This is a genomic window from Curtobacterium sp. Csp2 (assembly GCF_013347165.1).
The window spans coordinates 3,414,423-3,472,093 of the sequence record NZ_CP054593.1; the positions used below are offsets into that span (position 1 = coordinate 3,414,423).

General features: G+C 71.3%; 49 protein-coding genes and 1 pseudogene (1 of these 50 only partly in view). 17 read left to right on the forward strand and 33 right to left on the reverse strand.

Going from position 1 to position 57,671, the window contains the following annotated elements:
• Together HUN59_RS19520 and HUN59_RS16540 are read left to right on the forward strand one after the other, a co-directional pair.
• Positions 1–414, forward strand: a 414-nt coding sequence (locus tag HUN59_RS19520) for a hypothetical protein (protein WP_217483574.1), incomplete at its 5' end; no start/stop codon positions are given.
• Between the two features lie 122 nt (positions 415–536).
• Positions 537–2,786 carry a hypothetical protein gene (locus HUN59_RS16540; protein ID WP_174778987.1) on the forward strand — a complete coding sequence of 750 codons (2,250 nt, stop codon included), beginning with the start codon at positions 537–539 and terminating at the stop codon, positions 2,784–2,786.
• 71 nt (positions 2,787–2,857) lie between these two features.
• Here the strand turns inward: HUN59_RS16540 and HUN59_RS16545 are convergent, their stop codons facing one another.
• The 12 genes from HUN59_RS16545 to HUN59_RS16600 all read right to left on the reverse strand — a co-directional run bounded on the left by HUN59_RS16545 (position 2,858) and on the right by HUN59_RS16600 (position 15,695).
• Positions 2,858–4,303, reverse strand: a complete 1,446-nt coding sequence (locus HUN59_RS16545) for a hypothetical protein (protein ID WP_174778989.1) — start codon at positions 4,301–4,303, stop codon at positions 2,858–2,860.
• Positions 4,300–5,412, reverse strand: a complete 1,113-nt coding sequence (locus tag HUN59_RS16550; RefSeq protein ID WP_174778990.1) for a glycosyltransferase family 4 protein — start codon at positions 5,410–5,412, stop codon at positions 4,300–4,302. The genes HUN59_RS16545 and HUN59_RS16550 overlap by 4 nt, the downstream gene beginning before the upstream one ends.
• On the reverse strand, positions 5,409–6,479 hold the full coding sequence (gene wecB / locus HUN59_RS16555; RefSeq protein ID WP_174778991.1) for a non-hydrolyzing UDP-N-acetylglucosamine 2-epimerase: 1,071 nt from the start codon (positions 6,477–6,479) through the stop codon (positions 5,409–5,411). Before wecB ends, HUN59_RS16550 begins: the two co-directional genes overlap by 4 nt.
• On the reverse strand, positions 6,476–7,744 hold the full coding sequence (locus HUN59_RS16560; RefSeq protein ID WP_058740793.1) for a glycosyltransferase family 4 protein: 1,269 nt from the start codon (positions 7,742–7,744) through the stop codon (positions 6,476–6,478). The genes wecB and HUN59_RS16560 overlap by 4 nt, the downstream gene beginning before the upstream one ends.
• Positions 7,741–8,379: a sugar transferase gene (locus HUN59_RS16565; RefSeq protein WP_174778992.1), complete on the reverse strand. Its 639-nt coding sequence runs from the start codon at positions 8,377–8,379 to the stop codon at positions 7,741–7,743. The genes HUN59_RS16560 and HUN59_RS16565 overlap by 4 nt, the downstream gene beginning before the upstream one ends.
• Positions 8,376–9,800 carry a polysaccharide biosynthesis tyrosine autokinase gene (locus HUN59_RS16570; RefSeq protein ID WP_174778993.1) on the reverse strand — a complete coding sequence of 475 codons (1,425 nt, stop codon included), beginning with the start codon at positions 9,798–9,800 and terminating at the stop codon, positions 8,376–8,378. The genes HUN59_RS16565 and HUN59_RS16570 overlap by 4 nt, the downstream gene beginning before the upstream one ends.
• A gap of 81 nt (positions 9,801–9,881) precedes the next feature.
• The gene (locus HUN59_RS16575; RefSeq protein ID WP_058740796.1) at positions 9,882–10,325 is read right to left on the reverse strand and encodes a DUF3060 domain-containing protein; all 444 of its coding nucleotides are present in this window, start codon (positions 10,323–10,325) and stop codon (positions 9,882–9,884) included.
• Positions 10,326–10,360: 35 nt separating this feature from the next.
• Entirely contained in the window at positions 10,361–11,548 is a 1,188-nt protein-coding gene (locus tag HUN59_RS16580; protein ID WP_174778994.1) for a lipopolysaccharide biosynthesis protein, read from the reverse strand.
• 85 nt (positions 11,549–11,633) lie between these two features.
• Positions 11,634–12,932, reverse strand: a complete 1,299-nt coding sequence (locus tag HUN59_RS16585) for a nucleotide sugar dehydrogenase (protein WP_174778995.1) — start codon at positions 12,930–12,932, stop codon at positions 11,634–11,636.
• On the reverse strand, positions 12,929–13,951 hold the full coding sequence (locus HUN59_RS16590) for a Gfo/Idh/MocA family protein (RefSeq protein ID WP_174778996.1): 1,023 nt from the start codon (positions 13,949–13,951) through the stop codon (positions 12,929–12,931). Before HUN59_RS16590 ends, HUN59_RS16585 begins: the two co-directional genes overlap by 4 nt.
• The gene (locus HUN59_RS16595) at positions 13,951–15,069 is read right to left on the reverse strand and encodes a DegT/DnrJ/EryC1/StrS family aminotransferase (RefSeq protein ID WP_231050001.1); all 1,119 of its coding nucleotides are present in this window, start codon (positions 15,067–15,069) and stop codon (positions 13,951–13,953) included. Before HUN59_RS16595 ends, HUN59_RS16590 begins: the two co-directional genes overlap by 1 nt.
• Complete coding sequence (locus HUN59_RS16600) at positions 15,066–15,695, reverse strand: acyltransferase (protein ID WP_058740801.1); 630 nt, start codon at positions 15,693–15,695, stop codon at positions 15,066–15,068. The genes HUN59_RS16595 and HUN59_RS16600 overlap by 4 nt, the downstream gene beginning before the upstream one ends.
• Positions 15,696–15,801: 106 nt before the next feature.
• On the opposite strand from HUN59_RS16600, the gene HUN59_RS16605 reads away from it, so the two are divergent.
• From HUN59_RS16605 to HUN59_RS16615, 3 genes are read left to right on the forward strand one after another with little or no spacing between them, the layout of a single operon-like run.
• Positions 15,802–16,932 (forward strand): DegT/DnrJ/EryC1/StrS family aminotransferase, encoded by a 1,131-nt coding sequence (locus tag HUN59_RS16605; protein ID WP_174778997.1) that lies wholly within the window; start codon positions 15,802–15,804, stop codon positions 16,930–16,932.
• Complete coding sequence (locus tag HUN59_RS16610) at positions 16,929–17,564, forward strand: NeuD/PglB/VioB family sugar acetyltransferase (protein WP_174778998.1); 636 nt, start codon at positions 16,929–16,931, stop codon at positions 17,562–17,564. Before HUN59_RS16605 ends, HUN59_RS16610 begins: the two co-directional genes overlap by 4 nt.
• Positions 17,565–17,604: 40 nt before the next feature.
• Positions 17,605–18,666, forward strand: coding sequence for a UDP-N-acetylglucosamine 4,6-dehydratase family protein (locus HUN59_RS16615; RefSeq protein ID WP_441307019.1), 1,062 nt, complete (start codon positions 17,605–17,607; stop codon positions 18,664–18,666).
• Between the two features lie 62 nt (positions 18,667–18,728).
• On the opposite strand, the gene HUN59_RS16620 is transcribed toward HUN59_RS16615, so the two are convergent.
• Positions 18,729–20,297, reverse strand: coding sequence for a right-handed parallel beta-helix repeat-containing protein (locus HUN59_RS16620; RefSeq protein WP_174779000.1), 1,569 nt, complete (start codon positions 20,295–20,297; stop codon positions 18,729–18,731).
• On the opposite strand from HUN59_RS16620, the gene HUN59_RS16625 reads away from it, so the two are divergent.
• Complete coding sequence (locus HUN59_RS16625) at positions 20,262–21,113, forward strand: ankyrin repeat domain-containing protein (protein WP_174779001.1); 852 nt, start codon at positions 20,262–20,264, stop codon at positions 21,111–21,113. The genes HUN59_RS16620 and HUN59_RS16625 overlap by 36 nt on opposite strands.
• 116 nt (positions 21,114–21,229) lie before the next feature.
• On the opposite strand, the gene HUN59_RS16630 is transcribed toward HUN59_RS16625, so the two are convergent.
• From HUN59_RS16630 to HUN59_RS16660, 7 genes are all read right to left on the reverse strand, one after another.
• Positions 21,230–22,423, reverse strand: coding sequence for a glycoside hydrolase family 1 protein (locus HUN59_RS16630; protein WP_411914187.1), 1,194 nt, complete (start codon positions 22,421–22,423; stop codon positions 21,230–21,232).
• A gap of 22 nt (positions 22,424–22,445) precedes the next feature.
• Positions 22,446–23,318 carry an alpha/beta fold hydrolase gene (locus tag HUN59_RS16635; protein WP_174779002.1) on the reverse strand — a complete coding sequence of 291 codons (873 nt, stop codon included), beginning with the start codon at positions 23,316–23,318 and terminating at the stop codon, positions 22,446–22,448.
• Positions 23,315–25,105, reverse strand: coding sequence for an ABC transporter ATP-binding protein (locus tag HUN59_RS16640; protein ID WP_254629919.1), 1,791 nt, complete (start codon positions 25,103–25,105; stop codon positions 23,315–23,317). Before HUN59_RS16640 ends, HUN59_RS16635 begins: the two co-directional genes overlap by 4 nt.
• The gene (locus HUN59_RS16645; RefSeq protein WP_174779003.1) at positions 25,102–26,070 is read right to left on the reverse strand and encodes an ABC transporter permease; all 969 of its coding nucleotides are present in this window, start codon (positions 26,068–26,070) and stop codon (positions 25,102–25,104) included. The genes HUN59_RS16640 and HUN59_RS16645 overlap by 4 nt, the downstream gene beginning before the upstream one ends.
• 58 nt (positions 26,071–26,128) lie before the next feature.
• Positions 26,129–27,109, reverse strand: a complete 981-nt coding sequence (locus HUN59_RS16650; RefSeq protein WP_058740808.1) for an ABC transporter permease — start codon at positions 27,107–27,109, stop codon at positions 26,129–26,131.
• Positions 27,106–28,848, reverse strand: coding sequence for an ABC transporter substrate-binding protein (locus HUN59_RS16655; protein WP_254629920.1), 1,743 nt, complete (start codon positions 28,846–28,848; stop codon positions 27,106–27,108). The genes HUN59_RS16650 and HUN59_RS16655 overlap by 4 nt, the downstream gene beginning before the upstream one ends.
• A 609-nt stretch (positions 28,849–29,457) precedes the next feature.
• Positions 29,458–30,561, reverse strand: coding sequence for a LacI family DNA-binding transcriptional regulator (locus tag HUN59_RS16660; RefSeq protein ID WP_058740809.1), 1,104 nt, complete (start codon positions 30,559–30,561; stop codon positions 29,458–29,460).
• 237 nt (positions 30,562–30,798) lie between these two features.
• On the opposite strand from HUN59_RS16660, the gene HUN59_RS16665 reads away from it, so the two are divergent.
• Positions 30,799–30,951, forward strand: a complete 153-nt coding sequence (locus HUN59_RS16665) for a hypothetical protein (RefSeq protein ID WP_174779004.1) — start codon at positions 30,799–30,801, stop codon at positions 30,949–30,951.
• 107 nt (positions 30,952–31,058) lie between these two features.
• Here HUN59_RS16665 and HUN59_RS16670 read toward each other — a convergent pair whose 3' ends face one another.
• Positions 31,059–31,829 (reverse strand): GntR family transcriptional regulator, encoded by a 771-nt coding sequence (locus tag HUN59_RS16670; protein ID WP_254629921.1) that lies wholly within the window; start codon positions 31,827–31,829, stop codon positions 31,059–31,061.
• Between the two features lie 88 nt (positions 31,830–31,917).
• Between HUN59_RS16670 and HUN59_RS16675 the strand changes: the two genes are divergently transcribed.
• Positions 31,918–33,120, forward strand: coding sequence for an MFS transporter (locus HUN59_RS16675; RefSeq protein WP_217483575.1), 1,203 nt, complete (start codon positions 31,918–31,920; stop codon positions 33,118–33,120).
• A gap of 151 nt (positions 33,121–33,271) precedes the next feature.
• Here the strand turns inward: HUN59_RS16675 and HUN59_RS16680 are convergent, their stop codons facing one another.
• Positions 33,272–34,429: a baeRF2 domain-containing protein gene (locus HUN59_RS16680; RefSeq protein ID WP_144803157.1), complete on the reverse strand. Its 1,158-nt coding sequence runs from the start codon at positions 34,427–34,429 to the stop codon at positions 33,272–33,274.
• 246 nt (positions 34,430–34,675) lie between these two features.
• On the opposite strand from HUN59_RS16680, the gene HUN59_RS16685 reads away from it, so the two are divergent.
• The 4 genes and pseudogenes from HUN59_RS16685 (at position 34,676) to HUN59_RS16700 (ending at position 41,128) form a co-directional block, all read left to right on the forward strand.
• Positions 34,676–36,037 carry an extracellular solute-binding protein gene (locus tag HUN59_RS16685; RefSeq protein ID WP_174779005.1) on the forward strand — a complete coding sequence of 454 codons (1,362 nt, stop codon included), beginning with the start codon at positions 34,676–34,678 and terminating at the stop codon, positions 36,035–36,037.
• Positions 36,034–36,951, forward strand: a pseudogene (locus tag HUN59_RS16690) (carbohydrate ABC transporter permease); the annotation flags it as partial. The gene HUN59_RS16685 and the pseudogene HUN59_RS16690, both read left to right, overlap by 4 nt.
• Positions 36,952–37,133: 182 nt before the next feature.
• On the forward strand, positions 37,134–38,069 hold the full coding sequence (locus HUN59_RS16695) for a carbohydrate ABC transporter permease (RefSeq protein ID WP_217483576.1): 936 nt from the start codon (positions 37,134–37,136) through the stop codon (positions 38,067–38,069).
• Positions 38,066–41,128, forward strand: a complete 3,063-nt coding sequence (locus tag HUN59_RS16700) for a glycoside hydrolase family 2 TIM barrel-domain containing protein (protein WP_441307020.1) — start codon at positions 38,066–38,068, stop codon at positions 41,126–41,128. The genes HUN59_RS16695 and HUN59_RS16700 overlap by 4 nt, the downstream gene beginning before the upstream one ends.
• A 184-nt stretch (positions 41,129–41,312) precedes the next feature.
• On the opposite strand, the gene HUN59_RS16705 is transcribed toward HUN59_RS16700, so the two are convergent.
• The gene (locus HUN59_RS16705) at positions 41,313–41,738 is read right to left on the reverse strand and encodes a DUF3151 domain-containing protein (protein WP_058741912.1); all 426 of its coding nucleotides are present in this window, start codon (positions 41,736–41,738) and stop codon (positions 41,313–41,315) included.
• A gap of 299 nt (positions 41,739–42,037) precedes the next feature.
• Between HUN59_RS16705 and HUN59_RS16710 the strand changes: the two genes are divergently transcribed.
• Positions 42,038–43,639 (forward strand): ABC-F family ATP-binding cassette domain-containing protein, encoded by a 1,602-nt coding sequence (locus HUN59_RS16710; protein ID WP_174779006.1) that lies wholly within the window; start codon positions 42,038–42,040, stop codon positions 43,637–43,639.
• A 58-nt stretch (positions 43,640–43,697) separates the two neighbouring features.
• Here the strand turns inward: HUN59_RS16710 and HUN59_RS16715 are convergent, their stop codons facing one another.
• The 10 genes from HUN59_RS16715 to HUN59_RS16760 all read right to left on the reverse strand — a co-directional run bounded on the left by HUN59_RS16715 (position 43,698) and on the right by HUN59_RS16760 (position 52,752).
• Entirely contained in the window at positions 43,698–44,396 is a 699-nt protein-coding gene (locus HUN59_RS16715) for an SDR family oxidoreductase (RefSeq protein ID WP_174779007.1), read from the reverse strand.
• A 67-nt stretch (positions 44,397–44,463) separates the two neighbouring features.
• Positions 44,464–45,537, reverse strand: a complete 1,074-nt coding sequence (locus tag HUN59_RS16720) for a YihY/virulence factor BrkB family protein (protein ID WP_174779008.1) — start codon at positions 45,535–45,537, stop codon at positions 44,464–44,466.
• A gap of 4 nt (positions 45,538–45,541) precedes the next feature.
• Entirely contained in the window at positions 45,542–46,063 is a 522-nt protein-coding gene (locus HUN59_RS16725) for a hypothetical protein (RefSeq protein ID WP_174779009.1), read from the reverse strand.
• A gap of 142 nt (positions 46,064–46,205) precedes the next feature.
• The gene (locus HUN59_RS16730) at positions 46,206–47,249 is read right to left on the reverse strand and encodes a Gfo/Idh/MocA family protein (RefSeq protein ID WP_174779010.1); all 1,044 of its coding nucleotides are present in this window, start codon (positions 47,247–47,249) and stop codon (positions 46,206–46,208) included.
• A 186-nt stretch (positions 47,250–47,435) separates the two neighbouring features.
• Positions 47,436–48,362: a prenyltransferase gene (locus HUN59_RS16735; RefSeq protein ID WP_174779011.1), complete on the reverse strand. Its 927-nt coding sequence runs from the start codon at positions 48,360–48,362 to the stop codon at positions 47,436–47,438.
• A complete protein-coding gene (locus HUN59_RS16740) occupies positions 48,359–48,802 on the reverse strand; it encodes a lycopene cyclase domain-containing protein (protein ID WP_174779012.1) in 444 nt (147 codons plus the stop codon). Before HUN59_RS16740 ends, HUN59_RS16735 begins: the two co-directional genes overlap by 4 nt.
• Positions 48,799–49,140 carry a lycopene cyclase domain-containing protein gene (locus HUN59_RS16745; RefSeq protein WP_174779013.1) on the reverse strand — a complete coding sequence of 114 codons (342 nt, stop codon included), beginning with the start codon at positions 49,138–49,140 and terminating at the stop codon, positions 48,799–48,801. The genes HUN59_RS16740 and HUN59_RS16745 overlap by 4 nt, the downstream gene beginning before the upstream one ends.
• The gene (gene crtI / locus HUN59_RS16750) at positions 49,140–50,783 is read right to left on the reverse strand and encodes a phytoene desaturase family protein (protein ID WP_441307021.1); all 1,644 of its coding nucleotides are present in this window, start codon (positions 50,781–50,783) and stop codon (positions 49,140–49,142) included. The genes HUN59_RS16745 and crtI overlap by 1 nt, the downstream gene beginning before the upstream one ends.
• Positions 50,780–51,697, reverse strand: a complete 918-nt coding sequence (locus HUN59_RS16755) for a phytoene/squalene synthase family protein (protein WP_174779014.1) — start codon at positions 51,695–51,697, stop codon at positions 50,780–50,782. Before HUN59_RS16755 ends, crtI begins: the two co-directional genes overlap by 4 nt.
• A complete protein-coding gene (locus tag HUN59_RS16760; RefSeq protein WP_174779015.1) occupies positions 51,694–52,752 on the reverse strand; it encodes a polyprenyl synthetase family protein in 1,059 nt (352 codons plus the stop codon). Before HUN59_RS16760 ends, HUN59_RS16755 begins: the two co-directional genes overlap by 4 nt.
• A 21-nt stretch (positions 52,753–52,773) precedes the next feature.
• Between HUN59_RS16760 and idi the strand changes: the two genes are divergently transcribed.
• The 4 genes from idi to mmsA form a co-directional block, all read left to right on the forward strand.
• On the forward strand, positions 52,774–53,316 hold the full coding sequence (gene idi / locus HUN59_RS16765; protein WP_141860118.1) for an isopentenyl-diphosphate Delta-isomerase: 543 nt from the start codon (positions 52,774–52,776) through the stop codon (positions 53,314–53,316).
• 281 nt (positions 53,317–53,597) lie between these two features.
• Positions 53,598–54,647 carry a magnesium and cobalt transport protein CorA gene (locus HUN59_RS16770; protein WP_058741901.1) on the forward strand — a complete coding sequence of 350 codons (1,050 nt, stop codon included), beginning with the start codon at positions 53,598–53,600 and terminating at the stop codon, positions 54,645–54,647.
• 127 nt (positions 54,648–54,774) lie between these two features.
• Complete coding sequence (locus tag HUN59_RS16775) at positions 54,775–55,794, forward strand: LacI family DNA-binding transcriptional regulator (protein WP_058743016.1); 1,020 nt, start codon at positions 54,775–54,777, stop codon at positions 55,792–55,794.
• A 420-nt stretch (positions 55,795–56,214) separates the two neighbouring features.
• Positions 56,215–57,671, forward strand: partial view of a multiple monosaccharide ABC transporter ATP-binding protein gene (gene mmsA / locus HUN59_RS16780; protein WP_144803497.1) — the 5' portion only. The gene runs 67 nt beyond the window's last position; the window shows 1,457 of its 1,524 coding nt (coding positions 1–1,457); it begins with the start codon at positions 56,215–56,217; the stop codon falls past the right edge of the window.

The following is a 57,671-nucleotide window of genomic DNA, read 5'->3' on the forward strand; positions in this document are numbered from 1 at the left end:
GGCTCCGGCGACTGGACCTTCGACCGCGTCGTGTCGTGGAACGCGAAGAACTTCACGTTCTACATCGAGCAGACCAAGAACGGCACCACCAAGAAGACCGGCCCCTACGTCATCAACCCCGCCGATCCGGCAGCCAGCCTGGTCGACCCGACGGTGACCGCACCCACCGCCGTCGCTCTCGGCGTGAACAACACCTTCACCGGCACCGCCACGGCGGACGCGAGCCTGAAGATCGTCAACGCCTCCGGCACCGACCTGCTCGGCCACCCCGTCACCGTCACCGGCTCCGGCGACTGGACCTTCGACCGCGTCGTGTCGTGGAACGCAAAGAACTTCACGTTCTACATCGAGCAGACCAAGAACGGCACCACCAAGAAGACCGGCCCCTACGTCATCAACCCCGTGACCAACTGACACCCGGATCGCACACGAGAGTGCCCCTTCCATTCGGAAGGGGCACTCTCGTTGTATATCACCGTTGGAACACCACATGTCGGTCATTAGCGTAGGTGGCACCTATCAGAACGGAGTCCCCCATGCGATCCGCCCTCTCGGTCGTTGCGATCATCGCAGCGGCCACCCTGAGCGTGGGCACGGTGCCCGCGCACGCCGATCCCGCACCACACGCCGTCGATCTCGACCTCGGCCCCGCTGTGCTCCAACGAGGGGAGACCGGCGCGGTCGACATCGGGTTCACCGAACTCGGCGGGCGACCCGGCAGCGTCGAAGGTGAGGTCACGGTCACCGTTCCCACCGGGACGACGATCCCTGCGACGGGCAACGACGCCGTCGGGCAGTACCGCAACAACGGATGGCCCACATGGCTCACGACGAACTCGGTGCGTCTGACCGACGCGCGCCTCGATGCTTCCCGGACGCACGCGACGTACCGCTTGCAGGCACCGGCCGCCTTCGACACGAACGTCCAGCTGCGGTTCGCGATCCCGGTCGAGGTCGCGCGGACTGCGCCACCCAGCGGACGTCTCTCGTACACGGCGGTCGGGACACGTGCAGGGGGCCCCACCGGCTCGTGGAGCGTGGACGGATCGACCTCGACCACCATTGCCGCAGGGCTGACGGGAGCGGACGGTCCGGCGACGGCCCTCACGCGCGGCTCGTCCACTCCCGTCCCGGTCACGGCGACCACCACGACGCCGTTCGGTGCCGTGGACGGGACCGTCGAGGTCGCCGCGCCCGCCGGCACCGTCTTCGCCCCGGGCCAGTCCACCGTCTCCGGGTGGTACGAAGAAGCAGGGAGACTCCGTCACGAGGACGGCGTGCAGCTGACCGGGGGCGTGATGCTCGAGGGTGGCAAGCGGTACCGCTGGACGTGGCACAGCGGAAGTGCCTGGTCGGTCGGCCGCGACACCCGGCTCGGGTGGGACATCGCCGTGCAGACTCCTCCCGACGCTCCGGCCGGAGCGGGACGGCTCACGGCGACGATCAGCGGCTCCGCGGCGCAAGGCCCCTTCTCGACCGAAGCGCGCACTCCGACGACCATCCCCGTCAACGATCAGGTCCTGGTCGGAGCCGACGCTCCCCCGGTCACCCTCGAAGTCGGCGCATCGACACCGGTCGAGAGCCGCCTGAGGACCACCGTCGCCACCTCGAGCCCGCTGGCCGGATCGATCGTCCGGTTCGCCGCTCCGGCCGGCACCACCCTCGCGGACGACACCGCGATCCGCGGCGGGTACCGGCTGCCGGGCGCCGGAGCGTGGACCGCGTTCGACCGCGATCAATTCGTCGACGGGGAACTGACCGACGACCGGAAGACCCTCACCTACCGGTGGGCCAGCACGGGATGGACCCTCCCGGCAGGGACACTCCTGCGGTTCACTGTCCCCGTCCGGACGCCTGAGGGCGCTGCGCCCGGTGACGGTGCACTCACGATGTCGGCCGTCGGCAGCACACCGGCCGGCTCCTTCGCAGCGTCAGCGACCACGTCGGTGACGTTCCCGGCGGCACCCGTGCTCGCTCCGGTCCACGTGCAGAACGAGCGCGTCGTCACCGGTTGGGACAACGTGCTGCGTGGTGATGCCGAGCCGGAAGCGACCCTGCGCATCACCGACCGGTTCGGTGCGGAGCTCGCCTCGGCCAGAGTCGATCCGAACGGCTCCTGGTCCGCGGTGGTTCCGGTCGCCGTGAACGCTTCCGAACTCCGCCTCGGGTTCGAGCAGACCCTCGGGAGCACCACCGAGCCTGGCGGAGCGGTCACACTGCCGGTGGTTGCTCCGCCGAGCGTGTCCTCGACGACCACGAGAATGGTGCCCGGCCTGCTCAATCACTTCGAAGGGACGGGTCCGGCACGCGCTCGGTACCGCGTGGTGAATCGATGGGGTACCGACCTCGTGCCGGGCGAATCGGACATCGCGGCGACCGGGTCGTGGCAGTTCGACCGGACGGTCTCGAACGGGGCGACCTCGTTCGCCTTCCGCCTCCAGGTGGCGATCGACGGCTGGGAGGCTCGCACGCCGGAGTTCACGGCTGCCGCCGCCGCTCTGGTACCCGCGACCGTCAGCACGACGACGGTCGTCCCGGGCACGGAGAACCGCTTCGAGGGGACCGGCACCGCGGGTGCCACGTACCGGGTGGTGAACGACTGGGGGACGGAACTCGTGCCGGGCGAGCGGGAGATCGGCACTGACCGCCGGTGGGAGTTCCGCCGCGTGGTCGACCACCGGGCACGCGATTTTCGGTTCCGCATCGAGCAACGGCGCGGTGGCCAGGTCCTGCTCTCCGACCGCTTCGTGATCCCCGCGGCGGATCGGCAGCGCACGGACGGGTGAACGTGCGACGACGGGTGCGGCCCCGACTTCGAGGCCGCACCCGTCGACGCATCGATGCACGAACGTCGTGGCTACGCCGGTGGCCCGCCGCCGGCACCGCGGTCGAACCAGCGCCAGCCGTGCCGGGGCATCACTGCGATCAGGAGGGTCGCCACGAGGAGCCCGTGCGACAGCATGGAGGTCAGGATCGACGTGTTCGACAAGGTGACGGCGCTCATCACGACGAGCACGCCGACGACCGGCACCGGGATCCCCACGCTCCATCGGTCGAGACACCGGAGCCACACGGCCAGCACTGCCGCGATGACGAAGAGCCCGACGGCGCCGAGGTTCGCGTAGCCGTCAGCGAACAGGTTCGCGTTGGCGTTCACCTGCGACCCGGGGAGCATGTACTGCCCGATCGTCTTCGTCGGTGTGGTGTCGTACGGCGACGTCCCCCACAGGCGGGTGAAGGACGTCGCCCAGAGCGCCACCGGGTGGTCCGAGAAGTAGTCCGCGTAGACCGAGGTCAGCAGCCCGGGGGTCACGATGAACCGCCTCGAGAACAAGGACGTCCACGTGATGCCGCCGTGCAGCAGGTCGGCGCCGGCGCTGAGGAGCATGAGGAGCACCGGGCCCAGCAGGAGCGGTGTCCCGGACCGTGGTCGCCGACGACGGAGCACCAGTGCGATCGCGACCATCGCGGGGATCGAGAAGAGCACGGTCTTGAACCCGGTCGTGGAGTAGATGACGAACTGCCCGAGCGCGGCCAGGACGACGAGCGGCCAGACGCGGCGAGAGAACGCACGGATCATGACGTACACGTTGACGACGTAGGCCTGCCCGCTCAGCAGGTAGCCGAGCGGGCCGCCGGCGGAGAGGTCGTCCGCGTACGCCGCTCGGACGTCGTACACGTCGTCGAGGGACACGAAGTGGAAGCTGAAGCCGGTGGTCGTCGCCATGACACCGTAGGTCGCCGCCGAGTACACCGCGCAGAGCACCCACGCGAGCGCGTTCCGGTCGACGACCCGGGAGCCGATCCGGACGGTGTCGGGCGCGGTCCGTCGATCGGCTGCGGACAGGTCACCACGGGCGCTCGCGGCGCAGGCGCGGTCCCTACCCCACCGGACCGCCACGACGGCCGCCGCGAACGCGGTCGCGAGCAGGAACGAGAAGCGTGCCGCTGCTGCCGGCGTGAGGTACCCGGTGTAGCCGGCCATCAGGATCGCCGGAGCGAGGCAGACACCGAAGAGCATCCACAGCACGACGTCGGAGGCGCGGGTGATCCGCGCCGGGAGCACCAGTGCGACCCCCACCGCGATGAGCGTGGCGAGCACCCGGTCCTGCCATGGCTGCAACACCACCGTGTACCCGGCGTAGGCGAAGGGGCCGGAGATCAGCCCCGCGTAGACCGCGTGCAGGCTCGCCGCGTAGACGACGACGACAGCGGCGAGGATCGTCGGTCGCCCGAGGACCCGGGCCGACCGGAGCCCGGGCAGGTGCGTGGCGGTGCCCGTGCCGGCGCTCAGGACCGTCATCGGACCGGGTCTCCGATGAGCGTCCGGTACATCTCCACCAGGGCTCGTTCTTCGCGGTCCCACCGGAACGTCTCCCGCGCCGCCGCAGCTGCGGCGGCTCCGTGGCGGGCGAGCAGTCCGGGGTCTCCGGCGTAGTCGGCGATCGCACGCGCGACCGCTGCCGGATCGGTGGGGTCCACGAAGGTGACGCAGTCGTACCCGCGCAGCATGCGCCTCCAGAGCGGGAAGTCCGACGCCACGATGGCCAGCCCGGCCGCCATGTTCTCGAACAGCTTGGTCGGGAGGCAGTCGAGGTGGGCGGGCGTCGGCAAGAGCGTGACGACACCGATGCTCGACGCCGCGAGGAGATCGCGCGCCGCTCCGGGGGAAACCTGACCGTGGAGTTCGACCCGACCGCGCTCGACCCCCTGGTCGAAGCCGTCGACGAGAGCTGCCGGACGGATCGGTCCGGCCAGACGGAGTCGCCACCCCTCCGGGAAGGACGAGTGCAGGACGGCATCCGCGAGGACCTCCGCGCCGCGCGCGACGTCGAGTGCGCCGACGAAGGCGACGGCGGGCTCGCGATCGTGTGCCTGCTCGTCGTCGTCGCGCAGCCGGGGGAAGTTGCGCACGAGGACGGTCTTCCGCTCGTCGAACCGGTCGCCGATCGTCTCGGTCGCGGCGACGACACGATCCGCCGTCCCGGCGACGCGGACGACCACGGACGCGAGCACCCGTGCGAGTGCGGTCCCGATGCGACCGAGGTAGGCCTTCGTGCGCACCTGGTTCGGCAGGTCCTCGTGCGCGTCGAACACCACGCGTCGGCCGAGCAGGCGGAGGACGGGGATGCCCCAAACGAGTTCGGGGTCGTGGAGGTGCAACACGGTCGCGCCACTGCGCCACCCGATCCAGAGCGCCTGCGCGGAGCTCATCACCACGCGCTGCAGGCGTCGTCGACGAGGAACGGTCCGGAGCTGCACCCCGGTCTCGGGCACGTCGAGGTCGCTCTCGACGGCGACGAGCAGGACCCGCCAGCCGGCAGCAGCGAGCCCGGCCGCCTCGCGCAGGTGCACGCGGTTGTCCGTCCACGGGTGCGCACTCGAGATGTGCGCGATGTCCACGCGGCTCATCGGACAGCCCCTGCGACCTCGAGCACCTCGTCGGCGACCAGGCGCGCGCTGTGTCCGTCACCGTAGGGCGTCGCGCCCGTGATCGGTGTCGTGAGGTCGTCGAAGGCCGCCCCGATCGTCGTCGGGTCGTCACCGACGAGCGTGTTCCACCCGAGGTCGACCGTCTCGACCCACTCGGTCTCGCTCCGGACGGTCACGGTCGGGCGCTGGAGCAGGAACGCCTCCTTCTGCAGCCCGCCGCTGTCGGTGACGACGCCGACGCTGTCGCGCACGGTCCGGACGAGCTCGGGGTAGCTCACGGGGTCGGCAACGACGACGCCGGGTCGGTCGAGCAGCAACCGGTGTCGCGCAGCGCTGGCGCGCAGCCGCGGGTGCGCGAGCAGCAGCACGCGACGGCCCACCGACGCCAGTCCCTCGAGGACGGCCGTCAACCGCTCGGGGTCGTCGGTGTTGGTCGGACGGTGGAAGGTCGCGACGACGTACGGGTCGGTCCCGATCTCGGCCGGGAGGCGCGGTGCGGTCCCGGCGACCGCGTCACGGACCGCGAAGAGCACGTCCGTCATCACGTCGCCGACGAGTCGGCTCCGCTCGCCGAGGCCCTCGCGTTCGAGGTGCGCCATGGCGGCCGCGGTGGGCGCGAGACACCGGTCGACCGTGTGGTCGGTGGCGACCCGGTTGATCTCCTCCGGCATCGTCCGTGCGAACGACCGCAGTCCGGCTTCGAGGTGGACCGTCGGGATGTGGAGCTTCACGGCGGCCAGCGCACCCGCGAGCGTGGAGTTCGTGTCGCCGTAGACGAGCACCGCGTCGGGTCGCTCGGCGGAGCAGACCGCCTCGATGCGTTCGAGCATCCGCCCGGTCTGCGCCCCGTGGGTCGCAGACCCCACCTCGAGCTGGTGAGACGGCTGCGGGATCGCGAGGTCGTCGAAGAACACGTCCGACATCGCCGGGTCGTAGTGCTGGCCGGTGTGCACGATGACGTGCTCGCACCTGCCGGCGAGCGCCCGAGCGACCGGGGCGAGCTTGACGAACTGTGGACGTGCGCCGACGACGCTCAAGATCTTCACGGTCGGGTCTCCTTCTGCAGCGATGTGGGCGGGACGGGGTTCAGGGGAGCGAGCTCGTCGAGCACCTCGGCGAGCCGCTCCGTGAGCACCGAGTAGGTGAACGCGGCATCGACTCGGTCGTGGGCGCGCTCGGCCAGGGCGACTCGGTCCTCGGGGCGCATGCGCACGACCGAGGCGATGCCCTCGGCAAGCGCCGCGGGGTCGTCGGCATCCACGACGACCCCGGTCCGGTCGTCGAACACGGGTACGGGCCCGGCGGCTCCGATCACCACGGGACGTCCGACCCGGGCGTACTCGAACAACTTGTTGAACGCGACGCCCCAGCGGTACAGCGGTAGATCCCGCATGTTCGCCACGAGGCAATCGGAAGCACGGCCGATGGCACGGGCTTCCTCCTGTGGCACACGCCCGGTGAACTCGATGCGGGACGCCGCCGGGCCGGCTGCTGCGCGACGCCGGAGGCCGTCGAGCGCGGGACCGTCACCGACCACCTGGAGTCGGACACGGACGGCGAGGCTCGTGATCGCCGGCTGCGACATCGCGTCGACGACGGCTTCGAGGGCGTTGGCCCGGCCGACACTGCCGAGGTAGGTGACGACGAACTCGTCCGGACGGTGTCCGACCGGACCGATCTCCTCGCGGTGTGCATCGCTCGTGCCGTTCGAGATCCACGTGCAGGGCAGGATGGCGCCGAGGCGCGCGTAGTACTCGCCGGCACCAGCGAGCGGGGACACCAGGGCGTCCGCTCGACGGAGCAGCGCGCGCTCGACGACGCGCAGCGCCCGCACCGACAGCGATCGCTCGGACTTCCCGCCGAGGGCGACGAGCGTCTCGGGCCACAGGTCGCGCGGTTCGAACACGAACCGCGCGCCGGACCGTCGTGCCAGGAACGCGGCGGCCAGGGCAGCGAACGGGTGGAACGAGCTCCCGACGACGACGTCCGGACGTGGCAGGTCCCGCAGCATGCCCGGCACGAGCACCAGGGCGCTGAACACCGCCATGTCGAGCACACGGCCGCCGGGACCGCGGTACTGACGGCCCCGCACCCGGACGACCTCGTGGGTGCCTGCGTCACGACGCTCGCGAACGGTCAGGCCGCGCAGGGTCTGGCGTCCGGACGGGTGCACGGTGCTCGATCCCACGAGGACGGCGTGCCACCCGTAGGTGCCCAGGAGACGCGCGAACTGCTCGTGGCGAGAGGTCCTGCCGTCCCGCTCCGACTCGGCGACGTAATGGTTCACGATCCACACGACGCGGCCGCTCACCGAGTGCTCGTCTCTGGTCGGAGTTCGTGCATGGTGGCGCAGTCCACGGCACGGACACCGTGGGCTGTCGTGACCACGACGGCCGTGCGGACCAGGATGCGGAGGTCGAGGAGCAGGGACCACTGGTCGACGTACTCGACGTCCAACCGGAAGCGTTCCTCCCAGCCCAGGGCGTTGCGTCCGCTCACCTGCGCCAGGCCGGTCAGGCCCGGACGCATCTCGTGTCGTCGTCGCTCGGCGGGGGTGAACCGCTCACGGTAGGTGGTCGGCAGCGGGCGCGGACCCACGAGGCTCATCTCGCCGCGCAGCACGTTCACGAGACCGGGCAGCTCGTCGAGGCTCGACGCCCTGAGGAAGCGGCCGAGGCGGGTGAGTCGATCGGCGTCCGTCACGAGACCGCGAGCCGGGTCGGCGTGATGCATCGTGCGCAGTTTGACCATGGTGAACGGTTCGCCGTGCTGCCCGAGGCGTTCCTGGCGGAACAGGACGGGCCTCCCGAGGCGCACGGCCACGAGCAACATCGCGACGCCCAGCGGGACCACCGCGGCCAGCAACAGCGCCGATCCGACGAGGACGTCGACGAACCGCTTCACCGTGGCCGACGGGGTGCCGTCGACCAGTCCGGGCACGGTCATGCTGTCGACCCCCGCTTCCGCATCCGCTGCGCGCTGCCCCGCACGACGGGCTGCGCGCTGTAGGCGTACTCGGTGTACCGGTCCTTCCCGGCCCGGCTGCGGGTCATGGTGACCACGGCACCCTGCACCGTGGACCCCACGGTCCGCAGCGCCTCGATCGACGCAGAGACGTCGGCGCGGCGGACTCGACCGGAGGCGACGACGAGGAGCACGTTCTGGACGGACGCGGAGACGAGAGCCGCGTCGCTCACCGAACCGAGCGGCGGGGTGTCGACCATGACGTAGTCGAAGTCCTCGGAGACCGCCTCGATGAGCGCGCCGAAGGCGGGAGAACCGAGGAGTTCGCTCGGATTCGGCGGGATCGTCCCGGCCGGGAGCAGCTGCAGTCCCGCGGTCCCCCACGGCTGGAGCACGTCCTCGAGCTCAGCTCGGCCGATGAGCAGGTCGGACAGCCCGACGCTGCCCTCGACACCCATGACGTTCGCCAGGTTCGGTCGGCGGAGGTCCGCGTCGATGACGACCGTGCGCAGTCCGCCCTCCGCGAGCGCCACCGCCAGGTTGGCGATCGTCGTCGTCTTGCCCTCCGAGGGACGAGAGCTCGTGACGGCGACCGTCCGTGCGCCCTCCGGACGGGACGCGAGGAACTGCACGTTCGTCCGCAGGCTCCGGAACGCCTCCGCTCGGACGCTCGCCCGCTCGTCGCGCAGGATGAGGGGCCGCTTGGTCGCCTCCTGGTCGAACCCGATGTCCCCGAGCACCGCGAGGTCCCACGTGGACTGGATCTCATCGCGGCCACGGACCTTCGTGTCGAGGGACCACCAGAGGAAGGCGGCGAGCACGCCCACGGCGCCACCGGCCAGCGCGCCGAGCGCAGCGTTCGCGGTGGTGCGCGGTTCCGTCGGCGTTGTCGGCACCGTGGGCGGCGACGTCTCGGTCACCGTCACCCCGGTACCCGCGCCGGCGTTCCCGTCGGCGTTCGCGTTGGCGTCGAGGCGCTGTTGGACGACCTCCGTGAAGCTGCGCGCCACGGCCTCGGCGAGCGCGGCAGCTCGTTGCGGGTCCGGCGACGTGACGGAGACCTCCATCACGACGCTGCCGGTCGGCGAGGTGGCCGAGACCGCCCGGGCGAGCGCGTCGGCAGATGTCGACATGCCGAGCTCCTCGATCACTGGTTCGAGGACGATCGGTTGCGAGACGAGGTCGAGGTACGAGCGGATGCGCTGCTGCGCTGCGTTCGATCCCTGTGCCAGTTCGAGTGCCGACGACTCGGCGTCGCCTCCGACGGACACCCAGAGCTTGGTGGTCGCCCGGTACTGGGGCGTGACGGTGGCGGAGAGGGCCATCGCCGCCGCGCAGCCCAGCAGGATGCCGGCGACGACGATGTACCAGCGGGAGAGGAGCGCTTTGAGGAGCGGGGTCACCGGTGTGTTCCTTTCGAGACGGGGTGGGGATGGACGGCGGTCGGTGGACGGGGCGGCGGACGGTCCGCCGCCCCGAGCAGGTCACCGCGCGGAGAGGGTGTTCCCCTCGCCTTCATCGCTCACCTCGGGGGCCGCGCCGGTGTAGGTCACGGTGTTGCCCGATCCGAGGACGGCGATCTTCTGGACACCGGGCTCGCCGATCGTGATGGTCGCGTTGCTCGCTTCGACCGTGAGCACCTTCACCGCGCCGAGCTCGTAGGACTGGTCGGAGGTGATGATGTTGACGCCGTCGCAATCGACGACGCGTACCGGCTTCTCGGAGCGGTCGACGGACACCTGGGCGGCTCCGTCGAGGCACTCGTTGTACGTGACCTTCGTCGGCTCGGCCGCCGAGGCCTTCGGCTTCGAGGACGCCGACTCGGTCGGGCTCGGGGACTGGCCGCCGGAGCAGGACGAGAGCAGGATCGCGACGAGGACGGCCCCGGTTGCCGCGGTGGCGGTTCGGAAGGCAGGTCGGAGGGACATGGGGTTCCTTTCAGGATGGGGTGGAGCGGATGGGTTCACCGGGCTGCGACGTGGTGCCGAGCCGCGGTGGCGACGAGCACCCACAGCACCGCGTAAGCGGTTGCCGCGAGCGCGACGTACGTCATGAGGAGGACGGGGGTGCTCGCCCCGGCGACGACCGCCACGAGGAGACCACCCGTCACGAGGAGCGTCCGTCCGACGTCCCAGCCCAGCTGCGTGGCTTGGCGTTCGAGCAGCGGGAGGACCTGGGACACGGGTGACGTGACGAGTTGGAGGGCGTGGACGACGACGAGGACGCGAGCGAACTCGCCGGCGGCTCGCCAGCTCTCGCCGAAGACGAGCGCGAACAGCTCGGGGCCGGCGACCACCACGACCACGGCAGCGCAGGACGCCGGGACGAGGAGCCGCCCGGAGGTCCGCACGACCAGGGGCAGCAGATCACGGTCTGCTGCCCGGAGGCGTTCCGCGAACAGTCCCGCGAAGGACTGCGCGACCGCCTCGGCGAGGACGCCGACCGGTGTCGCCAGCACCCGGACGCTGAGTCCGACGAGACCAGCGACCAGCACCCCCTGACTCGCCGCGATGACGAGCCACGGGAGCTGCTGTCCCGCGACGTTCATCAGTGCCGAGCCGGGCGTGTACCAGACGAACCGACGGTAGCGGCGCAGGGTGGCGCGGACCACGCGGAGCGGTACCGGGCCGTGACCGTCGCGCCGACGTGGCCCGGCGCCGACACCCAGGCTCGCCACCAGCCGACCCACCGTGGGCGCGAGGACGAGTCCGAGCGCACCCGTGGGCGCGAGGACGACTCCGCTCACGACCTGGACGATGCCCTGCACGGCGTTCCGCTGCGCGATGCGACCGTGCGCTCGGTGCCTGATCAGGAGCGCAGCGACGACTCGCTGGCCGCCGATCGCTGCCGCGCCGCACGGGATCGTCCACCACAGGTCGAACAGGCCCGGTGCTGAGAACCGTTCAGCGAGTGCACCTCGTCCGAGGTACGCGACGATCGCGACGACGATCGACCAGGCCACGAGCGACGCAACAGCCGATCGTGCGAGCGCACGGGCGCCGGTGTGGCTCCGCGGCAGGGGTACCGCCCGCTCCAGACCGAGTGTGACGACTGCTCCGACCATCGCCGACGTACTCGTCACCACCGCCAGCGTCCCGAAGCCCGAAGGCGTGTACAGCCGGGTCAGCAGGGGCGAGGCGAGGAGGACCACCCCCTGGCCGATCACACTGCCGGTCAAAATCTTGCCCACCCCGGAACGCCAGGGTCGCCATGAGCCGGCGACGCGGCGCGCCACGTCAGCTACCGGGCGGCGGCGCACCGATGACACGGAAGGCGCACTGCCACGATGCCGCGTCGAGCACTCGACGCCCGTCGACCACGGCTCGGACACCCGGGACGTCGTGGGACGTCCAGCGCCGGTATTCGGCGTGGTCGCTCTGGACGATCACCCCGTCGGCGTGCTCGCCACGGCGCGCGGGACGGAGACCGAGCTCCTCGAGCTCCTGGGCCGTGTAGAGCGGGTCGTGCACCGACACCTCGGCGCCGTGGGCGACGAGCGCCTCGACGGTCGGGAACACGCCGGAGAATGCGGTCTCCTTCACGCCACCTCGGTAGGCAGCCCCGAGGACCAGCACACGTCGAGCGCGGAGGTCGCCGAGCTCGGCGCGGAGGAGTTCGACCGCGTGCGCAGGCATGGTCTCGTTGCGTGCCCGTGCGGCGCGGACGATCGTCGCGTCGGGGTCGTTCCACAGGTACAGCCGCGGGTAGACCGGGATGCAGTGCCCTCCGACGGCGATGCCCGGGGTGTGCAGGTGGCTGTACGGCTGGGAGTTGCACGCCTGGATGACCTGCTCGACGTCCACCCCCGCCCGCTCGGCGAACCGGGCGAACTCGTTGGCGAGTCCGATGTTCACGTCGCGGTAGGTGGTCTCGGCCAGCTTCGCCATCTCGGCGGCCTCGGCCGAACCGATGTCCCAGACGCCGTTCGGGCGCGGCAGGTCGTCTCGGTCGTCGAACTGGAGGACGGACTCGTAGAAGGTGACGGCACGCGCAGCACCCCGCTCCGACAGCCCGCCGACGAGCTTCGGGTAGCGCCGGAGGTCCGAGAAGACGCGCCCGGTCAGCACCCGTTCGGGAGAGAACACGACGTCGAAGTCGCGTCCCTCGACGAGCCCGGAACGCTCCTCGAGCCGCGGTGCCCACCGACTGCGGGTCGTCCCCACGGGCAGCGTGGTCTCGTAGGCGACGAGGGTGTCGGGGGTGAGGTGGTCGCCGAGGGCATCCGTTGCAGCGTCCATCCAGTCGAAGGCCGGCGTTCCGCCGCCGTCGACGAAGAGCGGTACGACGACGACCACCGCGTCTCGGTCGGGCACTCCTCGGGCGTAGTCCGTCGTCGCGCGCAACCGTCCGGCGGCCATGACGTCGGACAGCGCGAGCTCGAGGCCTGCTTCGCCCGGGAAGGGCACGGTGGCCGCGTTGACCGACTGGACGACACGGTCATCGACGTCGATCCCGATCACGTCGTGGCCGCTCGTCGCGTACTGGACGGCGAGCGGGAGACCGATCTTCCCCAGGCCGATGACGCCGATCTTCATGCTGGTGTCCCTTCAGGGTGCTCGCTCGGGGCGAGTGGGTGGACGATGCTGAGCGTGCGTGCCGACTCGATCGCTGCCTCGGCGACGCGGAGGGTCTGGAGACCGTCGCAGAGGGGGACGATGCGGCTGCGGTCGCCGAGCACGGCGTCGCGGAACGCCTCGTGTTCTGCGACGAGGGGTTCCCGCTTGGCGAACGCGAAACGGGTCACGGGCCCCTCCGACACGCCCCGGAACGCCGAGACCGCGTCCCACTCGGTGGCGACCGTGCCGTTCTCGTGGAACCACAGGTCCCCGGTGAGGGTGTCGGCGACGAACGATCCACCCTCGCCGGTCACGATCGTCACGCGTTCCTTGAACGGCGACAGCCAGTTGACGAGATGGTTCGTGACGGTGCCGTCGGCGAGTGTCCCGGAGAACGCGACGAGGTCCTCGTGCTCGCGCCCGCTCTTGTGGGCGGCCTGCGCGAAGAGCCGGACGAACGGACTGCCGAGCAGCCACGAGGTCAGGTCGATGTCGTGTGTCGCGAGGTCCTTCACCACGCCGACGTCCGCGATCCGGGCGGGGAAGGGGCCCTGCCGTCGGGTGACGACCTGGTACACCTCGCCGAGCTCGCCGGCGTCGAGTCGACGCCGGAGCTCCTGGAGGGCGCTGTTGTACCGCTCGATGTGTCCGACGGCGCCGACGAGGCCGGCCTCGTCGAACCGAGACACCATCCGAGTGGCTCCTGCGACGTCGGAAGCCACGGGCTTCTCGACGAGACAGTGGACACCTGCTTCGGCGAGTTCGAGGGCGATGGCTTCGTGGGCTGAAGTCGGGACCGCCACGACTGCCGCGTCGATCCCGAGTCGGAGCACGTCCGAGGCCGACGGCATCACCGGAACACCGTCGGCGACGCCGTGGCGATCGCCGAGGGCGTCGGCGACCGCCACCAGTTCGACCCCGGGCAGGGAACGCAGGACGCGCGTGTGGTGGCGCCCCATCATCCCGAGCCCGATCACGGCCGTGCGCACGGCGCCCATCAGGCACCCGCCCGGGACAGTGCTTCGACGCCCTGGACGACGCGGTCCAACTGTCGCTTGGTCAGGGTCGGGTACACCGGCAGCGCGAGTACCTCACGAGCGGCACGTTCTGTCTCCGGTAGATCGAGATCGAGAGCGAAGGACGGGAGCCGGTGCGCCGGCGTGGGGTAGTAGACGCCGGATCCGACGCCGTACTCGAGTTCCAGGGCACGGGCGAAGCCGTCACGGTCCTCCGGCACCCGCACCACGTACTGGTGGAAGACGTGCTCGGCGCCGGGCGCCGTCAGCGGCGTCCCGACCGTCGTGATCTCGCGTGAGAGGTACGCGGCGTTCGCCTGCCGCTGCGCGGTCCATCCGAGCACCTTCAGGAGCTGCACGCGCCCGATGGCAGCGTGGAGCTCGCTCATGCGCACGTTGAACCCGACCACCTCGTTCTCGTAGCGGCGTTCCATGCCCTGGTTGCGGTACAGCCGGAGGAGGCGGTCGACGTTCGCGTCGGCGACGGTGATCATGCCCCCCTCCCCCGCGGTCATGTTCTTGGTGGGGTAGAAGGAGAACGCGCCGGCGACCCCGAAGGTGCCCACGGCACGGCCGCACCACCGCGCTCCGTGCGCCTGCGCAGCGTCCTCGACGACGGCGAGTCCGTGCGATGCCGCCAGCGCGCCGAGCGCCGTCATGTCGGCGGGGTGACCGTACAGGTGCACCGGCATGATCGCGGTGGTCTGCGGCGTGATGGCTGCACGGGCGGCCGCCGACGACATGCAGTACGTCTCGGGGTCGATGTCGACGAACACCGGCGTCGCGCCGGCCAGGGCGACGGCGTTCGCAGTCGCGGCGAAGGTGAACGACGGGACGATGACCTCGTCGTCCCGTCCCACGCCTGCGGCCAGCAGGGCGAGGTGCAGCGCGGACGTCCCCGAGTTGACGGCGACGGCGTCGCGCCCGTCGACCAGGGTCGCACCGAACTCGCGCTCGAACGCCGCGACCTCGGCGCCCTGAGCGAGCATCCCACTCGCGAGCACTGCGTCGACGGCGCGTCGCTCGTCAGTCCCGATGAGCGGCTTGGCAGCGGGGATGAAGTCCGACTCGGCTCCGACCGAGGCCATGAGGTCGGTCATGCGGAGACCTCCTGGAGGACGTCACCGTCGAGCCGGTGCTCAGCACCCGTCACCGGGCACGTGAGGAGTCCCGAGGAGTCGGGGACGAGACGACGGCCGGCTCGCCCCACCCAACCGATCCTGCGCGCCGGCACCCCGACCACGAGGGCGAAGTCGGGCACGTCACTCGTCACGACGGCGCCTGCAGCGATCATCGACCAGGCACCGATCGACGCGGGCGCGACGCACACCGCCCCTGCTCCGATCGACGCGCCGTCACCGACCGTCACACCCACGCTCTCCCAGTCGTCGACAGTCTGCACCGAGCCGTCCGGCCGGACCGCCCGTGGCGTCCGGTCGTTGGTGAACACGACACCCGGCCCGACGAAGACGCCGTCCCCGATCGCCGCGGGTTCGTAGAGGAGCGCGCCGTTCTGGATCTTGCACCGCGAGCCGACCCGGACGCCACGCGCCAGGGTCACGCCACGTCCGACGACGGTCTCCGCCCCGATCGTGACGTCCGGTTCGACGTGCGTGTCATCCCAGACACGGGTTCCCGAGCCGAGCTGCGCGGACGAGGCGACGACTGCGCCGCGAGCGACGAACGGCGGCGCCGATGCAGCGGTCAGGTCGGATCCTTCGGGCATGGGTTCTCCTTCGGTGAGCAGGTCGAGTTTCGACTCGGACGAGCGTACAACATATCACCCGTTATTCCAAAACACTCGATGTGTTGTCATGTGATATCCTCATCGCGTGACCCGATCGATCCTCCTCTCCCCGCCCGATGTCGGCCCCAGCGAAGCCGCGGCCGTCACCAGGGCAGTGGAGAGCGGGTGGGTCGCGCCGGTCGGTCCGGAACTGACGGCCTTCGAACGCGAAGCCGCTGCACGCGTCGGTCGGGCACACGCCGTCGCCGTCTCCTCCGGCACGGCAGCGCTCCACCTCTCGCTGCTCGCAGCCGGAGTGGGTCCTGGCGACGTGGTGCCGACATCGACGATGACCTTCGCCGCCACCGCGAACGCGATCCGGTACACGGGCGCCCGACCCGTGTTCGTCGACTCGACGGACCTCGACGGCAACATCGACGTCGCCCTCCTGGGTTCGGTCCTGCGACGGCTGCGCGACGACGGGCACCGGATCGGCGCGGTCGTCCCGGTCGACCTCCTCGGCCACGTCGTCGACTACACCGCGATCGGTGCGCTGTGCGACGAGTTCACGGTGCCGCTGATCGCTGATGCCGCCGAGTCCTTCGGATCCCGCCATCGCGGTCGGCCGGTCGGTGCCTTCGGCTTCACGTCGTGCGTGTCGTTCAACGGGAACAAGATCATGACGACCTCCGGTGGCGGCATGGTCTTCACGGACTCCCCCGACGTCGCCGAGCGGCTGCGTCACCTGGCCACGCAGGCCCGTCAGCCCGTCGCGCACTACGAACACAAGGAAGTCGGCTACAACTACCGGCTGAGCAACGTGTTGGCCGCACTCGGTCGCGCCCAGCTCCAGCGCCTCGACGCGATGATCGAGCGTCGACGAGTCGTTCGGGCTGCCTACCGTGACGTCTTCGACAGTGTCCCGGGCGCGCGCGTGCTCGGCCGTGCACCACAGGACCAGCAGGAGAACTGTTGGCTCACGGCCGTGGTCGTGGACCCGCACCGTGCGGGATGGAGCGCGCCGGACCTCGCACAGGCGCTGGCGGCGGCGGACATCGAGAGCAGGCCGCTCTGGAAGCCGATGCACCTGCAACCCGCGCACGCAGGTTCGGACGCGGCCGTCACCGGTGTCGCGGAGGCCCTGTTCACCCGGGGCCTCACCCTGCCGAGCGGATCATCGCTCCGGGACGATGACCTCGACCGTGTCCTCGCAGTGATCCGGAGCGTCGCAGGATGACCGGCAAGGGCGCGATCACCATCATCGGCGGCGGCGGCTTCGGTCGCGAGACCGCAGACGTCGTGCGTGCTGCCGGCCTCGAGGTCCTCGGGGTCGTCGACGATGCACCGTCACCGTCAGCCCTGCAGGTGCTCGACCGGATGGGGATCCTGCACCTCGGGGACTTGACGACATGGCTGATCGACGCCGAGGACGCCCACTACGTGATCGCGATCAACGACCCCGCCGTCCGCGCCTCGATCGACCAGCGCGCGACCGTGGCCGGGGCCGTCGCAGCGACGGTCGTCCATCCGTCGGCCTCCGTCGGCTCGCTCGTCGAACTCGGACCCGGTGCCGTCGTCTGCGCCTCCGCCGTCATCGGGTCGCACGTGCGCGCCGGGCGACACCTGCACTGCAACCCCGGCGCCGTGGTCGGACACGACGTCTCCCTCGGCGACCACGTCTCCCTCAATCCTCGGGCGACTGTGTCCGGCACGGTGTCGATCGGAGCTCGGACGGTGGTCGGCGCGGGCGCCGTCGTCCTCCAGGACCGCACCATCGGGGCAGACGCCGTGGTCGCGGCGAGTGCGTGCGTCACCCGGGACGTCACGGGCCGCACCACCGTGGTGGGCGTTCCCGCCCGACCCCGCTAGCCCGTCACCCATCCTCGTCCGCCTCAGCACCTGGAGCACCGTGAACCACTCCTTCAGACCGACCGATCCGTCCCGGCGGAAGCGCCTCGCGCTCGACGACATCGACATCGCGCGCCTGATCGGCCATGCCTCAGCCCCGAGCGACCTCGAACTCGCCGCGGACTTCCTCCACGGGCGCCGGGTCCTCGTCACGGGCGCCGGCGGATCGATCGGCAGTGAGCTCTGCCGACAGATCCGCCGGTTCGAGCCGGCCGAGGTGATCATGCTCGACCGCGACGAATCCGCGCTCCAGGCCGTCCAGGTCTCGATCGCCGGGCACGGGTTGCTCGACACACGCGACGTCGTGCTCGCTGACATCCGGGACCGCGCAGCCATCGCCGCCATCATGACCGAGCGGCGGCCGGAGGTCGTCTTCCACGCGGCCGCGCTGAAGCACCTGCCGATGCTCGAGCAGTACCCCGACGAAGCATGGAAGACGAACGTCGTGGGAACGCGCAACGTGCTCGAGGCGGCGGCCGCCGCACAGGTCCAGACGTTCGTGAACATCTCGACCGACAAGGCGGCGAACCCCACGAGTGTCCTCGGACGGACGAAGCGGCTGGGCGAGCGGTTGACCGCCTGGGCTGCGTCGACCACGGGCAACGACTACGTCTCGGTCCGCTTCGGCAACGTCCTGGGCAGTCGCGGTTCGATGCTCCCGCTCTTCGTCGAGCTCATCCAGTGCGGTCTCCCGGTCACGGTCACGCACCCGGACGCGACGCGGTACTTCATGTCGATCCCGGAGGCGTGCCACCTCGTCATCCAGGCGGGCGCGACTGCCGGCCCGGGAGAGGTCCTGGTCCTGGACATGGGCGAACCGGTCCGGATCCTCGACGTCGCGGAGAGCCTGATCACCGAGCTCGATGCGGACGCGGACATCGTGTTCTCGGGGCTCCGTCCCGGGGAGAAGCTCCACGAGGAGCTGATCGGGGAAGGTGAGTCCGACGAGCGCCCGGTCCACCCGAAGATCTCCCATGCGTCAGTGCCACCGCTGTGCCCGACGGCCCTCGACGAAGAGCGGTGGACGATCGACCGCGCCCCCGGCACCCGCGTCCCTGCCTGAGCGACCGGCGCGCTGCGCCCAGGCCCGACCGGGCGGCGCGTTCGCGGGCACGGACGCATCCGTCAGCCGTCGCTGCACCGATCGATCGTGCCGCCACCGCCGACCGGCCGCGCCGCACCGGACCAGTCGTTCGCGAGGGCGGTGACGGTGCTCCCGGTGCCGCACACGAGGCCGACGGAACACAGCGTTCCGTCGGTTGCAGGACGCACCCGCGTGGCCAGCACCTGCGCAGACGTCCCGGCAGACGGAGCCTCGATCGCGACCGTCATCTGGGCGGGCTCTGACCGTCCGAGTCCGTACACCGAGTTCCGCGTCACGATGGCGGCGTCGTTGGAGTGGTAGAGGGAGATCGCAGCTCGCTCACACCTGTCCAGGTGGTTGTCGCTGAGCGTGAGCCCCCGGGTGAAGTAGGCGAGGATCCCCGCTTCGCGGGGTCCTCCGCCATGGCCGACCACCACGTTGCCCGTCACGACGGCATCGGTGCGGTCCAGGTCGTCACCCAGCCGACTTCCGGCTCCGCGGACGACGATCCCCGAGCCGGGAGGCAGGACCTCGTTGCGTTCGATCCGGTTGCGCGCGATCACGGCGCGGTGGCTCCCGATCCGGTAGGACCGGTCGCCCGGGTCCTTGGACGGCACGACGGCGATCCCCACACGACAGTCCCGGACGGTGTTGTCGCAGATCGTGACGTCGTCGCCCGAGTGCGTGTCGATGCCTTCCCATCGACGGACACCGGAGATCCGGTTCCGTTCGACCCGGACACGCGCACTCCGAGGTGCGGCCGAGAGATCGCGTCGGTCGTCCCTCGACACGATCACACCGTAGGAGTTGACGTACCCGTCCGGCTGGTGGACGTCACGTACCTCGTTGTCGACGACCTGCCCGTCGGTGCTCGACAGCAACATGATCCCCGCGTAGCCCAGATCGGTGACGGTGTTCCGCGCGACGACGAAGTCCCGGACGTGCTCGAACTGCAGCGCGTCGTACGAGAAGTCGCGCACCACGCAGTCCACGACGTGCACGTCCTCGAGCGGCTCCTCAGCGGTTCCGCGAACGTGCACACCTCGTCCGAGACCCGACGCCGCCGCGCCCGCACCGACGAGGCGTGCGCCGATGACCGCGACCGATCCGGTGAGCACCTCGATCGCGGTGACGTCGCGCGTCATGGTGATGGACGACCCCGACTCGAAGACCATCGTCAGCGGACGGTCCACCACCAACGGCGTCGAGCGCGACCACACGCCGCGGAGACGGAGGGTGGAACCCGGAGGAGCAGCCTGGACAGCACGCTCGAGATCGTCGTTGCTCACCGCTGGACCAGCGCCGTCGGGGCCGGACCGGTCAGGTTCGGTGCGACGCGCCGCTTCCAGCGCATGGTCGACCGCGAGGGTCGCGCATGCTCCGGCCGAACGGCGCAACAGGGACCGGCGAGAGAACCGCATGCGGTCACCCTCTCGCGGCAGCTCCGCCACATCCGAACATTCCGCATGTCGGAGGGCTGCCGCAGATCGAGCAGGAACGACACTCCTCCTGCTCGGCCCGCTACCCTCGGACCCGTGCGATGGAGTCGAGTGGGCTGGCCCGGGGTCGGGTACGTGTCCCTCGAGGACGTCGAGGGCTACGCCGAGCACCTCGCCCGCCTGGTCACCGACGCCCCGCCCTCCGTCGCCGCACTCGCCTCGGTCACCTGGAACGAGTCCCGGATCGCCGAGTGGCAGGTCACCGAGACCCCGGGTGGCGACACCGCGGGCATCGACGAGGCGCCGACGAGCACGGTGCGCGCAGCCGTCGTGGTCCGGACCGACGAGGTGCTCGACACCCCGGACGGCCTGTGGCGCCGGTGGAACCACGCCCGTGTGACCCTCGAGTTCCACCGCGCCGTGCTCGAGCCGGCGGACACGACGGCGCTGGCGGTCCTCGCGGGCGACGTGCAGGTGTCCCGCGGCGAGATCGCCCACGTCGACGCCGACGTCTGGGAGCTGCGGCTGCTGCTCTCCCCCACCGGTGAGCTCGCGGTGCACTTCCGCGACGTGGTGGTCGAGGTCCGGCCGGTCCCGGAGTCCGTGTGGGCCGCGCTCGGGGAGCGTCCGGCGCACGGCTGGTACGGCCCGGTCCCCGACGGCTGGGTCGAGTGGGCAGCCCCCGCCGTGCGGGCTGCCGCGCACGGTGACGTGGGCGGCCTGTCGCTCGAGCTCGACGGCTTCGGCGCGGACCCGACCGGCATCGACGAGGTCGACACCCGCTGGGGCTTCGCCCCGCTGCACGCCGCGGCCTGGTTCGACCGTCGCGGGACGACGGAGGCGCTCCTCGAACGCGGCGCGGACGTCAGCATGCCGGACGCGGAGGGCCGGACGGCTCTGGACATCGCGCGCGAGCGCGGCTCGCGGAAGGCCGAGGAGGCGCTGCTCGCCTGGTTCGACCGGCCCGCGCCGGACGCGACCAGCTGACGGACTGGCGCGCCCCGCTCAGCGGCAACGCGAAGCGTTGCGCGGGGCGCGCCGACCGAGCCTGCGAGGGAGGGGTGCCAGCTGGCACCGCGCCTCCAGTCCGTCACGGGGTCGCGTCAGCGACGCGTCTCGAGCGCGTTCGCCTGCGCGACCTTCCCGTACCAGCGCGCCGAGTCCTTCGGCGTCCGCGCGAACGTCTCCCGGTCCCACGCCACGAGCCCGAAGGTCGGCCGGTAGCCGGAGGCCCACTCGTAGTTGTCGAGCAGGGACCAGTGCTGGTAGCCGAGCACCTGGATACCGTCCTCGATGCAGCGGTGGATGCCCTCGAGGGCGCCCTGCGTGTAGGCGACTCGGCGGGAGTCGTCGGCCGTGGCGATCCCGTTCTCGGTGATCATCAGCGGGACGTGACCGGAGAGCTCCCACGCGCTGCGGAGTCCGTCGGCGGATGCCTCGGGGTAGAACTCCCACCCGGTCAGGGTCGTCTCGACGTCGTCCGCGACGGGCACCGGGCCCGAGGCACCGATGAAGGTGCGGGTGTAGGCCTGCACACCGAGGAAGTCGTCGCCGGCGGCCTGCTCGAGGTACCAGTCGTCGCGCGGGTACCCGTACTCGCGGAGCATCTCCTCGGACCCGGGCTCGCCGTTCGCGCGGAACGCCTGCGTGGCGATGGTCCAGCCGGACTGGATGCCGGGGACCTGTGACAGGACCTCGCGGGAGCGCCGGTGGGACGCGAGCAGCTGGTCCGCCACGTGCAGGTCGGGGTTCGGCAGGCCGTACGCGACGAGGTTCGCGGCGTCCTCACCCCCGGCGAGCATCGCGGCGATGTTCGGCTCGTTGATCGTGCAGACGTAGCGGACACCGTCCTGCACGACGGGCAGCGCAGCCTCGGTGTAGCGGGCGAACAGGTCGGCCGCGTCGTCCGCGCGCCAGAAGCCGTCGCGCTCGAACCAGCGCGGGACGGTGAAGTGCATGAGCGTGACGATCGGCTCGATGCCGGCCTCGTGGCAGGCCTCGACCATCCGGCGGTAGTGGTCGACCTCGGCGCGGGAGACGAACCCGCGCTCGGGCTCGATGCGCGCCCACTCGATGCTGAACCGGTAGGAGTTCAGGCCGAGGTCGGCGGCGATGCGGATGTCCTCGCGGTACCGGTGGTAGCTGTCCGCCGCGTCGCCGGAGGGCTCGACGATGGTGGTGTCCGGTTCGTGCTCGTGCACCCACCAGTTGCTGTTGACGTTGTTGCCCTCGATCTGGTGGGCGGCGGTGGCGGCACCCCAGAGGAAGCCGTCGGGGAACTGCAGCGTGGTGATGATGGGTCCTTTCAGTGCGCCGGCGTCAGTGCGCCGACAGGAAGTCGTCGAACAGCGCGATGGTCGCGCCGGGGTTCTCGACGTGGGGGCCGTGGTAGCTCGTGGGGACGACCTCGTACCGGGCGCCGGTGTCCTCCGCCATCTGCCGCTGCCACGGGATCGGCCAGGCACCGTCCCACTCGCCGTGCGCCACGAGGACCGGCAGCCCGGTCGCGCGGAGCTCGGCGGAGGAGTCGGTGTGGTCCTCGAGGATGTGCCCGCCGGCGACGACGCTCAGGGGGCTCGTCGCGTCGAAGCGGTCGCGGACCATCCGGACGTCGTCGGGGAGCTCCTCGTCCGGCCGCCCGGCCCACAGCGGGTTCGTCGAGTCGAACAGTTGGCGGAGGTTCCCGCCGGTGTCGTGCAGGATCGTGAGCTCGGTGACCTTGCGGTAGGGCCAGCCGTACGGCCCGGAGCAGAACTGCACGACGCTCCGGAACGACCGCGGGGACGCGATGGCCGCGGCGCGGGCGATCACACCCCCGAGCGAGTGGCCGATCAGGTGCACGGGGGCACCGTCGTCGAGCAGGGCGGCGACCCGGACGGCGTCGGCTGCTTCTTCGGCGAGCGTGTACTCCGACGGGTCCGTCGGTGCCGCGGAGTCGGCCTGGCCGCGGCGGCTGATCGCGACCGCGGTCCAGCCGGCCTCGCGCAGGAGCGGCATGAAGGTGCGCCAGTCCTCCTTCGAGCCGGTGTACCCGGGGACGACGAGCACGACGCCCTTCGACGGCCCGTCCGGGACCACGCGGTAGGCGGTCAGCCGCCCGACGGGCAGGTCGATGCCGACGGTGTCGACCCCCTCGGGGGTGGGCAGGTGGCCGAACGGCGCGACGACGGGGAACTCGTGGAGGGTGCTCATGCGAGCAGTGTCCGCCGTGGGTTCGGCACGGCGTCCAGCAGTGCCACCGTGTAGTCGTCCTGGGGGTGCTGCAGCACCTCGGCCGTACGACCCCGCTCGACCACGGCGCCGTCGTGCAGCACCATGATGTCGTCGGTGATGAGCCGCGCGCTGAGCAGGTCGTGCGTGATGTAGAGCAGCGAGACGCCCCACTGCTCCCGCAGGTCCTCGAGCAGCGCGAGCACCCCGGCGCGCAGCGTCACGTCGAGCATCGAGACGGGCTCGTCGGCGATGATCACCTGCGGGTCGCTCGCGAGCGCCCGGGCGATGACCACGCGCTGCCGCTGCCCGCCGGAGAGCTGGTGCGGGAGCTTCTGCGCGAACTGCTCGACGGGCGTCAGGCCCACGGTCTCGAGGATCTCGAGCATCCGTCGGCGGGCATCGCGCCCGCGGAGCCCGGTGTAGTTCGCGATGGGTCGGGACAGGATGTACTCCACCGTGTGCAGCGGGTTGAGCGCTGCGTAGGGGTCCTGGAACACCATCTGCACCTCGGAGCGCAGGTCCTTCAGGCCCCTTCTTCCCAGACGAGCCACGTCGGTGTCGCCGAACCTGACCGTGCCCGAGCTCGGCTGCTCGACGCCCGTGAGCATCTTCGCGATCGTCGACTTGCCCGAGCCGGACTGGCCGACGAGCGCGAGCGACTGCCCGGGCTCGAGCGTGAACGACACGTCGCGGACGGCCTGCACGGGCTGCTCGCCGCGGCGGGGCGCCGGGTACGTCTTCACGAGGTGGTCGACGACGATCGGGTTGCGGGCGGCGCTGCGTTCGCGGGACCCGACGGTGCTGAACGACGAGGTCGTCTGTTGCCGCGTCGCCCCCTCGGACGAACGCAGCGACCGGTCCGGGAAGCCCGGCAGCGAGACCACCGCGGCGCGCGGGTCCGCGTAGTGCGACAGCAGCATCTTCGTGTAGTCGTCCTGCGGGTCGCGGAGGACCTCGAGCGAGCGGCCGTCCTCGACGATCCGCCCCTCGTGCATGACGAGCACGCGCTCGGTCGCCTCGAGCACGATGCCGAGGTCGTGGCTGATGAGGATCGCCGTGAACCCCTCGGAGCGCTGCAGTTCGATGATCGTGTCCATCACCGCGTGCTGCACGAGGACGTCGAGGGCCGTGGTCGGCTCGTCGAACACCATGAGCTGCGGTTCGAGCGAGAGCGCGAGGGCGATCGAGACGCGCTGGCGCATGCCGCCGGAGAGCTCCCCCGGGTACCGCGCGAGCATCGTCTCGGGCAGCTTCACCTTGCCGACGAGCTCCCGCATCCGGGCGTCCCAGCGCTCACGCGGCACGTGCCCGTGGGCCGTGAAGACGTCGACGAAGTGGTTGCGGACGGTCCGCACCGGGTTGAGCGCGTTCATGCCGGACTGCAGCACCATCGCGAAGCCGCCCTGCCGCTGCTGACGCAGCGCCTCGTCGTCGAGGTCGCGGATGTCGCTCCCGGCGAAGACGATGCTGCCGCCGTTGGTCCGCGCCGGCGGCTTCTGCAGCCGGGTGAGCGCGTAGCCGAGGGTCGACTTGCCCGAGCCGGACTCGCCGACGAGGCCGACGAACTCGCCCTTGCGCAGGCTGAACGACACGTGGTCGACGGCCTGGACGGCCGTCTGGCCGGCCGACTCGTAGACGACCGACAGGTCGCGGACGTCGAGCAGGACGTCCTGCGTGGCGTGCGTGGCGTCGGACGGGAGGCGCGTGGCGGCGCCGCCACGGGCCTCCAGGCCGTCGCTGGTCACGTCGGGTGTCTGGCCGCTCATGCTGCTGCCTCCTTCTTGCGGCGCGCGCCCTCGCGCAGTCGCGGGTTGGACACGGCGTCGACGCCGAAGTTGATGAGGGTGAGGCTCATCGCCAGGAGGGCGATGCAGAGGCCGGGGGCGAACAGCAGGACCCACTGGCCGGTGAGCAGTGCGTTCGAGTTCTGCGCCCAGTAGAGGATCGTGCCCCAGCTGACGATCGACGAGTCGCCGAGCCCCAGGAACTCGAGGCCCGCCTCGGCGAGGATCGCGCTCGTCGCCGCGCCGAAGAAGCTACCGACGATGAGGCTCGTCATGTTCGGCAGGATCTCGCGGAAGACGATGCGGGTGGCGCCGTCACCGGAGAACTGCGCGGCCGTGACGAAGTCGCGGCTGCGCAGCGACTGCGTCTGGGAGCGGAGCACGCGCGCGCCCCAGGCCCAACCGGTCACGACGATCACGGCGATGATGACCGCGATGCCGCCGTTCTGCAGGTAGGCCGCGATGACGATCATGAGCGGCAGACCCGGGATGACGAGGAACAGGTTCACGATGAACCCGATGACCTCGGCGACCCAGCCGCGGATGTAGCCCCAGCTCAGACCGATCGCGACGGCGACGAGCGTGGACAGGAAGCCCGCGACCGCGCCGACGAGCACCGAGACCCGGGCGCCGTAGATGAGTTGGGAGAGGACGTCCTCGCCGGCGGCGGTGGTGCCCATCCAGTGCGCCCAGGTGGCGTCGGCGTTGCGGGCGAAGCCGTTCTGGCTGGCGCCGTGCGGGGCGAGGAGCGGGGCGGCGATCGCCACGAGGACGAAGAAGGCGAGGATGCAGATGCCGACGCGGGCCTTGGTGTTGCTCCAGACGACGCCGAACTGGCGTGCGGCGGCGCGGAGCTTGGAGGGGGCCTGCTGGTCGTGCTGCTGGTCCGGGCCTTGCTGCTGGGTCCGTACTGCGACGGTTGCGTTGGGTGTGCGCGTGTTGGTCATCGGCGCGTCCTCGGGTGGTGGTTGTGGGCAGAGCACGCCGCCCATCGCGAGTTGGTCGTCATCGGCGCGTCCTCGGGTCCAGGACGCCGTAGAGGACGTCCACGATGAAGTTGGCGATGAGCACCGACACGGTGATCATCAGGAAGAGGGCCTGCATGAGCGGGTAGTCCTGCCCGATCACGGCGTTGAAGAGCAGGTAGCCGATGCCCGGGTAGCCGAACACCTGCTCGACCAGGACCGAGCCGCCGACGACGCCGCCGAGGGCCAGGCCGAAGCCGGTCAGGTTCGGCAGGATCGCGTTGCGCGCGGCGTACCGGACGGCGACCGTGCGGCCGCGGAGGCCGTTCGCCTCGGCGAAGGTGACGTAGTCGTCGCCGAGGGTGTTGATCATGGCGTTCCGCATGCCGATGATCCAGCCGCCCAGGCTCGTCACGAGGATCGTGACCGCCGGCAGGATCGCGTGCTGGAGCACGTCGCCGATGTACTCGCCGTTCCAGCCGGGGACGCTCGTCGCCGAGGACGCCCCGGTGGTCGGGAACCAGTGCAGGACGTAGCCGAGGAAGAACAGCAGCAGGAGCGCCGTCCAGAAGTACGGGAACGTCGACATGAACGAGCCGGACAGGGTCGGGAGCGAGTCGAGCCAGGTGCCGCGCTTCCAGGCCGCGGCGACGCCGATGAGCGTGCCGATCACGAACGCGAGGACCGTGACCGTGCCGACGAGCACGAGCGTGTACGGCAGGGCGCGGCCGACCAGGTCGCCGACGGGCTGCGGGTAGAACGTGTAGCTCGTGCCGAAGTCGAGAGTGACGACCTGGTGCAGGTAGCTGACGTACTGGTCCCACAGGTTGCCGGAGGGGACGCCGAGCTGCGCCTCGATGGCCTTCTTGGTGGCGTCCGTCACGGGGCCGTTCTGGCTGAGCTTCGCCAGGGCGGCGTCGGACGGGCTGCCGGGCATGAGGCGCGGGAGCACGAAGTTCAGCGTGACCGCGGCCCAGAGGGTCAGGACGAAGAGGACGAGTTTCTGCAGGATGTACTTCACTTGGCCTGCTCCTCCATGATCTTCCGGCCCGCTTCACTGTCTCTGAGTCGCAGCTTCGTGAAGATGAGCAGCGGCGCCGAGTCGTAGTTCTGCGGTGCCATGTACGGGTCCTCCGCGCTCGGCCAGCCGACGAACTTGCCGGTGTTGAACAGGCCCCAGAGCCCGCCGTAGTACATGCCGATGACGGGCAGGTCGTCGTAAACGATGCGCTGCAGCTGGTTCAGGATGCGCTGCTGCTCGGCCTTGTCCGTCGTCGCCTTGTACGCGTCGAGGAGCTGCTGCGTGTCGGTGTTCCGGTACCGCTCGAAGTTGTTCACGGTCGACTTGCCGACCGGCTGGTAGAAGTCGCTCGACAGCAGCGAGTTGTAGGCCTGGAAGACATCCCCGTTCCCCATGCCGCCCATCGCCATGTCGAACTGGCCGTTGTTGATGTTCTGCTGGTACCCCGCGGGCTGCGGCGCCTGGATGTCGACCTTGATGCCGATCTTCCCGAGGTCGCGCTGGACCTGCTGCGCGGCGCGGAGCCAGTCCGAGTAGCCGTTCGCGGTCATGAGCTTGATCTCGAGCTGCTTGCCGTCCTTGACGAGCTTGCCGCCCTGCTGGGTGTACCCGGACTTGGCGAACTCGGCGAGGGACCGCTCGGTGTCCTGCGTGATCATGCCCTTGTCCGGGATCGACGGGTCGAGGTACTGCTCCTGGTTCGGCAGGATGAGGCCGGTCTGCCCCGCGGCGCTGAGGTTGCCCTCGGACGCGGTCTCGGCGATGTCGTCGCGGTTCAGCGCGTACGAGATGCCCTTGCGGACGTTGACGTCGCTGTACGGCGCCTTCGTGAGGTTCGGGATGAGTCCGATCACACCGCCGGCCGGGAACCACCACTTGTTGTCGGGGGACGCCGCACCCCACGTGCCCTTGACGTCGGAGATGAACGAGTACGCCCAGTCGTAGCCGCGCGTGACGGTGTCGAGCTGCGTGTTCGTCGCCGGCAGGATCAGGTGCTTGATCGCGATCTTGTCCGCCTGCCAGTACCGCGGGTTCTTGTCCATCGAGTACTGCTGGTCGGAGTAGTTGCCGAGGACGAACGGGCCGGTGCCGACCGGGTCCGGGTCACGCCAGGTCGTGGGGTCCTTGATCTTCCCGTAGTGGTGCTCGGGGAGGATGTAGGTCGCGCCGATGATGTTGAGGCTCGGCACGTCGTCGCTCTTCAGGTGGAAGACGACGTGGTCGCCGTCCCGCTCGATGCGGTCGATGTGCTGCCAGGCGCCCTTGATGTCCATCGCGGGGAACTTCTGGAGCAGGTCGAACGTGAAGACGACGTCCTCCGCACTGAACGGCCTGCCGTCGGACCACTCGACGCCCTTCCGGATCGTCATGTCGATGGTCTTCGCGTCGGGCTGGCTCCACGAGCTCGCCAGCCACGGGGTGCCCTTGCCGTCGAGGGGGTTGATCTCGATGAGGGGCTCGTACATCCACTTGCTCGCGGTGCGGGCGTTCGAGATGTACGGGTTGAAGTTGCGGTCGAACAGCGGGTTGCCGCGGTCCGCGTTGATGAGCATCGTGTCCTTGCCGATGCTCGGGTCCGGTTGGGAGCGGACCTGGATGCTGCAGCCGGTGGCGGCGAGGGCCACGACGGCGATGCCGGCGAGCGCGGCGGCGAGGCGGCCGCGGCGGCGGCGCGGGCGCTCGGGGGCGCGCGTGCGCTGGGCCAGGCGCTGGGCCGTGCGCTGTGGGGGAAGCGTCATTGCTCGGTCGACCTCCGTGTCGAGTGGGTACCCGGACAATGTATGCGCTTACATCGCACGATGCAACCGGTCGTGTTGTTTCCCGGGGTGGCACGTCGACGAGCGTGCAGTGGCGAGCGTGCACGACGTGCCACTCACGTCCGCGGCGGGGGCACAGATCGTCGGCGGGCAGGGTCGAGCGGGCCACATGTGGCGCGCTCGTCACGCCACCCCGACTCGTCGGCCGTCGGCCCGTCGAGCGTGCATGACATGCCGCTCACGTCCGCGGCGGGGGCACAGATCGTCGGCGGGCAGGGTCGAGCGGGCCACATGTGGCGCGCTCGTCACGCCACCCCGACTCGTCGGCCGTCGGCCCGTCGAGCGTGCATGACATGCCGCTCACGTCCGCGGCGGGGGCACAGATCGTCGGCGGGCGAGGTCGAGCGGGCCAGATGTGGCGCGTTCGCCGCCCGACTCGCGCATCAGCGCCCCGCCGAGGTGCCACGACTCGCCGCCTGCTGCTCGTCGGAGTGCCGCTCGATGCCGCCAGGAGGGTCGAGCGTCCAGGTATTTCGGCACCTCGGGGGCTGGGGCCGGGCGTGCTGAGGGCGCTGGGGCCCGGCCCCGCCGCTACAGCGCCGGCGGGCAGCTCTCGCGCAGCAACACCTCGACCGGCAGGCGCACCGCCCGCGGCGGCCCCTCCCGCCGCTCGAGCCGGTCGACGATCGCCCGGACCGCGGCACGCCCGAGCTCCCCCATCGGCTGGTGCACGGTCGTCAGTCGCGGGCTCGAGAACCGCCCGGCGTCGATGCCGTCGAACCCGGTCACGACCAGGTCGTCCGGCACCCGGAGCCCGCGAGCCCCCGCCGCGTCGAGCACCCCGAGCGCGGACTGGTCGTTCGAGCAGACGATCGCCCGCGGGACCTCGGCGCCGTCGAGCAGCCCTGCCGCGAGCTCCCGCGCGCGGGCACGGCCGAAGTCACCGTGGACGACCCGCACGGACCCGGCCGGCACGTCGTGGTCGTCGAGCGCCTGCTGGAACCCCGCCGAGCGCTCCATGTCGTCCGGGGAGTCGATCGGCCCTGCCAGGTACACGAGCGACCGGATCCCGAGCCGACCGATCACGTGCGACGCGAGCGTCCGCATCCCCGCCGCGTTGTCCACGCTCACCGAGTCGAACCCGTGCGACCGTCGGTCGTCGGCGAGCACCACCACCGGGACACGGCGGGCGACGTGCTCGAGCAGGTCGTCCGGCACGGTCTGGGCCAGGACCGCGAGCCCGTCGACCCGGCCGGCGACGTCGTTGACGAGCACGTCCCGGGAGGACCCGCGCCCCGCCGCCACCATGAGTGCCAGGCCGCGTTGCCACGCCTCGGTCTCGGCGCCGCGGAGGACCTCGTCGAAGTACAGGTTCGACGAGAACGGCTGCGTCACGTGCCGTCGGTCGTCGACCACCCGGACGCCACCGTCGGTGACGAGGTCGGGGCGCTCGTCCGGCACGACGTCGAACCCGGGCAGCAGGAGTCCGACCACGCCGGTCCGGCGTCCGGCCAGTGCGCGCGCGGTGCCCGAGGGCACGTAGCCGAGGCTCCGGATCGCCGCCTGCACCCTGTGGCGGGTTCCCTCGCGGACCGCGTCGGGCGTGCGGAGCACGCGCGAGACCGTCGCGATGGAGACGCCGGCCTCTGACGCGACGTCGTAGACCGTGGGGGGTGCGGTGCGCTGCGGACCCACGCCGTGCCTCCCGTCCGGTGTCCGTGTCGATGCCGCGCTCGGCGCAGCCGGACCATCCTAGGCACGGCGCACGACGCGACTTCTCCACAGGTTGCCGGAATCGCTTGCGCTCCGCGGACAGGCGGCGGCACACTGATCCGACCTCAGTACGTCCCGTGAGGAAGCGCATCCGCAGGCCGGGGGCCTGCACCACCCGATGCCCACGCACACAGGTCCACGCAACCAGGAGGAGACCCCATGTCACAGTCGACACGGTCCGGCAGCAAGCACGCCATCCGACTCACCACCGACGAGGCCGAGGTGCGCGACGCGCTGCTCGACCACACCGAGCACGGCGCCTCGTCGGTCACCGATCCGCTCGAGGGGTCGGAGGACGCCGCGCGTCCCTGACGCGGGGCCCGGCGGGCTCGGGGCACCGACCCGGGACGCACCCTGTGGCGACACCCGGACAGGAGGCACGGTGCGGGTCGTCCGCGGCCGTCACCTCCGCCGGGTGGTCACGCCGGTTGGTCAGCCTGGACGTCGGCGTGCTGGTGCTCGGTCTCGTCGAGGACGGCCGCCGAGCCGACGATCGTCACGCCCGCACCGCGGAGCCGACGACGCTCCTGCGCGATCCAGCTGAGCAGCCGGTCGTTCGTCCCCGCGACGTGCGCGGCGAGCAGGTCGGCCGCGCGGTCGGCGTCGCCGTCCCGGACCGCGTCGAGGATGGCGCTGTGCTCCGCCCACGCGGCGTCGCGCGCCTCGGCGGTGCGCACCTCGATCCACCGCGTGCGTTCGAGCCGGGTGAGCGCGTCGGCCACGGCGTCGGTGATGAACCGGTTGCCACCGAGCGCCGCGAGGTCCAGGTGGAAGGTCGATCCCATCCGGATGCCCGCCTCGCGGTCGGGGGTGCCCCGGAGGTCGTCCAGGTGCGCGCGGACCTCGTCGAGCTGTTCGGCGGAGGCCCGGTCGACGGCGAGCCGAGCAGCAGCGGGCTCGAGGACCCCGCGCAGTTCGGCGAGCGACGCGATCTCGTCGAGGTCGATGGGCGTGACCGTCCACGAGCGCCCCTCGTGCAGGATGAGGCCCTCGCGCTCGAGGCGGGACAGCGCCGCGCGCACGGGCGTCCGCGAGGCGTGGAAGCGACTCTCGAGTCCGCGCTCCGAGATGCGCTCGCCGGGCGCGATGTCGAGGGTCAGGATCGCCTCGCGCAGGTTGTCGTAGAGCTGGCTCGTCTGCGACACCGGGGCGGCGTCGGTCGTCGCGTCGTCGGTCGTCGTTGCGGTCACGGCGAACCAGCCTAGTGCGGATCGGCCCCGGTTGGTATACCGTGATGGTATACCAATTGGTACCGATCCGGAACGACAGGCTGCACCGATGACCACACCCCGCCGCGCGTGGATGATGCTCGCCCTCGGCGTCGCCGCCCAGGCCGCCGGCACCCTGGTGGTCTCCGCGCCGGCCCTGCTCATCCCGCACCTGGTCGCGCAGGGCATGCCGCTCGCGTCGGCCGGGCTGTTCGCCGCAGCACCGACGATCGGCCTCGTCCTGACGCTCATCGCCTGGGGTGCGGTGACCGACCGGGTCGGCGAGCGCGTGGTGATCGCGGGCGGGCTGGCACTCACCACGGCGACGGTCGCCGGAGCGTGGCTGTCCGCGGGGAACCCGGTGCTGCTCGGTGTGGCGTTCCTGGCGGCGGGCATGACGAGTGCGTCGACCAACGCCGCGAGCGGGCGGGTCGTGGTCGGGTGGTTCCCGAAGGAGCGGCGCGGCCTCGCGATGGGCATCCGGCAGATGTCGCAGCCGCTCGGCGTGACGCTCGCGGCGGTCACGGTCCCGCAGCTCGCCGAGGGGTCCGGCATCCGCGCCGCCCTGGTGCTGCCGTTCGTGCTGTGCGCCGTGCTCACCGTGCTGTGTGCCGTCGGCATCGTCGACCCGCCGCGACCGGCCCGGACAGCCCGGGCCCGGACGACCCCGGCGTCGGCCGCGACGGCTGCGGCTGCGCCCGTGAACCCGTACCGGTCGTCCGGGTTCCTGTGGCGGGTGCACGCGGTTTCGGTGCTGCTCGTGGTGCCGCAGTTCACGCTGTCGACCTACGGACTGGTGTGGCTCGTCGGGCTCGGCTGGTCGACCCCCGCGGCAGGCCTGCTCGTCGGGGCGTCCCAGTTCGTCGGCGCGGTCGGGCGGATCCTCGTCGGGGCGTGGAGCGACCGCGCCGGGTCCCGGGTCGGGCCGCTGCGCGTGGTGGCGGTGTCTGCCGCGGCGGTGATGGGCGTGATGGCGCTCGTCGACGTGTCGCACTGGGCGGCTGCGGCGGTGTTCCTGCTCGTCGCGACGAGCGTCACGGTCGCGGACAACGGGCTGGCGTACACGTCGGTCGCCGAGGCCGCGGGACCGTCCTGGTCGGGTCGGGCGCTCGGCACGCAGAACACCGGGCAGTTCCTCGCGGCGAGCGCCGTGGGCCCCGGGATCGGCGCGCTCGTCGGGACGCTCGGCTTCGCGGCATCGTTCGGGCTGGTGGCGGTGCTGCCCCTGCTGGCGCTGCCGCTCGTGCCGCGGACGGACCGCTCGCACGACTGAGGTCGGCGAGCGTTCCGTCCCATCGCACCCGACGTGGGAAGACGAACCGCTCGTGGGAGGGCGGAACTCCCGGCACCCCACGAGCGGATCGGCACCCGACGCGCGGATCGGCACCTCACGAGCGATTCAGCGCCGCGCGCGCGGAACGGGCTCAGGCGGGCACGGCGGGCCCCACCGGCCAGCGCAGGAGCGCCGCGGCCGCGGCACCGCCGGGCAGCGAGGCGGCGTTCACGAGCACGAGCTCGGCGTCCGTGAGCACCGCGGCCCGGACGAGCGCGCACACGGCGGGCACCGGACCGACCACGGGCGTCCCGGCGGCCTGCTCCGGCGCGGTCGCGACCCACGGCGCCCCGGCGAGCGCCAGGAGCGTCCGGTCCCCGATCGCGACGGCGTCGAGCGCGACGACCGCCCCCTGCGCCTGCTGCAGCGCGGAGACCACGGACCCGACACCGGTCACGGCGAGGTTGTCGCCCCGGCCGACGTGGGTGCGGAGCAGGTCCTCGAGGTCGTGCCGCCGGGTGGCGATGACACGGGCGAGGGCGATCTCGACGTGCTCGACGAACGCCTGCTTCGACGCGTCGTCAGAGCGCGGGTCGACGGGCACGGTCGTGACGAGCGCACGGGCCTCGGCGGAGAGCGCCTTGACGAGCAGCTCACGGGCGGTGACGTCCCCGGCGACGACGACGAGCCCGGGGCGCAGGCGGCGGACGGCTTCGTCCACGGCCCCGGCGACCTCGGTCGAGGTCTGCTTCCAGATCTCCTCGGTGTGCGCCTGCCAGTGCGGCTGCTTCCAGCCGGTGCCGGCCTTCGCGTAGTGCAGCGTGTCGGTGCGTCCCTGCACCTGCTGCTCGGACGCCGCGTCCGGCGCGTGGCCGAGGCGGTAGGCGCGGAACGTCCCGCCCTCGCGTCCGACGTGGACGACCAGGAACGGCAGGTCGACCGGGCGGTGGGCGACGAGGGGCACGAGGTCCGGCACGGCCCCGACGCCGATCGCCTCGGCGCCGTGCAGGTGGCCGGGGAGCACCTCGCTGAGCACGAGCTCGCCGTCGTGGACGAGCACGTACCGGGTGACCGGGGACGGCACTCCCGGCTCCTGCTCGAACTCGGCGGCGATCGTGTCGACCACCTCGGCGCTCGCGCCCTGGGCGCGGAGGGACTCCTCGACGGCGCGGAGCTTCAGCGCTGCCTGCCGTCGCGGGTCCTCGACGTTGCCGGACACGTCCGCGTAGGCCCACGCCCACGTGCCCCCGCCCTCCAGCCGGTCCCCCAGGATCCCGTGCAGTTCGCTCGTCGCGTTCGTGGACGTCATGACAGCTCCTCTCGGCGGTGCGCCGGGGCGTCACGAACCCCGACGTGTCGTGTGCGCCCCACCATCCCCCTGTCCACCCGGACGCGCCCACGGCTCCGAGCCGACACCCAGCCGACACCTGTCGTTCCGGCGCACTACCGGCCCGGGTCACGACCAGCCGTGAATGCTTCGTGAAAGCACAGTGACGCTCGGTTCCGTGCTCTACTGGCGGAGGACCCGATCCGCCGACGAACCGGAGACCAGGCAATGACGCCATCACCATCTGGACGACAGCTGTCGAGACGAAACCTGCTGAGCCTCGGGCTCGGGACAGCCGCGGCGGGACTGCTCGCCGGCTGCGCGGTCCCGGGCTCGACGAACGTGAACAAGGCGGCGGTGATCCCCGCGGCCGGCGGTGACACCGTGCAGATCACGTACTGGGCGTGGTTGAAGGACCTGCAGAAGGTCTGCGACGTCTGGAACGCGAAGAACCCCCGCATCCAGGTCACCGCGAACTGGATCCCGGGCGGCAACAGCGGCGGGTACCAGAAGATGTACTCCGCGCTCGCAGCCGGCGGCGGTCCGGACATCGGGCAGGTCGAGCTCCGGCAGATCCCCGAGTTCATGCTCGCGAACGGCCTGGTCGACCTCGCACGCTACGGCGCGAAGCAGTACCAGTCGAAGTACGACGAGGCCGCGTGGGCGCAGGTCGAGTTCGTCGACGGCGTCTACGGCATCCCGCAGGACACCGGCCCGATGGGCTTCTACTACCAGACCGCGATCCTGGAGCAGGCCGGTGGCGAACCCCCGGCGACGTGGGACGAGTGGAAGGTGCTCGCCGACAAGGTCCGGAAGACCGGCAAGCAGAACTACCTCGAGGTCTTCCCGGTCGCCGACGCCTCGCCCTTCGCGGCGTACGCGCAGCAGGCCGGCGCCCGCTGGTTCAGGACCGACGGCGACGAGTGGGTGGTCGACATGACCGACGACGCCACGCTGCGGGTCGCGGAGTTCTTCGACGGCTGCATCGACGACGGGCTCGTCGACACGTCCGCGGGCGCGTACTCCCCCGGCTGGTACGCGGCGTGCGCGAACGGCCGGATCGCCGCCGTGACGAGTGCGAGCTGGGGCGACGCCCTCATCGAGTCCATCCAGGGCGGCGAGGGCAAGTGGAAGGTCGCGCCGATGCAGAAGTGGGACGCGTCCGGCTTCGGCTCGAGCGCGATCGGCGGCTCGAGCGCCGCGGTCCTCGCCAACGCGAAGCACCCGGCCGAGGCGCTCGAGTTCATCACGTGGATGACCACCTCGAAGGAGGGCATCGACGCGATGATCAAGTACTGCGGCATCGGGTGGTCGCCCGCCCGCGACTACATCGGGGCGCAGCGCGAGCAGCCGAGCGAGTGGTTCTCCGGGCAGAACTACAACGAGGAGGTCTTCGTCCCCGCGGCGAAGGAGCAGAACATCGAGTGGTCCTGGTCGCCCGTGACCCAGTCGGCGTTCACCAGCCTGCAGAACCAGTTCCGTCGCAAGCTCACCGGCGGCCTCAAGCTGACCGACGCCGTCGAGCTCGCCCAGCGGGAGATCGTCCAGTCCTTCAAGGACAAGGGCCTGAGCGTGAGGACCGCCCGATGACCGCCACGCAGCCGGGATCCGGCTACCGCACGAGCACGAAGGCCACGAGCGCGCAGAAGCGTGCCCCGTGGATCCTGCTCGCCCCGTTCCTCGCCCTGTTCCTGCTGACGTTCATCATCCCGATCATCAGCGCGCTGTTCCAGAGCTTCACGACCGTCGACCGCGAGGGCCTGTTCGGCGAGGACGGCGTCACCGGCCGCTTCGCCGGCTTCGACAACTACGCGATCGCGCTGCAGGACTCCGGGTTCGTCGCGTCGATCGGCCGCATGCTCCTGTTCGGCATCGTGCAGGTGCCGATCATGATCATCGCGTGCACGATCCTCGCGCTGCTCCTGGAGTCGGCGAGCGCCCGCTGGCCCGCCTTCTTCCGCGCGGTCTACTTCATGCCGTACGGCGTCCCCGGCGTCATCGCGACGATCCTGTGGTCGTTCCTGTACGTCCCGGGCCTGTCGCCGATCGTCGACCTGCTGCAGTCCGTCGGGCTGCAGCCGGACTTCCTCGGCGCGAACAGCGTGCTGTGGTCGATCGCGAACATCGTCACCTGGACGTACACCGGCTACAACATGCTCATCATCGTGGCGCAGCTCAAGTCGATCCCCGGCGAGGTCTACGAGGCCGCGAAGATGGACGGCGCGGGACCCTTCCAGGTCGCCTGGCGGATCCAGGTCCCGCTGATCGCCCCGGCGCTCGTCCTGACGACGGTCTTCTCGATCATCGGCACGCTGCAGCTCTTCGCGGAGCCGCAGATCCTGTCCACGGTCGCCCCGGCGATCGACACGGAGTACACGCCGAACTACGCCGCCTACACGAACGCCTTCGCGTTCAACGAGTACGGCGTCGCGAGCGCGCAGGCCGTGATCATCGCGTTGGCCGCGTTCGTCCTGTCGTTCGCGTTCCTGGCGCTGACGAACCGTCCGCCGAAGCACGAGCGCGACCAGCGGAAGCGGGCGAAGCGGGACGGCCTGGAGGCACGGCGTGCGCTCCAGACGCGCGTCACCACCGGCGACGGGTCGCGCACCGCGACCGGCGTCGCGAACCGCAGCACGACCACCGGAGCCGCCACGGGCCTCCCGGCTGACCGCAAGGGGGCGGAAGCATGACCAGTGAAGCCATCGAGGCGCCCGTGACCAAGCGGGCCGCCGAGCCGGTCGACACCACGTCGGTCACGGCGCACCAGCGTCGCAAGCTGGACCGGACCGGGAAGTCGCAGATCGTCGTGACGGGGATCCTCGTCGTCGTCGCGATCTACTTCCTGGTGCCGCTGTACTGGGTCGTCATCGCGGCGACCAAGACGACGGGCGCGCTGTTCGCGACGAACGGGTTCTGGTTCGGCGGCGAGTTCGCCCTGTTCAGCAACATCCAGCAGGTGTTCTCGTACGACGGCGGGATCTTCGTCCGCTGGATCGCGAACAGCGTCCTGTACTCGGGCGTGGGTGCGGTCCTCGCGACGTACTTCGCGGCCGCGGGTGGGTACGCGCTCGCGAAGTACGAGTTCCGCGGCCGGCAGCTCGTGTTCGGCACGATCCTCGGCGGGGTGCTCGTCCCGGGCACCGCGACCGCGCTGCCGCTGTTCCTGCTGTTCTCGACGATGGGCCTGACCGACACGTACTGGAGCGTGCTCATCCCGAGCCTCGTCTCGCCGTTCGGCCTGTTCCTGTGCCGGGTGTACGCGGCGGCGTCGGTGGACACGGCGCTCCTCGAGCAGGCGCGCATCGACGGGGCCGGCGAGCTGCGGATCTTCCACACGATCGTGCTGCGCCAGATGACGCCCGCGCTCGTGACGGTGTTCCTGTTCCAGGTCGTCGGCATCTGGAACAACTTCTTCCTGCCGCTCATCATGCTGGCGGACCAGAAGCTGTACCCGATCACGCTCGGGCTCAACAACTGGCGTGCGCAGGTCGATCGTCTGCCAGAGTTCTACCAGCTCACCACCGGCGGGGTGCTCGTCTCGGTCATCCCGCTCGTGATCGCGATCATCGTCCTGCAGCGCTTCTGGCGCGGGGGCCTCACGGAAGGATCGGTCAAGGGTTGACCAACGCTGCTCACTCGTCCTCCATCACCACCAGCATCACGCCCGACGCGCTCGACGCACTCGCCTCGACGGCACCGGGCTCGGACACCCGGCTCGCGCCGCGGGCCTGGTTGCACACCGACGCCCCGTCCCTGTCGCTCGACGGGGACTGGGACTTCCGGTGGTCGCCGGTCGCGGACGTCCCGCTCCCGGGGGTGGAGGACGGGTGGGGCAGCCTGCCCGTCCCGTCGCACTGGGTCCTGCACGGGCACGGCGCGCCGAGCTACACGAACCTGCAGTACCCGTTCCCGATCGACCCGCCGCACCCGCCGGAGGAGAACCCCACCGGCGACCACCGGCGCACGTTCTCGCTGCCGTCGTCGTTCGACGCGGCGGCCCGGGTGCTGCTCCGGTTCGACGGCGTCGAGTCGCACTTCCGGGTGTGGCTGAACGGCGAACTCGTCGGGTGGTCGACCGGGTCGCGACTGGCGACCGAGTTCGACGTGACCCCGCTGCTCCGCGCCGGTGACAACGAGCTGCTCGTCCGCGTGCACCAGTGGAGCGCCGCCTCGTACCTCGAGGACCAGGACCAGTGGTGGCTGCCCGGGATCTTCCGCTCCGTCACGCTGCTCGCCCGCCCGACCGCGCCCGTCGACGACGTGTTCGTGCGCGCCGGCTGGACCGCCACGCTCGGCGACGCCGCGACCGCGGGCACCGCCGCCTCGGGACGCCCGTCGACCGGGACGGGGACCATCTCGTTCCCGACGCTCGACGCCGCGTTCCCGGTGCGGTTCGCCGTGCCGTCGCTCGGCGTCGACGTCACCTGGCACGCCCCGGAGGACGTCGCACCGATCACGGTCGAGGGCGTCGAGCCGTGGAGCGCCGAGCTCCCCCGGCTGTACGACGCGACGGTGTCCACCGGGACGGCCGCCGGCGGACGTACGGGCGGCGAGACGGTCGCGCTCCGGCTGGGCTTCCGCACCGTGCAGATCGTCGGCGACCGCTTCCTGGTGAACGGCGAACGCGTGGTCTTCCACGGTGTGAACCGGCACGAGACCCACCCGGTCCGCGGTCGGGTCTTCGACGAGGAGCACGCCCGCGCCGACATGGCGCTCATGAAGCGGAACAACGTCAACGCGATCCGCACCTCGCACTACCCGCCGCACCCCCGCGTGCTCGACCTGGCCGACGAGCTCGGGTTCTGGGTCGTGCTGGAGTGCGACCTCGAGACGCACGGCTTCCTGTTCACCGACTGGGTCGGGAACCCCTCGGACGACCCGGCCTGGCGTGACGCGTTCCTGGACCGCATCGCCCGGACGGTCGAACGCGACAAGAACCACGCGTCGATCGTGATGTGGTCGCTCGGCAACGAGTCCGGCACCGGACGGAACCTCGCCGCGATGTCGCAGTGGGTGCACGACCGCGACGACGAGCGGCCGGTGCACTACGAGGGCGACTACACGGGTGAGTACACCGACGTCTACTCGCGGATGTACCCGACGCTGCAGGAGACCGAGTCGATCGGCGGTGGGACCCCGACGCCGCTCATGGAGTGCGGTCCCGCCGAGGCGGCACGGCAGCGCTCGAAGCCGTTCCTGCACTGCGAGTACGTGCACGCGATGGGGAACGGCCCCGGGCAGATCGCCGAGTACGAGGCCCTGGTCGACCGTTTCCCCCGGCTGCACGGCGGCTTCGTGTGGGAGTGGCGGGACCACGGGCTGCTCGCCCGGACCGCCGACGGCACGGACTACTACGCGTACGGCGGCGACTTCGGCGAGGTCGTGCACGACGGCAACTTCGTGATGGACGGCCTCGTGCTGCCCGACGACAGCCCCACCCCTGGACTGGCTGAGTTCGCCGCCGTGGTCGCCCCGATCCGGTTCTCGCTCGGCGAGCGGACCGTGCTGGTCGAGAACCGGTACCACTCGGCCTCGACCGCGGGACTGCGGTTCTGCTGGACGCTGAGCCGGAACGGTGTCGTCGAGGCCTCCGGACGCTTCGCCCCCGGCGTCGTCGCCGCGCGGGAGTCCGCCACGGTGCCGGTGCCGGACGAGGTGCTCGCCGCCGCGACGGCCGCACCGGCCGCGGGCGAGGAACTGTGGTTCGACGTCACCGCGGAGCTGGCGGGTCCGACCGCGTGGGCGGACACCGGCCACGTCGTGGCACGCGCCCAGCGGCTCGTCGCGAGCCGACCGGCGGACGTGCCACGGGCCTCCAGGACGGGGTGGGAGGGCGACCGTCTCGGCGAGGGGACGTTCAGCGCCCGAGGCGACCTGGTGTCCTGGAAGGGGCACGAGGTGGCGGGGCCGCGCCTGGAGCTGTGGCGCGCACCGACCGACAACGACTGCCTGTCGTCGCAGGGCGGGTACGAGACGGCCGACCCGGTGCTCACCGCTGGCGTCGGCGACCCCGATGCGCCGGCGTCCGCGGAGCGCTGGCGGGACCGCGGGCTCGACCGGCTGACGCACCGACTCGTCGAGGTGACCCGGACCGACCACGGCCTGGAGCAGCGCGTGCGCGTGGCGGCGGCGAACAGCGGCTGGGGCGTCGACGTCACGCACCGCTGGACCCTGACCGACGCGGGACTGCTGCTGCAGACGGACGCGGTGCCCTTCGGCGCCTGGGACGTCACGTGGCCCCGGATCGGCGTCCGGTTCGACCTGCCCGCCGGGCTGCTCGACGGGTCCGCCGACTGGTTCGGGACGGGGCCGCTGGAGTCCTACGCGGACTCCTCGCACGCCGCCCGTGTCGGACGGTTCAGCGCTCCCGTGCGCTCGCTCGGTATCGAGTACTCGATGCCGCAGGAGACGGGGCACCGGCCGGAGCTGCGTGCACTGTCGGTGGGGCCGTTCACGGTGACGACGGTCGGGGCGCACCTGGCGGGCTTCACGCTCTCGCCGTGGACCGCGCAGCAGGTCGGGAAGGCTATGCACCCGTACGAGCTGCCGACGCCGGAGCACACGTACCTGTACCTCGACGCGGCGCAGCACGGGCTGGGGTCGCGGGCGTGCGGGCTCGACGTGCTGCCGGAGCACCAGCTGTGGCCGCAGGCGTTCTCGTGGAGCGTGGTGCTCGGGTAGGGCGCCGGGCCGGGCCGGGCCGGCCGGGCCGGCCGGGTCGCAGGCGCACCCGCGTGGTGTGGTGTGCCTCCGCACAACGGAAAGCACTCCGTGCCACGCGATCGCGTGGTGCGGAGTGCTTTCCGTTGTGCGGAACGCGACGCGGACCTCCAGCGTCCGCCGCGGCGCGGGGCCCGCCCCCGCGCTACTCCCCGGCGGTGAGCGCGCGGAGCGCCTCCGGGTCGCTCTGGTCGAGGAAGTCCGTCAGCCGCTCGGGCTCGCCCGGCTCCTCGATCGCCTCCGCCGCGCGCCGCAGGGCGAACAGGGCCCGGAGCACACCGCGGTTCGGCTCGTGCGACCACGGCACGGGTCCGGCGCCGCGCCAGCCCGCCTTCCGCAGGGCGTCGAGGCCGCGGTGGTACCCGACGCGGGCGTAGGCGTAGGACTCCAGGGTCGCGCCGCGCTCCCAGGCCTCGTCGGCGAGGAGCGCCCACGCCAGGCTCGAGGACGGGTGCGACACGACGACGCTCGACACGGGGGCGTCGGCGGCGAGCGCGGCGGTCACCTCCGGCTCCTCGGGCAGCAGGGTCGCGGGGTTCGCGGTCGGGTTCGGCAGCAGGTTCTCCGGCATGCGTCCAGCCTGTCACCTCTTGCCTGTCACCTCTTGCCTGCGGCCGGGTCCGGCCGTACGGTGGGTGACACCTCGTCGTCACCACGGGGCTGCCGGGGCGGGAGACCGACCGGCGGCACGGGTGGCGGACACGGGGGTCCCCGACGGAAGAGCCGCCTTGCAGTCGATCACCGGTACCGCGCAGTCCTCGCGCTGACACCGTGATCGTCGCGCCCCGTCGGGCGTGTCCGCGCCGGATCCGTCCGGGTCGCCGCGGGTCCGGTGTCGTGCGCCCAGCTCACGATCTCGGAGGCACCCCCATGCCCGCAACACCCTCCGTCGTCCTGCACGACGTCACCTTCACCTGGCCCGACGGCACCGTCGCGCTCGAGCACCTGTCCACCGCCTTCGGGTCCGGCCGCACCGGCCTGGTCGGGAGGAACGGGGCCGGCAAGTCCACGCTGGTCCGGCTCGTCACGGGGCAGCTCCACCCCACGTCGGGCACCATCCGCACGTCGGGTCCCGTGGACCAGTTGCCGCAGCGGCTCGCAACGCGTCCCGAGGACACGGTCGCGGACCTGCTCGGCATCCGACCGGCGCTGACGGCGCTCCGCGCGATCCTCGACGGGGACGCGGCCCCGGAGCACTTCGACGCCGTCGGGGACGACTGGGACCTCGAGGAGCGGGCCGTCGCCGCCCTCGACGGGATCGGACTGGACGCGATCGGTCTCGCCGGGATCCGGACGGGTGCCGCCGTTCTGGACCGGCCGGTCGCGACGCTGTCCGGCGAGCAGGCCGTCCTGGCCGCGGTCGCCGGCATCCGGCTGCGCGGCCGACCGGTGGCGTTCCTCGACGAGCCGACGAACAACCTCGACCGCCGTGCCCGCGGCCTGCTGCTCGACCTGGTCGACGACTGGCGCGGGACCCTCGTGGTCGTCAGCCACGACCGCGAGCTCCTGGAGCACGTCGACGAGACCGTCGAGCTGCGGCAGGGCTCGGCGACCGTGTACGGCGGGACGTACGCGCAGTACGAGGCGCACGTCGCCGTGCAGCAGGCGGCGGTCGAGCGCGAGGTCCGGGTCGCCGAGCAGCGGCACCGCGCCGAACAGCGACAGCGCATCGAGGCCGAGACGAAGATCGCCCGCCGCGCCCGTTCGGGCCGGAAGGCCGCCGAGGGCATGCCGAAGATCTTCGCGAACGAGATGCGGAAGCGCGGCGAGCAGACCGCGGGGAAGCTCCGCACCGGGTACGCCGAGGACGAGGCGGCGGCCCTGTCGGCGAAGCACGAGGCCGAGTCCCGCCTGCGCGACGACGAGTCCCTGCACGTCACCCTGCCCGACCCGGACGTCCCGGCGTCGCGGCGCATCGCGACCGTGACGGTGCGGGGTCGGCAGACGATCGTGCAGGGGCCCGAGCGGGTCGCCGTGGTCGGGGACAACGGCGCCGGCAAGAGCACGCTCCTCGACCAGCTCGTCGGGGTGCCGGACGCGCGGGAGCACCCGCTGCCGGAGACATCGGCGGTGCCGCACGTCGACCGGGTGGCGTACCTGCCGCAGCGGAAGGACACGCTCGACGACACCGCGTCGGTGCTCGACAACGTCCGGCGGGACGCCCCGCACGTCCCGGTCGCCGAGGTCCGGAACCGCCTGGCCCGGTTCCTGGTCCGCGGCGACACTGTCGACCGCCCGGCCGGGGCCCTGTCCGGCGGGGAGCGCTTCCGGGTGGCCCTCGCCGCCCTCGTGCTCGCGGACCCGCCGCCCCAGGTGCTCGTGCTCGACGAGCCGACGAACGACCTCGACCTGACGAGCGTCGACCAGCTCGTGGACGCACTGCGGGCCTACCGGGGCGCCCTCGTGGTCGTGAGCCACGACGAGACGTTCCTGGAGCGGCTCGACCTGACGACGCGGATCGAGTTGCGGTAGGCCGCGGCGAGCGCGGGACGACCGCCCCGGGGCCGCCGGTGCGGTCGGCCCGGGGTGGTCAGCGCCGCCGGGTCGGCCGGATCGCGAGCGACTCGATCGTCCCGCGCTCCGGCAGGTCGACCACGGTGCGGACCGCGGCGGCGACGTCCTCCGGGGCGAGGTAGTACGCGGTGTCGTAGTCTTCGCCGAGCTTCTCGGTCAGCGCCCGCTGCATGTCGGAGTCCGTGCGACCGGGGTGCACGCTCGACACCCGCACGCCGTTCGCCCGTTCCTCTTCGCGCAGGGCGTCGGCGAACGCGCGCAGGGCGAACTTCGACGCCGCGTACACGCCCCCGCCCGGTCCGGCGACGAACCCGGAGCCGCTGTTCACCGGCACGACGATGCCCCGCGCCGCGCGGAGCGCCGGGAGCGCCACGCGGGTCAGCTCCGCGACCGCGAAGACGTTCGTGGCGAACACGGACTCCCAGACGTCGCGCGGGGTGTCCGCGATCCGGGTGCCCTGCTCGACCCCGGCGGAGTGCACGAGCACGTCGAGCCGCTCCGGCAGCGGGGGCAGGTCTCCGGCGCCGAGGTCCCCGACGAAGGGCGCCGCGCTCGGCAGCTCCGCGACCAGGGCGTCGACCGCGGCGGCGGTGCGGCCACCGACGAGGACGTGGTGCGTCCGCCCGAGGTCGATCGCGATCGCGCGGCCGATCCCCCGGGTCGCGCCCGTGACGAGGGCGACGGGACGGGTGGCGGCAGGTGCGGTGTCGGTCATGCCCACCACCCTACGGACGGTGCGCGGCGGACCCGCACCGTGCCTCCAGGCCGTGGGCCGGACGCGGTCAGTCCTTGGTGCGTCCCGCGCTCTCGCGGATCCGGATGCCCTCGAGCACGTCCTTCGCGTGCTGCTCGTCCTGCTTCTCGATCTGCCGGGTGTCCCGCTCCGGGAGCTGGATGTCCTCCTCCGCCCGGATGCCCGCCTGCAGCTGCCGCCCGCGCTCGAGCTCGGCGTCGAACTCCGCACCGAACAGCAGCGCGTTGTTCGTGATCCAGATCCACAGCAGGAAGACGATCACCCCACCGAGGGACCCGTACGTCGCGTTGTAGTTCGAGAAGTTGCCGACGTAGAAGCCGAACCCGACGCTCGCCACGATCCAGATGGTGATGGCGAGCATGGCCCCGCCGCTGACCCACTTGAACTTCGACTGGCGGATGTTCGGCGCCCAGTAGTACAGGACCGCGACGATCACGATCATGATCGCGAGCAGGATCGGCCACTGCACGATCGAGACCACGAGCGCGGCCGCGTCCCCGAGCCCGACGACGTCCCCGAACGTACGCGCCAGGGGTCCGGAGACGAGCACGAGCAGGCCGACGACGAGCAGCACGACCGTGAAGAGCGTCACCCCGAGCATGGTCGGGCGGAGCTTCCAGATCGGGCGGCCCTCGCGGACGTTGTAGATCCGGTTCATCGCGCGGCCGAACGCCCCGACGAACCCGGACGCCGACCAGAGCGCGCCGAGCACACCGACGATGAACGTGATCGGGGCCGCGGGCGAACGGACGAGCCCCTCGATCGGGCTCTGCAGCAGGTCGGCGACCTGTCCGCCGCCGACGTTCCGCACGACGTCGAGCAGGGTCTCGATCGTGTCCTTCGGGTTCGACACGAGGCCGAGGATGGACACGATGGCCAGCAGGCCCGGGAAGAGCGCGAGCACCGTGTAGTACGTCAGGCTCGCGGCCAGGTCGGTGCACTGGTCGCTCGAGAACTCCCGGAGGGTCTTCTTGAGCGTGTAGGTGAAGGACGGCTTCGTGAGGTCCGTCGGGCTGTCCGGCTTCCGGGGGTCGTCCGGCGCGGGCTTGCCGTCGTTCCTGCCGACCGGGTCGCGGTCGTCGTGGTGCTTGCTGCGCGCCATCGGCTCAGCCCTTCGTCTTCGCGAGGGCCTTCGCCGCCGCCTTCGACCGCTTCGCGGCCTGCTTCCGGTTCGCCGTCGCCCGACGCTGCACGGCCGAGATGCCGGCCCGCTGCTTCACGCGGTTCCGGTGCACCGGGTCGCGCTCGAGCGACTCCTCGGCCGCCTTCCGACGGGCCTTCCGTGCTTTGCGTCCGCCCTTCGCCTGGTCCGGGTCCGGTTCGCCACGTGCGCCGAACGGCAGCAGGGCGGTGAACGCCGTCGTCGCCGGCGGTCGGTCGAGGTGCCCGGCGTCGGTGCGGCCGATGCGCGCCCCGAGGACGATCGCCGCGATGCCGGTGACGGCCGTGATGCCCATCGCCACGAGCGGGGTGGGGTCTCGGTGCCACCGCTGGCGCGCCTTCGCGACGGCGAGCCGGGTGCGCGCGGGCACGTCCGAGCGCCGCCGGATCTCGGCGACGCTGTCGGTGAGCCGCTCACGCGTGCGCACGTTCGCGAGCTCCAGCTCGGGGAGACTGTCCTTGGCCATGCATCGTGCCTACCAGTGCGGGACCGGCGTGGTCTCAGCGGAGCCGCCCGACGCAGCCGGACAGCGGACGGGAGGCACGTGGCGGGCCCGCCACGTGCCTCCCGTCCGGTGCGGCGCGCGCTGGTGCGCCGAGCGGCGCGGGTCAGTCCGGAAGGACGACGTCCTCGGGGACACCGGAGACGGCCGAACGGCCGGCCGCCTCCATGACCGCGAGGCTCCGCAGGTTGTCGCGGCCGCTCGTCTCGGGAGCCGGACCGCCCTCGACCGACCGGGCGAAGGCCTGCAGCCCGCCCTGCCGGTCGGCGTGCTGCATGGTGGGCAGCTCGACGGACTCGGCCTCGGCGTCCTGGTCCTTCCGGAGCGTGACGCGGTCCCCGGCGACCTCGCTCGGCGAGCCGTCGCGGCTCGTGAACCAGAGCTCGCCGTCCTCGCCCTGGATGCTCCACTCGCCGGCCCAGGCGGTGCGCGGCGCCCGGCTCAGCCAGCTGCCGCGGTAGCTCACGACGAGGCCGCCCTCGAGCTCGATGAGCATCGAGGTGATCGCCTCGTCCTGGTACTTGCTGTACGACGGGTACGAGGCGCGGGCGTACACGCGGACGGCCTCGCGACCGGTGACCATCCGGAGCAGGTCGAAGTGGTGGATCGCCATGTCGTTGATCATCGGGTGCGGGAACCGGTAGTGCGGGTACGTCTCGACGGGCTCGTCGTTGTCCCACTGCCGGAAGTCGATGTCGATCGCCGAGAGCTCCCCGACGGCGTCCGCCTCGAGCAGCTCCTGCACGACGCGGGGCGCCGGGTACCAGCGGTAGTTCTGGCTGACCTGCAGCACGAGGCCGAGCTCCTCGGCCCGGCGGACGGCCTGCAGCGCCTCGTCCGTGGAGTTCGCGAACGGCTTCTCGACGAGCACGTGCTTGCCGGCCTCGAGCGCCTCGAGCGCGAGCGGCACGTGGGTGACGGCCGGGGCGGTGATGACGACGGCGTCGGCCTCGACCGCGGCGAGGGCCTCGGTGAGGGACGCGAACGCGCTGCGCTCCGGCATGCCGAGGTCGGTGCGGACGGCCTCGAGCGTGGCCGCACTCGGGTCGACGAGCCCGACCACCTCCACTTCGGTGACCTGCGGGATGGCGGTGCGGGCCCAGTTGCCGCCCCACCCTCCGAGACCGACGTGGATGATGCGGACCGTCATGCGTGCACTCCTTCGTGACCGGCGCCCCACGACTCCCGCGGCGCGTGCGTCCAGTCTGTCAGGGGCTGCGGCGCGGGCGCGCAGGCGGGCGGGATCGTCTGCGTCTCGTCGGTGGAGCAGAAGACGTCGGGTGCCCGAGGGCCGACCCGACGTCTTCTGCTCCATCGACGGACGGAACGACGCCGGTCAGTGCGTCCAGGCGTAGGCGATGAGCGCCATCGTGACGATGAACCCGGCGAGGTAGTTGATCCAGAGGAACCGCTTCCACCCCGCGTTCGCCGACTCGGCCCCGGCGTCCGTGACGTTCCACCACGGCAGGACGTTCAGCGCGTACGGCACGACGACGATCGCCGCGATCGGCCCCGGGAAGTCCGAGAACAGCAGCGCGACGCCCGCGACCAGGTACGCCACGAACGCCAGGCGCACGGTCGCCCGCGCCCCGATCACCGTCGCGACGGAGCCGATCCCGCCCGCCCGGTCCGCGAGCACGTCCTGCACCGCTCCGAACGCGTGCGAGGCCACGCCCCACAGGAAGAACGCGACGCACACCGCGACGAGCTGCCCGGTCCACACGGGACCCGCGAGCGCCAGGCCGTAGACCGCCGGCGACACGAAGTGCGTCGACGAGGTGAGCGAGTCGAGGAACGGCTTCTCCTTGAAGCGCAGCCCCGGCGCCGAGTAGGCGATCACCGCGAACACGCTGATCGCGAGCACCAGCCACGACCACGGGCCGTTGCCGGACAGCGCACCGAGCACGACGAGCGCCACCAGGAACGGGACGTTCGTCACGACCACGGCCCAGAGCGTCGTGCGGTGCACGCTCTTGTCGAGCAGGGCGCCCTCGACGCCGCCCTTCCGCGGGTTCCGCAGGTCGGACTCGTAGTCGAAGACGTCGTTGATCCCGTACATCGCCAGGTTGTAGGGCACGAGGAAGTACACGACGCCGACGAGGAACGCGACGAGCGAGAACCCGCCCCCGCCCTCGACGCCGACCCCGCTGCCGAGCAGGTAGGCCGCACCGAACGGGTAGGCGGTGTTCACCCAGCTGATCGGCCGCGACGACACGAACAGCGCGCGCAGGGTCGACGGCCTGGAGGCGGTGGTGGCGTTCACGGGGTCTCCTCCGGTACGGGGGTGGCCGGGTCGGGCGACGGGCGAGCGCCCGTCCGGTCGGGTGCGGAACGGTCGTGGGCCGAGCGGTCGGCGGCGGAGCGGTCAGCGCGGTCGAACAGGACCCACAGGCTCGGCAGCAGGACGACGGCCGCGATGGAGTACGCCAGGTCCTCGACCGGGATCACCCCGATCTTCAGCCCGCTGATCAGCGATGCGTCGTACGCGACGACGCCCGTCCCGACGATCACGTTGTTGAAGACGATCGTCATGACGAGCAGGGCGATGCCCGCGACGACCGAGGTGGCGACGGCGACCCGGCGGGAACCCCGAGCGGCGGGACCGCCGCGTGCCCGACGCCGCGCGACGACCCCCGCCACGACCGCGACGACGGCGACCACGGCGAAGAACGGCAGCGCGAGGAGCGCGTAGGTGGCGTTCACGACCGCGACCGTCCCGCGGCCAATGCCCGGCGTTCGAGCACGGGTCGGACGAACCCGACCAGGTCCATCGTCGTCCAGCAGAGCAGCACCAGGAAGAAGAGCTCCTCGAGCGGGACGTCCGGTGCGAGCAGGATGCCCGTCAGCAGGTCCTGCGGCCCGATGAAGAAGATGCCGAGGGCGACCCCGGCGACGTCCCACACCAGGAAGAACACGAGCCCGACGGCCATCACCGCCGCCGCGCGCCACGGTGCCCGCCAGAAGAACAGCCGGTAGCGGGCGTCGAGCACCGCGATGCCGGCGATCGACACGAGCAGTCCGGCGAGGTACAGCCCCGGCATCAGCCAGCGGTCCGCGACGCACCCACGGGCGACGGCAGCGGGGTCGGCAGCGGTTCGGTGCTCGTGTCGCCGTGGATGCGCTTGAGCAGGACCTCGGCGCTGATCAGGCACATCGGCAGCCCGATGCCCGGCGTGGTCGACGCTCCCGCGTAGTAGAGCCCCTGGACCTTGCCCGAGACGTTCTTCTCGCGGAAGAACGCGCTCTGCGCCAGCGTGTGCGCCGGACCGAGCATCGAGCCGCTCCAGGCGTTGTAGTCGTCGGCGAAGTCCTGCGGGCCGATCGTCCGGCGCACCCGGATCCGGTCCCGCAGGTCGGGGACGCCGGCGCGCTCGGCGATGACGTCGATCGCCCGGTCGGCGATCCGCTCGACCTCGGCGTCGCCGGCACCGTCGATCCCGCCCTTGCCGATCGACAGGTCGGCCGGCAGCGGCACCAGGACGAACAGGTTGCTCGTGCCCTCCGGCGCGACGGAGTCGTCGGTGAGCGAGGGCGCGCACACGTAGATCGACGCGGGGTCCGGCACGTGCCGGTCCTTGCCGAAGATCGCGCCGAAGTTCGCCTGCCAGTCCTCGGTGAACACGAGGGTGTGGTGCAGCAGCCCGGGGACGGGGCCGTCGACACCGAGGTACGCGAGCACGGCGCTCGGACCCGGGTCGCGCTTCCGCCAGTGCGCCTCGGGGTAGGTGCGGTGCTCGGGGCCCAGCAGGTGCAGCTCGGTGTGGTGCAGGTCCGAGGCGCTCACGACGAGGTCGGCCGGCACGGTGTGCCGGGCACCGGACGCGTCGCGGTGGACGACGCCCGTGACGTGGCCGTCCTCGACCAGGATCTGCTCGACCGGCGACTCGGTGGCGATGGTCACGCCCTCCCGCCGGGCCACGCGCTCGACGGCGGCGATGACCTCGGTGATGCCGCCCTTCGGGTAGAGCACTCCGTCGGCCAGGTCGAGGTGGCTCATCAGGTGGTACATGCTCGGCGCCGCGTACGGGCTCGTGCCGAGGAACACCGCCGGGTAGCCGAGGACCTGCCAGAGCCGGCGGTCCTGCACGGCCTTCGACGCGAAGGTCGAGAGCGGCTGGAGCAGCAGGCGCGCGAGCTTCGGCAGACGACGGAGCACGTCGGGCGCCGCGAGCTTCGTGAGGTCCTGGAAGGTCGTGTACAGGAATCGGCGGACGGCCATCGCGTACGTGTCGGCCGCCGAGTCGAGGTACTTCCTCATGCGGTCGCCCGCGCCGGGCTCGATCGACTCGAAGAGCGCGATGTTCGCTTCGCGGTCGGCGAGCAGGTCGATCGGCTCGTCGTGCCCCTCGGAGTACACGCGGTACCCAGGGTCGAGCTTGATCAGGTCCATCTCAGCGTCCGCGGAGGTGCCGAGCAGCCGGAAGAAGTGGTCGAACACCTCGGGCATGAGGTACCACGACGGCCCGGTGTCGAACCGGAAGCCGTCCCGCTCCCACGAGCCGGCGCGGCCGCCGAGCTGGTCGCGCTGCTCGAGCACCGTGACGGCGTAGCCGTCCCGTGCGAGCAGCGCGGCGGACGCGAGCCCGCTGATGCCACCGCCGACGACGACGACGCGACGGGCGGACACCGCGCGTCCCGGGGTGGTCGGGACCGCCTTCGGCCTGGAGGCGCGTGGCGGGGTCACCGCGGTCCTCCCGTCCGGTGGTGCGCGGCCCGGGACTCGAGCGGCGCGCGTCCGGCGAGCACCTGCGCGGCGAGCCGGGCCTTGACCGGGTTCGGAACGCGCACCCGGCTGGTGACCAGCCGGTCCGCCGGGGTCGCCGCGATGCGGTCGTTGAGCTCCTGGAACAGCGCGTGCGCGAGCCCGACGGCCTTGCGCGCGTCGGCGGGGAGCAGCGGCACCGTCAGCGCAGCACGGTCGAGGTCGGCCTGCACGTCGGCGACCAGGCGGCGCTTCGTCGCCTCGTCGAACGAGCGGATGTCGACGCCCGGGAAGTACGAGCGGCCGAGGACCTCGAAGTCGGCGTGCAGGTCGCGGAGGAAGTTGACCTTCTGGAACGCGGCGCCCAGGGCCCGCGCGCCGTCGACGAGCACGGTGTCGTCGAACGTCGGGCGGCCCGCGCGGTGCACGAAGGCCCGCAGGCACATGAGCCCGACGACCTCGGCGGAGCCGTAGACGTAGCGGTCGAAGGACTCCTGGTCGTGCTCGGTCTGCTCGAGGTCCATGCGCATCGACGCGAAGAACGGCTTCGTGAGCTCCGGGCCGAACCCGGTGACGCGGGCGGTGCGGGCGAAGGCGTGCACGACGGGGTTCACCGAGAAGCCGAGTGCCATCGCCCGCTCGGTGTCCGCCTCGAGCTCGTCGAGGACCGTCCGGGCGAGGTCGTGGTCGAGCCCGGCCTCGGTCGCGGGACCGTCGACGACCTCGTCGGCGACGCGGACCAGGGCGTAGACGTTCCGGATGTGCTCGCGGGTGTCCTTCGTGAGCAGTCGGCTGGCCAGCCCGAAGGACGTCGAGTAGCGCTCGATGACCACCCCGGACGCAGCCTCGGCCGTCGCGTCGTACAGGGGCAGACGCGGTGGTGCGGTCTGGGTCACCGCACGCGCTCCAGCAGTTCGGTCACGAGGCCCTCCAGTCGGTCGGCGAGGTCGTACGGCAGAGGCGCGAGCTCGGCTCGGGCGAGTGCGGCGTGCTCGGCGATCCGGGACTCGGCAGCCGAGCGGGCGCCGCAGGTCTCCAGGGTCGCACGGAGTTCGGCGGCACGCTCCTCGGTCAGGTCGGGGTCGCCGAGGTACGGCGCGATGTCGTCCCAGCAGTCCGTGGTGGCCGCGTGGGCGATGAGCATGGTGCGCTTGCCCTCGCGGAGGTCACCGAGGACGGACTTGCCGGTCGCGGCCTCGTCGCCGTACACCCCGAGCAGGTCGTCCACGATCTGGTAGGCGATCCCGATCTCGCGACCGAAGGCGCCGAGGGCATCGACCACGTCGTCGGACGCACCCGCGAGCACCGCACCGGACTGCAGCGGCGCCTCGAACGAGTAGACGCTGGTCTTCGCCCGCTCCATCGCGAGGACCTCGTCCACCGAGGGCATCACGCCGAGCGCCAGGTCGACGTCGGTCATCTCGCCCGCCGCACTGGCGAACACGGCGTCGTCGAGGATCTCGAGCAGGCGGGTCCGCCGCTCGCCGGTGACGCCGGACGCCTCGATGAACCGGGCCGCGGCGACCAGCGCCAGGTCGCCCGCGATGACGGCAGCGCTCACCCCGCGGTGCTCCGCGGTCGGCAGTGCGAGGCCGCCCGTCGTGCCGGTGTCACGGAAGGACCCGGCGACGTTCGGCTCACCGCGGCGGGACCAGTCGCGATCGATGACGTCGTCGTGCACGACCAGCGCGGTGTGCAGGAGCTCGTACGCGGCGGCGACGTTCGCGGCGGCGTGGTGGTCGGTGCCGCCGAGGAAGCCGTACGCGGTCAGGACCATGCGGGGACGGAAGCGCTTGCCGCCCATACTCGCCTTGCGCAGCACGCGCCAGAGTTCCTCCGACGGGCGGCCGAAGCGACGGGCCCGGGCCGAGGACACGGTGAAGAAGCGTTCGATGCAGTCGTCGACCAGCCCCAGGTCGATCTGCGCCACGGTGGCCGCTTCCTCGCTCATTGGCCTAACCTATCGGGGCAGATGAACACTTTCCCGGAAACCGTCGTCCTGCTGGCCGAGGACCGTACCCCGGTCGGCACAGCGGACAAGTTCGCGGTGCACACGACCGACACTCCCCTCCACCTGGCGTTCTCGTGCCACGTGCGGAACACCGACGGCGACGTCCTCGTCACCCGTCGTGCGCTCTCGAAGAAGACCTGGCCCGGGGTGTGGACCAACACGTTCTGCGGCCACCCCGGCCCGGACGAGGCGTTCGAGGACGCCGTCGCCCGTCGCGCCTCGCGCGAGCTGGGCATCACCGTCCGCGACGTCGAGCTCGTGCTGCCCGACTTCCGGTATCGCGCGGTGGATGCCTCGGGCATCGTCGAGAACGAGGTCTGCCCGGTGTTCCGCGCCGTGACCGACGACGTGCCGGCGCCTGCGGACGACGAGGTCGCCGAGTGGGCGTGGGTCTCCGAGGACGCGCTGCGGGAGTCCGTCGCGGGAGCGCCCTTCGCGTGGAGCCCGTGGCTCGGCTGGCAGCTGACGGAGCTCGAGCGGCAGGGGCTGCGCGTCACGCGCTGAGCGCTGGTGGTCGCGCCCGGACCGGGGTAGCGTTGTCCCTCGGCCACGACGGGTGGCCACGGTCCGTCCAGCACGGTCGGACCAGCACGACGAACCAGAAGGGCAGGTGAGGCGCGATGTCGGGTGACCATCCTCGATCGGGCCGGACGACCGCCCCGGTCGTCGCCCTGCCCGTTCGCTGACGCACGTCCCGCTCCGCCACGAGCTCCGGGCACGTGCACGCCCCGTCCCGGTCCGCCCGGGTCTCGCGCCGGCCTGCTCCCGACCACGAGGAGCACGACATGGCACTCATCGACAACGCCGTCTACGTCGCAGGACGTCGCGTCGGCAGTCCGTCGACCCTGTCGCCCGACGCCCGGGGTGACCTCGCCTGGATCGGACTGCTCCGTCCGGACGACGCCGAGCTCGCCGCCGTCGCGAGTGAGTTCGACCTGCACGAGAACGCCGTCGAGGACGCCAGGAAGGGCCATCAGCGCGCCAAGCTCGAGCGGTACGGCGACACGCTCTTCCTGGTGCTCCGCCCGGCCTGGCACCGCACCGACACGAACGAGGTCGAGTTCGGCGAGGTGCACCTGTTCGTCGGCGACCGCTTCGTGATCAGCGTCCGGCACGCGGCGAAGCCCGATCTGGCGGCCCTGCGATGCCGCGTCGAGGCGGACCCGGAGTTCCTGGCGAAGGGCTCCGAGGCCGTCACCGCGGCGGTGCTCGACGAGGTCGTCGACGGCTACGCCCCGGTGGTCGAGGTCCTGCAGGACCAGGTCGACGCCATCGAGGACCAGCTGTTCGCCGGTCAGGTCGACCCGGGTGTCTCGAAGCGGATCTACCAGCTGCTCAGCGAGGTCCTCGCCTTCCAGCGCGCCACGACCCCCGTGCCCGCGATGGTCCAGGGGCTCCTGCGCGGCGCCGACAAGTACGGCGTCGACGACGAGGTCCAGCACCGCCTGCGGAACGTGCTCGACCACGCGCTGCGCGTCACCGAGCGCGTGGACTCGTTCCGGGCGCTCCTCGAGAACGCCCTGACGCTGCACGCGACCCTCGTCAGCCAGGAGCAGAACGAGGCGATGCGCCGGATGACGAGTGCGAGCCTGGCGCAGGGCGAGGAGAGCCGGCAGCTCGCCCGCGCCGCGCACAAGCAGGGCGAGGAGGTCAAGAAGATCTCGTCGTGGGCGGCCATCCTGTTCGCCCCCGGTCTGATCGCCGGCGTCTACGGCATGAACTTCGATCACATGCCCGAGCTGCACTGGCGCTACGGCTACCCCGCCGCGATCGTCGCGATGCTCGCCCTCGCCGGGATCCTGTGGGTGGTGTTCCGGAAGCGGAACTGGCTCTGACCGGCACGTCACCGGGCTCGATCGAACGACTCGGCTGGCGCGCAGTCCCCGGACGTGCATAATGATCTGGCTCGGAATGTGAACGTGCACATCGAGGTGCCACGGCCCCGGGCGGGAGAGAGCAACGATGGCGTCACCGCGGACACAGCAACCGCGCTCGCCCAGCATCCGCGACGTCGCGCGGGTCGCCGGCGTCTCGCACCAGACCGTGTCGCGGGTGCTCAACAACTCCGACGCGATCCGTGCCGAGACCCGCGACAAGGTGCTCGCGGCCATGGAACAGCTGCAGTACCGGCCGAACCGGGCCGCGCGGGCGCTGGTGACGAGCCGGACGCACACGATCGGCGTCCTCACGGCGCAGCGGTCGCACTACGGCCCGGCGGCCACGATGCAGGCGATCGAGGACGCCGCCGTCACCCGCGGCTACTCGGTCACGACGTCGAACATCGCCGACGCGACGGACACCGCGGTGCGCGACGGCCTCGGGCACCTGCTCGACCAGGACGTCGAGGGGATCATCGTGATCGCGCCGCAGCAGCGCGTGTTCGACCTCATCGAGGAACTCGGGATGCGCACGCCCTACGTGGCCCTGCGCACGAGCGTCGGGGACGAGCCGACGACCCTGTTCGTGGACCAGATGGAGGGGGCCCGGCTCGCGACCGCGCACCTGCTCGACCTGGGTCACGAGTACGTCCGGCACATCGCGGGGCCGCGGGACTGGATCGAGGCCGAGGCCCGGATGCAGGGCTTCCTGCGCGAGATGAGCGACCGGGACATGCCCGTCGTGCCGCCGATCCTGGGCGACTGGACCGCCGACTTCGGCTACCACGCCGGTCGGGAGCTCCTGCGGTACCGGGACTGCACGGCGATCTTCTGCTCGAACGACGCGATGGCGCTCGGGGTCATGCACGCGGCGCGCTCCTACGGGCTCGACGTGCCGGGTGACCTGTCCGTGGTGGGCTACGACGACATCCCCGAGGCGAAGCACCTCTGGCCGCCGCTCACGACCGTGCAGGTGGACTTCCCCGAACTCGGCCGCCGTTGTGTGGAACTGCTGCTGCCGTCCGCGGAGCAGGCGCTCCGCCCGGTGGACCTGGTCCCCCAGCTGGTCGTGCGCGGCTCGACGGGCGCGCCCCGGCGTCGCTGACGCGACCCACGACCGGCCTGGAGGATCGTGGCGGGCCTGCCCCGCGCCTCCCGTCCGTCCCGCACCACGCACGCAACCGGCGGCCGACATACCCCACCTCGGGGGTGAGCCACGCCCTCGTTCCGCCAGATCACGCGGGCCGTTACACAAACGCGACCAATCCGAATTGACAGCCGCGTCGGGGCTGTGCGTAAATTACCTCCGTTCCGCCGATGTGAACGGTCACATGACCGTCACACGACAAGGACACCGGACGCGACAACGAGGTCCACACAGGACTCCTGTGCCCCCGTTGCCGCAGCTTCACCACCCGAAGGACTGCCGCACTGCAGCGGCAGAAGGAGATGCACCGTGGCGTCAACCCCACAGGGACCGGACCTGGCCACCAGGTCCGTCACCAGCGCCGAGACGATCCTCGAGATGCGTTCGATCACCAAGGAGTTCCCTGGTGTGAAGGCACTCTCGGACGTGTCGCTCAGCGTCCGCGCCGGCGAGATCCACGCGATCTGCGGCGAGAACGGCGCCGGCAAGTCCACGCTCATGAAGGTGCTGTCGGGCGTCTACCCGTACGGCACCTACAGCGGCGAGATCGTCTACGAGGGCGAAGAGGTCCGCTTCAAGGACATCAAGCAGTCCGAGCAGGCCGGCATCGTCATCATCCACCAGGAGCTCGCGCTCATCCCCGAGCTGTCGATCACCGAGAACCTGTTCCTCGGCAACGAGCCCGGCCGCTTCGGTGTCATCGACTGGACCAGCGCCCAGCTGCGTGCCCAGGACCTGCTCGCCCGCGTCGGCCTCGACGAGGACCCCGACACGCAGATCAAGAACCTCGGCGTCGGCAAGCAGCAGCTCGTCGAGATCGCGAAGGCCCTGCACAAGGACGTCAAGCTCCTCATCCTCGACGAGCCGACCGCCGCGCTCAACGAGAACGACTCGCAGCACCTGCTCGACCTGATCGTCGGCCTCAAGGGCAAGGGCATCGCGAGCATCATCATCAGCCACAAGCTCAACGAGATCGAGCAGATCGCCGACGAGATCACGATCATCCGTGACGGCAAGGCGATCGAGACCCTGAACGTGAAGGGCGACGGCGTCAACGAGGACCGCATCATCCGCGGGATGGTCGGTCGGTCTCTCGAGAGCCGCTTCCCGGACCGCACGCCGAAGATCGGCGAGGTGTTCTTCGAGGTCAAGAACTGGACCGTGCAGCACCCGCAGGACCCGTCGCGCCTGGTCGCCAAGGGCTCGAACTTCCACGTCCGCCGTGGCGAGATCGTCGGCTTCGCGGGCCTGATGGGCGCCGGTCGCACCGAGCTCGCGATGAGCATCTTCGGGCGCTCGTACGGCAACTTCATCGACGGTCAGATCATCAAGGACGGTCACGAGGTCAAGATCGCGAACGTCCAGCAGGCGATCGCGAACGGCCTCGGCTACGTCTCCGAGGACCGCAAGGCACTCGGGCTCAACCTGCTCGACACGGTCAAGCGCTCCACGGTCGCGGCCGACCTGCCGAAGATCTCGAAGGGCGGTGTCGTCGACTCGCTCAAGGAGTACGACGTCGCCGAGAAGTACCGCAAGATGCTCCGCACGAAGGTGCCCTCGGTCGAGGACAACGTCGGCAAGCTCTCCGGCGGGAACCAGCAGAAGGTCGTCCTGTCCAAGTGGATGTTCACCGACCCGGACCTGCTGATCCTCGACGAGCCCACCCGCGGCATCGACGTGGGCGCCAAGTTCGAGATCTACGGCATCATCCAGCAGCTCGCAGCACAGGGGAAGGGCATCATCCTCATCTCCTCCGAGCTCCCCGAACTCCTCGGCCTCTCCGACCGGATCTACACGATCTTCGAGGGCCAGATCACGGCTGACGTCCCCGCCGA

What these genes read in the sequence shown, in the direction of transcription:
- HUN59_RS16595 (WP_231050001.1), bottom strand. Translation starts at nt 15,069, where the DNA reads ATGACCGACCTCATGGCCTCGGTCGGAGCCGAGTCGGACTTCATCCCC.
- HUN59_RS16600 (WP_058740801.1), bottom strand. Translation starts at nt 15,695, where the DNA reads ATGCCCGAAGGATCCGACCTGACCGCTGCATCGGCGCCGCCGTTCGTC.
- HUN59_RS16710 (WP_174779006.1), top strand. Translation starts at nt 42,038, where the DNA reads ATGCCCGCAACACCCTCCGTCGTCCTGCACGACGTCACCTTCACCTGG.
- HUN59_RS16540 (WP_174778987.1), top strand. Translation starts at nt 537, where the DNA reads ATGCGATCCGCCCTCTCGGTCGTTGCGATCATCGCAGCGGCCACCCTG.
- HUN59_RS16680 (WP_144803157.1), bottom strand. Translation starts at nt 34,429, where the DNA reads ATGACGTCCACGAACGCGACGAGCGAACTGCACGGGATCCTGGGGGAC.
- HUN59_RS16745 (WP_174779013.1), bottom strand. Translation starts at nt 49,140, where the DNA reads ATGCCGGGGCTGTACCTCGCCGGACTGCTCGTGTCGATCGCCGGCATC.
- HUN59_RS16575 (WP_058740796.1), bottom strand. Translation starts at nt 10,325, where the DNA reads ATGTCCCTCCGACCTGCCTTCCGAACCGCCACCGCGGCAACCGGGGCC.
- HUN59_RS16730 (WP_174779010.1), bottom strand. Translation starts at nt 47,249, where the DNA reads ATGACGGTCCGCATCATCCACGTCGGTCTCGGAGGGTGGGGCGGCAAC.
- HUN59_RS16720 (WP_174779008.1), bottom strand. Translation starts at nt 45,537, where the DNA reads ATGGCGCGCAGCAAGCACCACGACGACCGCGACCCGGTCGGCAGGAAC.
- idi (WP_141860118.1), top strand. Translation starts at nt 52,774, where the DNA reads ATGAACACTTTCCCGGAAACCGTCGTCCTGCTGGCCGAGGACCGTACC.
- HUN59_RS16675 (WP_217483575.1), top strand. Translation starts at nt 31,918, where the DNA reads ATGACCACACCCCGCCGCGCGTGGATGATGCTCGCCCTCGGCGTCGCC.
- HUN59_RS16760 (WP_174779015.1), bottom strand. Translation starts at nt 52,752, where the DNA reads ATGAGCGAGGAAGCGGCCACCGTGGCGCAGATCGACCTGGGGCTGGTC.
- HUN59_RS16565 (WP_174778992.1), bottom strand. Translation starts at nt 8,379, where the DNA reads ATGACCGTGCCCGGACTGGTCGACGGCACCCCGTCGGCCACGGTGAAG.
- HUN59_RS16610 (WP_174778998.1), top strand. Translation starts at nt 16,929, where the DNA reads ATGACCGGCAAGGGCGCGATCACCATCATCGGCGGCGGCGGCTTCGGT.
- HUN59_RS16645 (WP_174779003.1), bottom strand. Translation starts at nt 26,070, where the DNA reads ATGACCAACACGCGCACACCCAACGCAACCGTCGCAGTACGGACCCAG.
- HUN59_RS16715 (WP_174779007.1), bottom strand. Translation starts at nt 44,396, where the DNA reads ATGACCGACACCGCACCTGCCGCCACCCGTCCCGTCGCCCTCGTCACG.
- HUN59_RS16725 (WP_174779009.1), bottom strand. Translation starts at nt 46,063, where the DNA reads ATGGCCAAGGACAGTCTCCCCGAGCTGGAGCTCGCGAACGTGCGCACG.
- HUN59_RS16635 (WP_174779002.1), bottom strand. Translation starts at nt 23,318, where the DNA reads ATGAGCACCCTCCACGAGTTCCCCGTCGTCGCGCCGTTCGGCCACCTG.
- HUN59_RS16655 (WP_254629920.1), bottom strand. Translation starts at nt 28,848, where the DNA reads ATGACGCTTCCCCCACAGCGCACGGCCCAGCGCCTGGCCCAGCGCACG.
- HUN59_RS16585 (WP_174778995.1), bottom strand. Translation starts at nt 12,932, where the DNA reads ATGAAGATCGGCGTCATCGGCCTGGGGAAGATCGGTCTCCCGCTCGCC.
- HUN59_RS16590 (WP_174778996.1), bottom strand. Translation starts at nt 13,951, where the DNA reads ATGGGCGCCGTGCGCACGGCCGTGATCGGGCTCGGGATGATGGGGCGC.
- HUN59_RS16640 (WP_254629919.1), bottom strand. Translation starts at nt 25,105, where the DNA reads ATGAGCGGCCAGACACCCGACGTGACCAGCGACGGCCTGGAGGCCCGT.
- HUN59_RS16695 (WP_217483576.1), top strand. Translation starts at nt 37,134, where the DNA reads ATGACCAGTGAAGCCATCGAGGCGCCCGTGACCAAGCGGGCCGCCGAG.
- HUN59_RS16545 (WP_174778989.1), bottom strand. Translation starts at nt 4,303, where the DNA reads ATGACGGTCCTGAGCGCCGGCACGGGCACCGCCACGCACCTGCCCGGG.
- HUN59_RS16705 (WP_058741912.1), bottom strand. Translation starts at nt 41,738, where the DNA reads ATGCCGGAGAACCTGCTGCCGAACCCGACCGCGAACCCCGCGACCCTG.
- HUN59_RS16775 (WP_058743016.1), top strand. Translation starts at nt 54,775, where the DNA reads ATGGCGTCACCGCGGACACAGCAACCGCGCTCGCCCAGCATCCGCGAC.
- HUN59_RS16665 (WP_174779004.1), top strand. Translation starts at nt 30,799, where the DNA reads ATGTCACAGTCGACACGGTCCGGCAGCAAGCACGCCATCCGACTCACC.
- HUN59_RS16550 (WP_174778990.1), bottom strand. Translation starts at nt 5,412, where the DNA reads ATGAGCCGCGTGGACATCGCGCACATCTCGAGTGCGCACCCGTGGACG.
- HUN59_RS16770 (WP_058741901.1), top strand. Translation starts at nt 53,598, where the DNA reads ATGGCACTCATCGACAACGCCGTCTACGTCGCAGGACGTCGCGTCGGC.
- HUN59_RS16685 (WP_174779005.1), top strand. Translation starts at nt 34,676, where the DNA reads ATGACGCCATCACCATCTGGACGACAGCTGTCGAGACGAAACCTGCTG.